The sequence below is a fragment of the Paenibacillus sp. BAC0078 genome (genome assembly GCF_054483875.1).
Genome location: NZ_JBTLRW010000001.1, coordinates 402,876 through 460,546 on the forward strand (window position 1 = coordinate 402,876; position 57,671 = coordinate 460,546).

Genomic DNA, 57,671 nt, shown 5'->3' on the forward strand with positions numbered 1-57,671 from the left:
GACCGTCGTTGAGGCAGCCTGGCAATTCGAGCTGGAACGCAAGGCTGGCACGGTGGAGGCCGTCTTTCTGACACCTTCATCCAAAATAGCTTTTCTCTACGGGCGCTCGCTGTATTCCCTGTTTCATGGAATCTGGATGTTTGCCGTCTTTTCACTGTTGACCTTTGTCTTCGTCTCCGATGCCTCCACCGTAAATTGGGCCGCCCTGATCCCGGCTTTGCTGCTGATCATGGTCTCGGCGGTCATTTGGGGAGCACTGCTATGCGCGGTATCTCTGTTTTCCCGGGAGTCCTCGTTTTTGTATTATATTTTTCAGACTCCGATGGAGCTGTTCGGCGGTGTGCGCATCCCCCCTGCCGTCTTCCCGGTCTGGGCAACCGGGCTGTCTGCGCTGTTCCCGGTGACCTACAGCCTGATCCTGGTGCGCGGAGCTTTATATGGCAGCATCGGCCCAGGCTGGTGGTGGTCGCTGTTCACTCTCCTTGCAGGCAGCATCATGCTTGCCTTCTGCACGCGTTATCTGCTCTGCCGTGCTGAAAAGCATGCCCGGATGAAAGGCAATTGGACTTTATTCTAGAAAACAAACAGTCCCAAGCTAACCGGCTTGGGACTGTCGTGCATTAGGGTGATCCACCAATTGAAGCTTTACTTGAGACATTCAGCGAGCTGTATTCCCTTCCCCAGAAAACGTTACCGTGACTCCAGCCGTTCCAGCAGTCCTGAGAACAGATTTTTCACCTTTTTTGAATACTTTCCCTTCTCTTTGCCCATTGAGGTGTAGACCAGTGAAGTGTTGGCTTTGCTATAAAGCTCGGTTCTCGCAGTTGTCGTCTCTGCGGTCCGTTCTCCCCCATACCAGGCCGGGATTTTGCAAAGCGAAACTATTCACTCTCCCGGAGGATCTGTATGAATGTCCGTATCGGGAGCCGTCTTCACCCAACGTGTGAAGCTCACCTGCAGCCCTGCTCTGGTAGGAGCGCAGATAAAAGGACCTGCTTGCTTACCGGTCTCATACGGAAAACGGGCCACCCGAATCGTGCGCCAAGGATGGTTTGCTGTCCGGGCACGGATCACAACCGCATCGTTCAAACGTGATGCACGGATTGTTACCACCTCGCCGTCCCATTCAGACACAGGTGACAGCGACCAGTCGGAATACATGTCCGTCACAACGGCGCCAATATGCGGCACACCGTCATTCAGCTCAATACCGGCTTTTATCCACACCGTGGGGCTGTGCCACAGCATGATTCCCGCTTGATCATACAGCCCGGTAAAGCCCTGCAATGAAAAGCTGATTTCAACCGCCTCACTATCCTCCCACGAAGCCAACAGCGCGTGACCGTTGTCATGCTGGAAGCCGTACATCGTTTTTTCCCAATAATCACTGCCCTTCACCGCTTCCACAACGAATATCCCGTCTTGAACTTCCGTGGAGACCGGTTCATGAGTCCAAATTCCAGCCTGCCAATCGACCGTCTTGATCATATAGACACCTCTTCATTTCGTATTTTCATCACTGCATTTATCCCCCATCTATTCCGCAGATTTGGTTAAGTGTAGATCAGGCTCTAGCGTCTGCAGGGTTAACACAATCATGCCTGTTAAATAATCAGCGGCAAAATCGCTGCTAAGCAGCAGCTCAGGAACCGCACCCGGTGGCAGCACGTCCGCACATTGTTCCGCAATCTCCTTAAGATGCCCCTCCTGCAGGAAGCTTCCGTACAGGACAACTGCATCCGGGTTCAGCACACTGGTAACCGCCACTGTCAGCCTGGCAATCGCCTCCACCAGACCGGCTGGTGAAGACTTCCATTCACCACTGGCCCAGGGAATGCCCAGAGGAATAAAGGTTACTTCCCCCGCAAAGCCCTTCCCGCCTTTATGGAGCTTGCCATCGATAATAACCCCGGCCCCAGGCGGAAAACGGTCAGGAAAGTATAAATATACAGCGCATGCTTCTCCTTCTGCTTCCCCTCTACTGTTATAACCGACCGCAGCGGCATTGACATCATTTTCGATGATAATCCGCTTCTGATACCGCTTCCTGAAATGCTCTGCCACCGGAACGCCGCGGAGAGCATCATAATCTGACACCACCAGTCTGCCGTCGGCTTCGGAACCGGGTAATCCAAATCCAATAGCCTGAATAGAGGGATACTGCTTAAGCCGCTTATCAATAATCTCTTCAAAGCTGGTTAAATCCACCTTCGGCACCGGCGTATTCGCTTCATGCAAACAGCGTCCAAAGAGTGTAACCACCGTACTGCGAATACTGATCCCGCCCCGTTCTTCGAAGGGGAACAGGATTAACGCCAAAGCATGCTCATCATTATATATGTACTGCTGGGCCGGTCTGCCGCCGCTGGATGAAACCAGCCCCGCCTCGAGCACCTCATTCTGCTGAACCAAAATCTCCAGCACCGTGCCAGCCGTGACAATGCTGAGACCCGTCGCCTCGGCAATTTGCCTTTTGGTAGCTGCTTGTTTGCGTTCCTTCAGAATACGCCGAACCAGGTTGATATTCACTTCTTTAATTACGAGGGCATTGCCGCCGATATTCTTCATTTGCTTTCACCTCATTTATTATAATACTTTATAAAAGTATTTTGGCAAATGTTTGCGGCAATATCTGCAGAATTGTATTGCAAAACAATCCCCACTTACATCCCTATAGAATGAGCCTGGCAGATGTACTCTGCCAGGCTCATATCTTTCTTCATATAATGCGAAAAATGCTATAAGTCCTACAAATCCGGGTGCTCGTGTTTAGCCTTGAGACGGCTCCAGCGGCGCTGAACCTCGTTCTCGAAGGCATGCAGAGCCGGCTCGTTCTCCGTCTTAAGCAGATGGCGGGTTTTGCCCATCGTTTTCAGCCAGGCGGAAACCTCAACGCGTTTGTCCTTGTCTTCCGGATTGTACGTAATATTCGTGATCCCCTGTTCTACTTCATAGAGCGGGAAGAAACAGGATTCTACGGCCAGCGATACGATGTTCGTACCATCCTTGTCCTCAGACATCCAGTTGAGCGGGCAAGCGATGAGAATCTTGCCGTAGACCAGACCTTCGTTCTGGGCATACCACTGTGCTTTGGCCGCTTTCTTCAGCAGATCCTGCGGGTAAGCTTCACAGCCTGTGAACACATAAGGAATGTTCGTCGCCGCCATAATTTGCGCAGTATCCTTATGCTGGGTCAACTTACCTTGCTGCGTTTTGCCAATGCTGGATGTTGAAGTACGGTGGCCAAGCGGTGTGGAATAAGATTGCTGTGCACCAGTATTCATGTATCCTTCGTTATCGTACTCAACAATAATCATTTTGTGGCCGCGCAGCGCAGCACCGATCGCCGGACCCATGCCGATATCCATACCGCCGTCGCCAGTAACCATTACAAAGGTGAAGTCTTCCTTCAGACCAAGCCCGTCCAGCTCACCCCGGCGTTTGCGCTCCCAGAACATTTCCACGACACCTGACAGCGTAGCTGCACCGTTCTGGAAAAGGTTATGGATGAACGTCGATTTATGCGCCGAATAAGGATAACCTGTAGTCGTTACCATCGCACAGCCGGTATGGTAAAGCGCAACAATATCGCCTTCAATCCCTTTGAAGAAAAGCTCCAGACCAGAGAATATTCCGCAGCCCGGACATGCGCCATGCCCTGGAGACAAGCGTCTCGGTTTCTTCATCAGGCTGCGGACCGGCGGTACCTTCACACTCAGCTTGCCGGTCTCTTCGTCTTGCTTCACAGTAATCAGGCCGGTCTTGAGCGCTTCGAAATTCATCGGCTTCAGCAGACGTTTCGGCGCATTCTCTGGTGCGCCAGGATTGTGGCCGTAATAATCGAACGGAACTTCAACCCGGTCTGCAACAACAGCATCCATAGCGAGCTGGAAGAAATGATGACCGTCTTCGGCATAGAAATCCTTGCCGCCAAGTCCATAGATACGGCTGATTACCTTCGTAGTAGTGTTGCCATATGTGAACAGCGCTGCTTTGATCTCATTAACCATATTACCACCGTGTCCGCCAACGGAATCTGCACGGTCGCCAACGGTAATAGCCTTAACATTCTTCAGCGCTTCAGCGATTTGCTTCTGCGGGAATGGACGGATCATGTTCGGAGATATGGCTCCGGCTTTGACTCCTTGCAGACGAAGCTGGTCAACAACATCCTTAATGATCTCGGAAGCGGAGTTCATCAGGAAGACGGCAACGTCGGCATCCTCCATCCGGTACTGCTCAATCATCGGATAGTGGCGGCCGGTCAGTTCTGCGAATTCCTGGGCGATCTCTTCGAATACTTCTCCGGCATTATACATTGCGACCGACTGCTGGTAGCGGTTGTTGATATAATCAGGCTCATTCATGTAAGGACCCACGGTAACCGGATTGTTGCGGTCCAGCGTGTCTGTGAAGCCAACCGGCGGCTGCTCGCCTACGAACTTATGCACATCCTCACGATGGACAAAAGTCTGTACACGGCGCTTCTGGTGGGAGGTGAAATAACCGTCGGATGCAACCATAACCGGAAGACGTACCTTTGCATGTTCTGCCAGCTTAAGTGCCATCAGATTCATGTCGTAAACAGACTGCGGATCACGACACATCAGAATTGGCCAGCCGGTATTGAGCGCAAAATACAAATCGGAGTGATCACCATGAATGTTCAAAGGCCCTGAGATCGAACGGCAGACCAGGTTCATGACCATAGGCATACGCGTACCTGCTTGTACAGGCAATTGCTCCAGCATAAACATATAGCCTTGTGCGCTTGTGGCATTAAATACGCGTCCGCCCGCTGTCGAGGCTCCATAACAGATACCTGCGGAGCTGTGCTCGCCGTCGGAAGGAACCAGCATGATATCATGCTGTCCGCTGGCTTTCATGGTATCCAGGAACTGGGCAACTTCCGTCGATGGCGAGATCGGGAAATAACCCATGACATGATAATTGATCTGATGGGCGGCATAAGCAGCCATTTCATTGCCGGATTCATATAGGAATTTCTGCTCCACTTTGGCGGAGCCTACTTCTTTTTCATAGTCAATAGCCATTATTCATCCACCTTTCTTCCGAATATTAGAGCTGTGAGATTAGATCAAACTGGTGATGCACCGTGTGGCCGTCCGCATAGCCTTCCGTCTCACGCTGGCTTGACAGCGCCGAGGTAGGGCATGCCTCCACACATTTTAGACAGCCTTTGCAATATTGATAGTCAATGCCCAGCAGGAACATTTGCGAACGGCCCTTGCGGTCCAGACGCTCCTCCCATACAAAACACTGATCAGGACATGCGGTGTCGCATTGCGCGCAGTTAATGCACGCTTCGATATCGAACGCCGGAATCATTCCGGAGCGGGAAATGCTCAGGTTCTTCAAGAAAGTGCCGCCGGGATTGGTAATCGTGCCGCCCATAGGCTGGGTGTCATATCCCAAGAGACCAATGTCGGAGCGGACATATTCAGGCATGCTGTCGCCTGCGGCCAGCTCGAATTGCATGAATTTCACTTCATTGTAGCCGCGGTCAAACGTTGTAATCGCCGACTGAACTGCTTGAGGATATTTTTTGCCGAGAGATTTCTCAATAACACCCTTCATCGTATCGGTATCAAGGAATGGACAGAGCCGGAACAACGCGCCGAGCATCGCCATGTTAACCCGATTCTTCTCCTTCAGGGCAATGCTTGTCGCGTCGATTACGGCAATGGTTCCAGCCTTCATCTTGAGCAGCTCTTTCAGCTCCTCCGGCGTCTTGGCCGAATTCACTAAAACCGTACTGTGCTCATGAATACCGCTTGTGACGTTAACGGTCTTGGCCAGCGCCTCATGGAATACTCCTACAACATGCGGACGTTCAACCGGCGACGTATCACGGATATGCGTGTCCAAATCGCAGAAACGGATATGGGCCTTAACGGCAGACCCCTTTTTCTCTGAGCCGTAAGACGAGAAGCTGACACCATTCAGCCCTGCACCAACCACACCTGCTTCCGCGAGCATTTTACCAGCCAGGTTCGCCCCCAAGCCTCCAATGGACTCCAGACGAATCTCAAAGAATCCAAGTTCGTTAACAATTGGTAATTGTACCACCGACATAACCCCTTTCTAAGTGTCGAATAGATAACATCCTTATGACTTTTTCAACGATTGTAACTTGATTTTGCTGGTCGGGAAGTGACAAATCTTGCATTTTCCACACTTGGGGAATCACAATTATTTATAGATTTCAATTGATTTCTTTATATGCGACAGCACCGCGTTACTATAATAGAAGGAAATCTGCCATAAAAACAGGAAAATGTGAATTTTATGTGTATAATTCGTTTCCCAAGTTAGACGTGGATAAAATGTCACCTTATTATTTAGCAATAAAATAAAAATTTAAGATGTTAAATTTGTCACATAAAACATGATAAATATCACAGGTAAGAAAACGCATTCCGCCCATATGAACAGCTATACAGCAACAAACATAATTTCCAAAAACAAGCTTACAAAAAAGCCCATCCGCGCGGATGGGCTTGGGACACGTATATTGCGGACCTTAGTAGGTCCACCAGTTGCCGGACATCACTATCATAGAGAATAGCTTGATGCTGTCTTCGTAATAGTCTTCTGCCGCACTGCCTGACGTATGGCTCCACACGGAGTTCAGCCAGGCCTGGTTGGCCGAGGAGGTCATTGCACTTACACCAAATGGAGCATAAAAAGCGCCGCTGTTATAGCTTCCGAATGTCGTGCCGTTCAGTTTGTAGCCGTCTTTTATGTTGCCTGGAGTACTGCTGACCTTGGTTTTGATCCAACTGTTCATCTGATTTAGCTGAGCCAGCGCACGGTTATCGCCTGTGAGCAAATAATCGGTGGTGATCCGCCAAGGGGTACGGCAGGAGTTATAGTTGTAGTTTCCGTCGTTGGCATCCTCAAGGAAATTGGCTGCAGCAGGCTTGTAGGCGCCTCCCGAGTACACAACAAAATCCGGCAGAAGTCCTGTGCTGGAGCTATATCCGGTATAGAGGCTGTTGATAATGGTGTAGGTCTTGTCCGTCACATTCTGCCAGCGGGCATCTCCTGTTGCCGCCTGGAAGGCCTTCAGATGATTCAGCATGAAGTCCGAAGGACGGGTAGCCGTATTATAAGCTCCGCTGTTCGCCCAATCCCCAAGACGGATGGTCCACTGGCTCTGATTAATCTCGTTATCCATAATCGCATTGATGATATTTTGGGCTGCCTGCAGATAGTTGATTGTGCCGCTGCTTCCCCACTGCTTGTCGGCAAGAAGCAGTGAAAAGGCGATATCCATATCTCCATCCGTCGCGGAATCCTCGCCTTCAATGTTCTGAAAGCTGCTGTTCTGTTTCCAGGACATCAAATACGGATCGATAGAGCTTGGGTGCGCGGTATAGTAATTATAAAGACCGTTGTAATACGTCTGCGCGTTGCTGTCGTAACCGGCCATCAGAACTGTGAACAGCATTCCGTAGCCGTGCGCTTCAGACACCGTTTCCCCGGCTGAATTATATTTGACATAATATTTGCCGGTTCCGGCCGGTTTGAGATACGCCGTTTTCCAAGCATCCCATTTCGTCTTCACTGCATTATCCATTGCGGTTTGGGTTACATTGCTCGGCTTGATCGTTCCGCTGGTATAAGTTGTATGCTGCGGAAACGGCTTATTCACTGCTGCAAACGCGGAGCCGGCAGGAAGAATGAAGATAGCCAGACATAACAATACGAAACTCTTCCATTGCAATACAAGCTTCCCTTGCTTTTTCATAATGATTCACTCCTCAAAGTTTTGTAGACATAGGCTTCATAAATCAGCTTTGTGCAAAACTCGCCTCGGAAGCATAATGCTGGGTAATGGAATCCATTTCGAACATCGGCAATGCAGGCTGACCCAATCACCTCCTCCAGAGAATCTACAACGTCTCTGCGATTACGAAAGTTAAAACGCTTTAACTTTTAAACGAAAAAAATATGCTTCAGTCGCAGAGAAATTGTAAATGAGAACATATTTAATATATTATTCCATATTCATAGTGTCAATAAGTTGAACAACCTTACAGTCTCAATTTTTGCCAAAAAAAGGCCGCCCTCGGCATAAAAATTATGCCGGGGACAGCCTTTGCCTCTGATTAGCTATATTTCAGATCAACGATTATTCCTCTTCGGGCATCATATGCTCAGCGATTAGCTGCTGCTTGCGGTTCCATACCTTCTCACTGAGATTCACACGGTACACCTCAGGATTCAGCTTGCGCAGATACTCCGGCCAGAACAAATCGAGCTGATTCTGGTGGTAACGGCGGATATCATCCAGATCAGGCAGCTTGTAGACCTGGAAGCCGTTTACAAAAATCGGTTCCAGCATGGACAGGGCCTCGTACCGCTCCACATACTTCTGCATGTACGGATGCAGTGGATTGAACAGCTTCAGGCGTGCGCCATTACGCGGCGTTTCCTCTCCGGGGAAGCTGATGTAATCAGCCAGCGCCTTGCCTTTGGGACCGATGATGCGGAATACATCCTTTTTGCCGGGAGTTGATACCTTCTCGGGGTTGGACGAAATCTTGATCGTCGGCACCATTTCTCCAGTAGGGGATTCTATCTCTACAAGCTTATATACCCCGCCAAGCGAAGGCTGATCCGAAGCGGTTATGAGCTGTGTGCCTACCCCCCACGTATCAATAGCCGCACCCTGTGATTTCAGGTTCATAATCGTATTTTCATCGAGATCATTGGAGGCAACGATCTTAACATACTCAAGTCCCGCATCGTCCAGCATTTTGCGCGCCTGGATGGACAGGTAAGCAAGGTCACCGCTGTCCAGCCGGATGGCGTTCATCCGTTTGCCCATCGCTTCCAGCATCTTGGCGGTATTGATCGCATGGGGCACGCCGCTGCGCAGCGTATCGAAGGTGTCCACAAGCAGCGTAACGCCGTCCGGCATCACCTTAGCATAGGCATCAAAGGCCTCCTGCTCGCTCGCAAAGCTCTGCACCCAGGAATGGGCATGTGTGCCCTTCGTGGGAATGCCGAACATTTTACCGGCCAGCATATTGGAGGTAGCGTGAAAACCGCCCACATAAGCCGCACGGGCGCCCCACACTGCCGCATCCGCTTCCTGTGCGCGCCGGGTGCCGAATTCCAGCAGAATGTCCTTCGGGGCCACCTGCTTGATCCGTGAAGCTTTGGTGGCGATCAGGGTCTGGTAGTTCATGAAGTTCAGGATGGCGGTCTCCACGAGCTGAGCTTCCATAATGGTGCCTTCAACGCGGATCAGCGGCTCTTCCGGAAAAACCAGCGCCCCCTCCTTCATTGAATGAATGCTGCCCTGGAAATGGAACTGCAGCAGCTCCTCCAGAAATGCGGGCGCATAATTCTCTTCCTGCTCCGACAGGTAACGGACATCCTCTTCGGTAAAGCGCAGCCCACCGATATACTGGACAATACGCTCAAGTCCCGCAAATACGGCAAAGCCGTTGCCGAACGGAAGCTTGCGGATATAGGCTTCAAATACAGCCTTGCGCTTATGGCTGCCGTTCATCCAGTGGGCATACATCATATTAATCTGATATTTGTCGGTATGTAGAGCAAGTTCTCTCCTCAAGTCGTCATCTCCTAATGTCTTCGCTGATGCTTCTGAAGAAGCTGTAACCGCCGGCTATTCGCCCGAAACTACGCTCGCTCCGAGACTGCCCCGGAAATGGCCCAGCGCCCAGGAATGTCCGCCAGGGTTGAAGCTGGCTACTGCGTCCTCATGTATGGTAATGCTGAATCCCTTATTATAGGCATCCACAGCCGTATGCAGGACGCATATATCGGTGCAGACTCCAATGAGGTGCAGCTCGGTAATCCCCCGTTCGCGCAGCTTCAGCTCCAGATTGGTACCGCAGAAGGCGCTGTAACGTGTTTTGTCCATCCAATAGATCGAATCGCGGTTCTGTCCATAAATATCCTTCAGACTTCCATAAAGCTCACGCCCGCGGGTATCCCGCAGATTATGCGGCGGAAACAGCCTGCTCTCGGGATGATGCGGATCATTCTCTTCGTGCAGATCCACTGCCATAACCACATAGTCGCCGCTCCCCACAAACGCTTTTGTCAGCTCACTGACCCGCGGCGCAATATCAATACCGGGCTGCCCCACAGGCAGACTGCCATCCACAAAATCATTGGTAAAATCAATGACGATCAATGCTCTCATCGCGTTACCTCCTAAGAGTTATGTGAGCCAATCTAAGTATAGATGGATAATAAGGGCTCATGGTCTGTGAACATATAGAGCTGCGCCGGACGCTGGGAATACTGGTTGGAGCTGACCGGATTGCCCGCTTCGTCCCGTACTTCCTTTAATATACCCTGACGGCTGCGGGTTGAAGTGATTTTGCGGATAAAATTAGGCTCCTTAAATTCCGGCACAACCGTCTGGATTACCTGATACAGCTCACTGAGCGTAAAATGCCTTGGCAGAAACTGCCGGGCAATCGTTGTCTGCAGCATTTGCTGCTGAATCCGCAGGTAGGCGTCGGTAATAATATCATGATGGTCAAAAGCCAGCTCAAGCTCCTCAAGCGCTTCCTGCACAGTAAACAGGCCGACCTCTCCTGCGTCGTCGGAGGCTTGTCTATGCTCCAGCATCCACTCTTCAACCAATGCGAAAAAAGCATGGCTGATAATCCACCCGCGCGGATCGCGGCCAGGCTTGCTGTAGACACCAAGGTATTCCAGATGGCCGCCGTCCACACCCGTTTCTTCCTTCAGCTCTCGGGTAGCGGCATCATATATGGATTCATCCTCCTGGCAGAAACCGCCCGGCAGTGCCCACATGCCCGCACAAGGCCATTTCTTGCGTTTGATCAGCATAACCTTCAGCTCACGCAGCGGAAGCGTTTTGGTTACGGTCTTCCGTTCGCGTTTGGTTAAGGTAAACATAACAATATCGGCCGGAACCCCATCCGGCGTGCGGTACTTTTTGACGTTATAGGTTTGTTCCCCGTTCTCGCTCACTATAGATCATCCTTTGCCGCAGCATAAATTTGCTGTTCGTATCTTTTAATGTACCAAACCTGCTCTTCTAAAATCAACACTGTGAACTTCCAGCATGGTGCGCAAGGAACCAGAAAGAGGCGGATTTGCATCCGCCCCCCCCCCAGTCCTTTACATTAATCGCCGCATGTCGATGGAGGGGCTTCGGTGCCCGCTTCGACATTGATTTTTTCCGAAACGGTGTCTCTGATTACAGAAATGACGAGCTGCAGCAGATAGTTGATATCGCTCTGGCTCTGCTGAAATTCATTCACTAGCGGAATTCCGTCGATCTCATCCTGCAGCACTTCAATCTCACGTTCGATTTTGGCGACCATCTCTTTATTCTTGAAGCTTTCGAAGGCGACGATTTCCTTCTGCTTCTTCTTGATGGAGGCAATCAGGCTCTGCACCCGTTCGTGGTTCTGTATCTTCTGTTCGGCCTGCTGGAAATGCTTCACCTCTTCGCTGGTGGAAATGAGTGATGCAAGCTCCTTCGCTTTGCCCATAATATCCTCGCGCACGATCAAATCACGGGTATTGTGGGTCTGCATGCCGTATTTATTCACACGCGGTTCATCCTGGCTCATTGTCATCTCCCCTTTTCCTTATGCTTTAGAGAAGAGCAGCGGCTTCCGCCACGCAGTCCCCTTTGATGTACCATGTCTTCGTATCCGTAATTCTTACCTGCACAAAGCTGCCGATCAGCTCCTTCGATCCTTCGAAATGCACGAGCTTATTGGCGCGGGAACGGCCGGAGAGCACATTTGAATTGTTCTTGCTCTCTCCTTCTACGAGAACCTCGACGATCTCCCCGAGCATCCGGTCATTGCTGACCCGGCTCTGCTCCTTGATCAGATCATTCAGCCGCTGCAGCCGCTCACTCTTGACCTCCAGAGGCACATTATCCTCCATCGAGGCGGCAGGCGTCCCTTCACGCGGAGAATAAATGAACGTATACGCCATGTCATAGCCCACTTCACGCACCAGCGAGAGTGTGTCCTCGAACTGCTCCTCGGTTTCACCAGGGAAGCCGACAATGATATCGGTGGTCAGCACGGCAGCCGGTACGCTGGCTTTAATCTTGCGGACAAGCTCCAGATACGATTCGCGGGTGTATTTGCGGCTCATTTTCTTAAGAACGGCTGTACTTCCCGACTGCACCGGCAAATGGATATGCTCCGTGAGATTGCCGCCTTTGCCGAGCACTTCAATTAATTTATCGTCAAAATCGCGGGGATGCGAAGTCATGAAGCGAATACGTGGAATATCGATCTTCCGCATGTCGTCCATCAAATCCCCGAATGTATAGTCAATATCCGTAAAATCCTTGCCGTATGCGTTCACATTCTGCCCCAGCAGCGTCACTTCCTTGAAGCCTTGGCGGGCCAGCTCCCGCATCTCGGCGATTACATCCTCCGGACGGCGGCTGCGCTCCTTACCCCGCGTGAACGGCACGATGCAATAAGTACAGAATTTATCGCAGCCGTACATGATGTTGACCCAGGCGCGCATCCCCTCCCGCTTCTTCGGCAGGTTCTCAATAATATCGCCTTCCTTGGACCAGACCTCAACAACAAGCTCCTTGCTGAAAAATGCTTCCTTAACCAATTGCGGCAGCCGGTGGATATTGTGGGTACCAAAGATCATATCGACAAAACCGTGCTTGGACATGATCCGGTTGACCACGCCCTCCTCCTGGGACATGCAGCCGCAGACCCCGAGCAAAAGGCCCGGCTTCTCCAGCTTCAGATTTTTGAGATGGCCCAGCTCTCCGAACACTTTATCCTCGGCATTCTCACGAATGGCACAGGTGTTCAGCAGAATGATGTCCGCTGTATTACGGTCCTCTGTGCCGAGGTAGCCCATTTGCTCCAGGAGACCCTTCATCGTTTCGGTATCATGCTCATTCATTTGACAGCCGTAGGTCGCTATCGAGTAATAATGCTGCTTGTGGCGGTTCATTTCTCTGAACTCTTCCATAATCTGATTCGTTTCATCATTCTCGAAATCAATTACCGCGATATCCTGCTTGCCTCTGCGTTTACCCTCTTTGTAGTCCGGATTCGAATTGATCTGAACGGTCCGGCCTTTAATCCGGTACGTAGTTTTGCCCTCTTCTTCACTGATGACCTTGGCATCAGAAAAATCAAAATATTTGGAGTAATCCTTCGAACCACCCTTGCCGGATTTTAAGTCCGGTGAGTTATTCCCCATTGTCATTGTTTCACGTCCTTATAATGAAGCTTTGCAGATTTTGCAAGCCTGGTTAGGTTATGCTCATATGCTCAAGTAGAAATTATAGCATAAAATAGCCGTTCGGGTAATCGGAGGGGGGGCTACATAAGCTGAACTTTAGATTTTCATATTAGGGTCTGGCCGTAACTGCGGGGAATGTTTGGACTTCCGGCCGCTGTTATGTTTGGATTTCTCTGACTGGAACCGCTGATCGCGGTAGAAATCCAAACATAGCCTAATCATACGGCCAGCTTTCCTACGGAAAGCTCTCAGGCGGACGCGTTCGCTCCGTAAGTATCCAAACTTCCCCTCCGTCACTCCTACCTTTTTATGGTTTTTTTAAGTTCAACTTATATAGCATTTATTTGGCAGATAACGGCTCCAGATTATGGTCGGACCTGTATCCGTCAATTCAAAGAAAATAGCCGCCCCAAAGCGGGACGGCTATTATTCGGTGAAAGCCCGGCCTGCGCCGGTATGATTATTTTAAATTAAGAATGCCTGCTTTTGGCGTTACGCGGAAAGCCGCAGCCAGATCAGCCAGCTGCTGGTCCGTAATCTTCTGCCTGATTTCTCTGCCGCCGATCAGATTGTAGACAATCGCTGCTTTTTCAATCGTTTCCACGAGTCCGAAGGTTGCGTCCATCGTCGCGCCGGTAACAAATATCCCATGCTGCGGCCAGACCACCACACGGTAATCCTTCATTTTATCAGCGGTAGCCCGCCCGATTTCACTGCTGCCGGGAACGATCCAAGGGATCACGCCGACCCCGTCCGGGAAAACAACCAGACATTCGGTGCACATTTCCCACAGGGTTTTGGTGAATTTCAGCTCATCCAGATCATGGGTGAAGGTCATGGCGATAACATTCGTAGCATGCGTGTGAAGCACGATGCGGTGCGACGGATCAACCTTCAGCCGCTCAATATGGCTCATAAAATGCGAAGCCAGCTCACTCGTTGGCACCGCTCCATTACGCAGCCCCCACAGGACCTCCACGCTGTCGCCGTTGCCGCTGACACGCAGCACACCCAGGTTGGCTTCAGGATCTTTGATCACATTGCGGAAATATTTGCCCGACCCTGTAACGATAAAGTATTTGCCCGCCAGCTCCTGCACAGGAAAAGTGAGGTTAATGGTCCGCAAAGGCTCACGGATATTGATATATTTCGCGACCTCCTCCTCATCCAGCAAATAGCTGATGTTACCGCCGTTTATCTCATCCCACCCGAGCGACCACATGTGATGGGTAATCTCGGACATCTCCTGGATGAAAGGCGCTTCCACGCCCGCAATGTAGCCTTTGGATTCAATGACGGATGTACTCATAGGTTTTCTCTCCTTTATATGCACCGCTTAATGTGTGTTCGTTCCTGGTTGCCCTTATCTTGCAGACAGCACTTCCTGCTCATAGCTCTTCACTTCAGCCAGCCACTCTTCACGCACCGGCGTATTCTGCGAAGCACAGTAGTAATCCCAGACCGCGCCGAACGGATAGGACTTGAACTCCTCTACCAGAGCAAGACGTGAAGTGTAGTCTCCCGCAAGTTCAATTGCTTTCAGCTCGGCTACCGGCTCCAGCATAGCGCGCAGCAGTGCCTTGATGGTATTGCGCGTACCGATCACCCAAGCGGCGATGTGATTGATACTTCCGTCAAAAAAGTCCAGGCCGATATTCGTGCGTCCCAGCAAATCTCCGCGAACCAGCTCACGGGCAATCTCCAGCAGCTCATCGTCCATCGTGACCACGTGATCGCTGTCCCAGCGGACAGGTCTGCTGACATGCAGGAGCAGTTGCTCGCTGAACATCAAGATCGAGGACAGCTTGTTCGAGATTACCTCTGTCGGATGGAAGTGTCCGGCATCCAGGCAAATCGCTTTGCCCCGGGTCAGTCCATAGCCCATGTAGAACTCGTGCGAGCCAACAACATAGCTCTCCGAGCCAATCCCGAACAGCTTGCTCTCCACGGCGTCGATATTGTACTGCGGGTTGATCTCCTCGCTGAATACTTCATCAAGCGATTCCTTCAACCGCATGCGCGGCGCCAGTCGGTCCACAGGAGTATCCTTGTACCCGTCCGGCACCCAGAAATTCGTCACACAGGGCTGGCCCAGCTCGCGGCCGAAATACTCGGCAATACGGCGCGAGGCCTTGCAGTGCTTGATCCAGAAGCTGCGGATTTCTTCATCCGCATGACTCAAGGTGAAGCCGTCAGCGGCTTTGGGATGGGAGAAGCAGGTCGGATTGAAATCGAGGCCCAGCCCCTCAGCCTTCGCCCATTCAACCCACGGTGCAAAGTGACGCGGCTCCAGTTCATCCAGATCCACTTTCTCGTCCGTATCGGCATAAATGGCATGCAGATTGACCTTGTGTTTGCCCGGAATCAGCGCAAGCGCCTTTTCCAAATCCTGGCGCAGCTCCTCCGGTGTTCCGGCACGTCCCGGATAGCTGCCGGTTACAGCGATTCCTCCGCTTAGTTCTTTGTCCTTGAAAAGAAACCCTTTGACGTCATCTCCCTGCCAGCAGTGTAGTGAAATTTTGATCTCTGCCAGCTTACCAAGCACTTCATCCACGTTGATGCCGTGGGCGGCATATAATTTTTTTGCTGCATTGTAGCTGTCAATGATGCTCTGATCCATGCTGCAACCTCCTAAAAGTTTTGTGAGCATCTGCTCCTTGATTTATCTTCGTACAAAACTCACTTCGAAAGCATACGCTTAGTTTTGTGAGCATCTGCTCCTTGATTTATCTTCGTACAAAACTCACTTCGAAAGCATACGCTTAGTTTTGTGAGCATCTGCTCCACTGGTTTACTTCGTGCAAAACTCCTGAATTTCTCTAGTTCAGCTATCCAGAGGTGGAAAAAGTACATCTAATTGAGGTTTTCCACCTCGCAAACTATCTTTAGTGGGAAAAAGTAGAACTAATCGGGGGGGATTAGCCTGCTCAGCCTGAATTGTGCTGATTTAAGTGGACAAAATCCCACTCCCCCCCTCCGCAGCGCGGATTTCAGCGAATTAGTTGGACAAATTCCACTCCGCGCCGCACTGCGGCTCATTATTCTCGCAGCAGCAGCATTCCGTGCCTGTTGATCAGATGTATTCAAGCAAGCTTATTTCAATGTTCCGGGTATAGCCTTAAAGACTGCCTTCGCCCCAGCGCCCGAACGTTCCTATAAGCTGCCACCTGCAGGATCCGGGGTATGGAGCGCATCCCAGCGGGCCAGCAGTTCCTCCAGCTGCGGAACGGGACGCGGTGTATAGGCGACTATCGGGAAGGAGTTCCCGATGATCGCTCTCGCCTCAGCGATGCCGGCAACACGGCCCGATTGAATCAACTGAACGGCAAGGTTGCCAAGCGCCGTCGATTCAGTCGGTCCGGCCAGCACCTCTCGGCCGGTTACATCGGCCGCCAGTTGGCACAGCAGCTCATTGCTCGCTCCACCGCCGACAATCTGCAGCACGTCCACCGCCGTTCCCGTGAGTGCTTCAAGCTCCTGGAGATAGCTGCGGTAGGATAAGGCCAGGCTGTCAAAAATACAGCGGGCCAGCTCGCCAAGGCTTTGCGGAACAGGCTCTCCGCTCTCCGCGCAGGCTGCTCGGATTTCATCAATCATGTTCTCCGGGTTGAGAAAACGCGGCGCATTACACGGAATCAGGCTGCGGAAGCCTTCGGCCTCCCCGGCCAAGCGGGCCAGCTCGGCGAAGCTGTGATGCCCGCCGTCCAGTCTGCGTACCTCCTGGATGAGCCACAGTCCCATAATATTTTTCAGGAACCGGTAAGTGCCGTAGGCGCCCCATTCGTTGGTGTAATTGGCTGCCATCGCCTGCGGGTTGTTGACCGGCTGGCTCAGCTCTACGCCAAGCAATGACCATGTGCCGCTGCTGATATAAGCCGGGGAACGGCCGCTCTGCAGCGGCACACCAAGCACTGCAGAGGCCGTGTCATGCGTAGCGGCACAAATCAGCTCGCACTGAGGCAGATCATATTGCTTGACCAGGGATTCGAGGATGGGACCCAGGCTCGCGCCCGGTGCGGTCAGCGCTGCGAACTGCTCTCTTCGCAAATGAAGCAGGGAGAGCAGATCCTCATCGAACTCGCCTGTCTGCAAATTCAATAGCTGCGTGGTCGAGGCGTTGGTGGTCTCGTTGATCTTCCGGCCGCTTAATCTATAGTAGAGATAATCGGGTACCAGCAGAATTTGATCCGCTCTGGCCAGCTCTTCCCGGTCATGGGCATAGAGCTGGTATAACGTATTGAAGGTTAATTGCTGGATACCTGTCTTGGCATAAACCGCAGCAGGAGAAATCAATTGCGCCATTTCCTCCATCACGCCGTCTGTCCGGCTGTCACGGTAGGCGTACACCTCCTGAATACGGTTCCCGTCAGCATCCAGAAGGACATAATCCACCGCCCACGTATCGATGCCGAGAGTGCATTCGGAGATGCCCCGGGCTTTGGCTGTCTGAAGGCCAACGATAATCTGCTTGAACAAATAATCAATGTCCCAGAAGCACGAGCCATCACGCTCGGTGAACCCGTTGCTGAACCGGTGTATTTCCTCAAGGGCAAGCTTCCCGTCCGAGAGAGTCCCGATAACAAGCCGCCCGCTGGAGGCGCCGATATCGACAGCGATATGTTTGTTCATAGAAGTTCTCCTTAGCTTAAGGTTGTTCTAAAGAATTTTGCGGAACAAGGCGATAACCTCTTCCTTAGTAGGAATAAAAGGATTGCCAGGCGCACAAGCGTCCTTCATCGAGTTCTCCGCGAGCAGGTCAAGATCGACCTCGTTCACGCCAAGCTCGGATAATTTGGACGGAATGCCAACTTCCTTGGACAGCGCCTTAATTGATTCAATGACAAAATCGGCGCATTCCTTGTCGCTCTTGCCTTCGATCTGCAAGCCGATGGCCTTGGCAATGCTTCTGAATTTCTCCGGCACATGCTTGGCGTTCTCTTCTTCCACATACGGCAGCAGCATCGCATTGCATACGCCGTGTGGCAGATCATATACCCCGCCAAGCTGATGCGCCATCGCATGCACGTAGCCGAGTCCGGCATTATTGAAGGCCAGGCCGCCGAGGAAGATGGCATAGACCATTTGCTCCCGGGCTTCAATATCATGGCCGTTCTTCACCGTCCGTGCCAGGTTCCCGAAGATCAGCTCCACCGCAGCGAGCGCCGTTGCATCCGTTACCGGATAGGCCCCCGGCGTCACCAGGGCTTCGATGGCATGGGTTAGGGCATCCATTCCTGTAGCTGCGGTAAGTGCAGCCGGTTTATCGACCATCAGCTCGGGATCATTCACCGAAATGGTTGCCAGGCTGTTTTTATCGACCATTACCATTTTTACCTTGCGTTCCTCATCTGTAATCACATAGTTGATCGTCACTTCTGCTGAGGTGCCTGCGGTTGTATTGACGGCGATGATCGGCAGAGATTTGTTTTTGGATTTGTGCACACCCTCATATTCCTTGATATGACCGCCGTTTGTGGCGATAATGCCGATGGCCTTGGCCGTATCCTGCGGCGAGCCGCCGCCGATAGAGATCAGATAGTCGCATGCATTCGCATTCAGGAATTCCACGCCGTCATGGACATTTTTACAGGTGGGGTTCGGCTTCACTTCATCATACACAACATAAGCGATGCCCGCCTCATCCAGTACGGCCAGCAGCTTGCCGGCAATACCGCTCTTGATCAGAAATTTGTCTGTGACCACAAGCGCTTTCTTCAAATTCAGTTCCTGAATATAAGGAGCAATATCCTTCAGACAGCCTTTTCCCATAATGTTGATGGACGGTACATAATAGACATGAGTACTCATTGATTGACCAGCCTCCCAGGCAATTTGTTGTTATGACAACGCCATGTTAATGCTCCTCTGCAGGCTTAAAGCTGCATTTCCCGGCTGCGGCACCTCAGGCTGGCCTCTTTGGAATCACAACCGGCCGGTTCTGGCGCCTCTCGAAAAGGTATCGCTTTCAAGGATGAATTAACATCCTCATCGTATCCTCATAAATCTTTGTTGTCAACAAATAAAATATTAATTGTGTTGTTTTTATTTGTTTAGTGTCTGTTTCGCGAAAAAAACAATAAAATTAGTTGTGATTATTGTTTATTTTATTGCAAAACACAGATATTCAGGTCTATAGTTAAGCAATATAGCTTCTGGAAAGGTGATTAACATGCTGGCAGCCGAAAGACGCAAGAAAATTATTGATCTCGTACACCAGGACAAACGGGTGCTCGTCTCCGATCTAAGCCGGATGTTCGAGGTAACCGAGGAAACGATCCGCAGGGATTTGGAGAAGCTGGAGAAGGACGGCATCCTGAGCCGCACCTATGGCGGGGCCATGCTCAACAGGCATACCAACGAGGATCTGCCGTTTGTGACGCGGGGCGCCATCAATACCGATATGAAACGCAATATTGCGCTTAAGGCGCTTAATCTTATTAATGACGGGGATACTCTGATGGTGGACCCCAGCTCGACCTCATTTGAATTTCTGAAGCTGCTGGAGAGTAAGCACAATCTGACGGTAATTACGAATTCGATTAACATTCTGCATGAATTCGCGAGTTCCGGGATGAATATCATTTCCTCCGGCGGTTCACTGCGCCATCGTTCACTGTCCCTGGTCGGGCCTGTCGCTCACGATACCATTCAACGCTATAATGTGGATACAGCCGTCATAAGCTGCAAAGGCATTGATCTGGAGCGGGGAGTCACCGATTCCAACGAGCCGGAATGCGAGCTGAAGAAATATATGCTTCGCCAGGCGGAGAAGGTTGTCCTGCTTGTGGATCATACCAAATTTGACAAAACAGCCTTCACGAAGCTGGCGGATCTGGGGAGAGTTGATGTGCTGATCACGGACCGCAAGCCTGCGGATATCTGGCTGAAACGGCTCGCTGAAGAGAACATTGAGGTATTGTATTAAGCGTAATCTTCACAAATGATTGCACTTTCTGCAATGGAATGCTCCGTATGCTGTGCTGAATCGCATTCTGCTGTATTTTGTACAATAGACTTTAGGGATTCGGGGTTCAATGGGCCTTTTGCGGAAAATCTGCTGTAAAGAATGCAACAGATCCTGTTTTTTGGTGGATTTAGTGGCTGTCTGCTGTATAAAGTGCAATAGATTAGGTATGAGCCCCCAAAAAGAAGACCGCCCGATCCCCATATTATACATGGGAACCGACGGTCTTCTTCATATTGATGCTATTACAAAATGCCGCCTTTGGACAGCATGATGTTCAGTATAGCGGTATCCGTCTCAGCCAGTCCTTCCTGGACCAGCCGCTCCATATTGCGGATGGTGTCTTCAACTTCATCGAAGATAACTCCATCTTTGGTTGACGGCGACAGATTGTTCATCGCCAGCGTAGCCGCCTGAATCGCCGCATTGGTGGAGGTGGAGATTTTCAGCGCGCAGGTTGATTTGGCGCCGTCGCAGATCATGCCCGACAGGGAGGCAATCGTATTTTGAATGCCATGCTTGATCTGCTCCAGAGTGCCGCCCATGAGATAAATCATCCCACTATTTGCCCCTACTCCGCCGGCAATGCCGGAGCCGCATAAAGGCGATAAACGGCCTATATAATGCTTGATGTGCACGGTGACCAGATTGCTTAGCGCCAGAGCGCGGGCCAGAGCTTCCTCGTCTTTCTTCAGCAGCTCTGCCAGCGCAATAACCGGCAATGTGCAGGCAATACCCTGGTTTCCGCTGCCCGCCGTCGTCATGACCGGCATTGCGCTTCCATCCATCCGGGCATCGGAGGCTGCGGCAGTTGCCGCGATAATGGTATTCGCAACATTGTTACCGAACAGATTGACCGCCGATTGCTGGCTCATTTTTTTGCCCACCTGCAGGCCATAATTCCCCCGCAATCCCTCATCGGAAATCGCCTTATTCATTCTGGCCCCTTCAAGCAAGAAGCTCAGATCCGTGAATGGCGTTGTACTAATGAACTCGAAGATCGCCTCAACAGAGCACGCATAGGCATCGGATTCCGAGTGTCCGGGCTTAGCGCAATCGGCTTTGACCTTCGGAGGATTAATTCTCTTTCTGTCAATGGCCAGGAACTCCACGCGGGTGTGTTCACCGGCTATAATCGCTGTGGCTGTGTGGTTTCGACTGGATACACGGGCCTCAATATACAGCTTCTCCGCTGTATCCTTCAGCTCCACCTCCAGCAGCTTGCGTTCAAGCAGCGCATTCGCCTGCTCAATCTCTTCTGGCGACAGGCCGGACAAGATTTCCAGCTCCTTGTGGGAGCGGCCAACCACCGCCCCCAAGGCAGCTGCAATGGGCAGACCGGTCTGTCCTGTACCGGGAATACCCACCCCCATTGCGTTCTTGATAATATTTCCGCTAAGCAGCAGATGGATCGCTGTGATCTCTTCCTGAAGGAGCTCTGCCGCCAGGGAGACGGCGTAAGCGACGGCGATCGGTTCCGTGCAACCCTCTGCCGGTACAATTTCTTTCTTCAATATATTCAATAAGCTGATCATGCTGGCTGTCACCTCTTCTATATGCCGGAGCTACTTATATATAGTACAACAGAGTGCAGCGCCAGGGAATCCCTGATCTTGTCCGGCAGACCAGAGAGCGGCTATTGTCAAAGATGCCTTATTAAGTTAACGGGCAGGATAGTTCCAGTCAATGGTAAGATAGACATAAGTATTAATTTGAGAATGGAGGGATCATGTGGAACCTAACTTGGAGAAGGAGCTAAAGGAAATATGTATAGACCTTTCTGTGAAGTTAAGGGGGAACGGAGGCGGGAATGGGTATGCTTTGATTGATCACGACTTGATTCAACATCTTCATACAACATTGGATGCCTACAAGGAAACGATTCATACAGAAGAAATGGTTTCTAAAGAATTAGTATGGTCCCTTTTTTATACCTGCAGCAGGTTCTATGTACAAAGTAAATATTCTAGAAATGACGTAGATCTCATGAAAGAATTTGATAAATTAAACTATAAGTTACTTCGCGTTTTCGACAATTACGAAACTTAGCAAGAATTTACTACTCGAAAGCATAGAGCTAACGGGTACAATAGCTAACCATAGAACGACAGCAGCAGGACAGATACAGCTGCCGTAGTTGCTCTAAAGGGCAGGGAGAACACCTGGGCGAAATATTAGCAGATTTATTTGTGTGCCAAAGGAGCGAGTGAATTGGATACGAGTGAATTGAGAAAATTTATAGATGAGAAGAAACCGTTTGAGGAAGCAAAAAGAGGTTTTTGGAACTGGATAAATACTTGGAAGGGAGATGACCCTGAAGATTATTTTGAAGTGTTCAGAAATGAAGATATCTCCTCTATAAAGCTAATAAATGAACGAATTGCACTGGTCATTAATTGTCGTTTTGATACACCGATTGAATTCTTACAAACTACATTATTCGTGCACTTTAAAGAAAGCCTGATTGCCCAGTACCACTACATGCAGGATTTTAGTGGGAAGGCAATAGATGATGTGCTATTTTTTGAAAAATACTCCATATTAACGGTTGAAGATTGAACTATCGTGACACAATAGTTGAATGAAAACAGCGACAGTTAGGACTTTATTCGTCCTTTACTGTCGCTGTTTCAATTTCTTGATTCAAAAGTCTAGCGAATGCCCGGCGAAACTGGGCAGACCGCTCTTCGGTCCAAGGGCCGCCGCCTTCTTCCGGCAAATATATACGAAAGAAGGCGGACAATGAAATGGAACAAATTTGATCTGCTCCAGATGAAAGACCTGACGGATCAGCCATGTCAGCCGGGGGGGATAGCGGTAAGCGATAAATATCCCGCCATCCCGGAGCGAAGCTGCAATCTGCTCCATCAGCCGGACCTGCATCACCCGGGTATAGCTGGCAAACGGAAGACCGCTCACAATGCAATCCAGTCTCTTCATGCTGCTGTTGTGCAAGGCCAGCTTAAGGCGCAGGCTGTCAGGAAAAAAGAGGAATCCGGGGTAGCTCGCTCTCAGCTTGTTCCTTCTGAGCGGATTTTTCTCAAACAGCAGCACTTGGGTATGATCCGGTTTGGCAGCCTGGATGTGCTTAGTCAGCTTGCCTGTGCCTGCACCCAGTTCGGCCATCGTATTCACTTGATGCCAGGGAATTTGCCCGATGATCGTATCGGTTAATGAAGCAGAGAATGGCAGCATGCTGTAAATCCGGTCTTTCCATTCTGCAATCATGCTATACGCACCTGCCTCAGCGTCCTTTCTTAGAAATTCTCAACCTCTTTTGTTTTACGGTTTTTCCAGACCATTTCATAAATGACCGGCACGACGATCAGGGTCAACAGGGTAGAGCTGAATAATCCGCCGATAACTGTAACTGCCAACCCGCCGGAGATCAGACTTGTGGACGAACCGGACAAGGCCAACGGCAGCAGGGCAAGCATTGTGGCGAGTGCAGTCATGAGGATTGGTCTGAGACGCGTTGAGCTGGCTTCGACAATAGCCTCACGGACAGGCTGTCCGGCCTTCCGGTTCTTCTCCACCCGGTCCAGCAGCACAACAGCATTGGTAACGACGATGCCCACCAGCATCAGCATACCAATCATTGCGCTCATGGATAAGGCTTGCCCGGTAATTAACAAGGCGCCCAGCGCCCCGACCGGAATAAATACCAGAGAAGACAAGATAATCAGCGGCGTAACCACTCCACCGAAAGTAATACTCATCACCAGAAATACCAGGCCAACTGCAACGGCCATAGCAATACCAAGATTGGTGAAGCCCTCGGTGATCATCTTAAGCCCCCCGCCATAGCTCAGCTCCACACTGTCTGGAAGAGTCAGAGCGGCAATATCTGCCTTGACGGTGTTGGTAACGGCAGCGGTGTCTTCGCCTTTAACCGTTCCGCTGACCTGGGCAAAGGTCTTTCCGTCGCTGTGATTCACCGTGCTTAACGCTTCCTGTACGTTAACATCTGCCACTTCGCTGAGATTTTTGATTCCTGCCGCAGTGACAATCTTAATTTGCTTCAGCTCGTCGAGAGACGTAATTTGCTGGCGGTACGACAACACAACCGATTGTTCTACATTGTCGAGCATGAACGTGCCGGCATTCACCGGCTTGAGCTGCTCTGTCACCGCCTGCATTATAGCATACGGACTAACCTTGGCGTCTTTTCCCTGCTGGTTCAGCGTCAGCTCCCATTTCGGAGTCACCTCATTCATATTGTTGGTGATGTCCTTCAGATCGCTGTTCTGCTTCATCAGGGCTTCTACCTGCTTGGAGGCCTTAGACAGATCCTCTACATTGTTCGAATACAGGCTTACATCAATGTTGTTGCCGGATGGCAGGCCCTGCTGCTGGCCTTCTTTGACATCCACAGTTGTTCCGGCAACGCTTGCCGACACCAGCTTAGGCAATTCGGCTTTCGCTTTATCGACGACTTGGTTCATATCTGTTCCATCTTCGAATTGGACGGCAACGGTCGCCCGGTTAGCGGTGCTTCCCATAGACATAAGCGGATTGCCTGATGAGCCGCCAATGGAAACCTGAACATTCTTCACATCGTCAAGTGTCTGAATATATTTCTCCGCTTCGATGCTGGCCTTATTGCTCTGCTCCATGCTGCTGCCAGCCGGAAGCCCAAGCTGTATGGATGCCGTTGGTACTGAATCTGCCGGAAGAAAAGCTACGCCCAGCAGCGGGATGGTACTAAGCGAACCCGCCAGCAGCACAATAGAGAGACTTAAGACAAGCCATTTCCGCTTCAAAGCGGACACAATGAATTTCCGATAAAATCCCGCTAAGCGGCTCTCTCTCTTATGCTCTTTGACGTTCTTGAAAAATGAAGCTCCCAGCACAGGAATCAGCATAACTGCTACAAGCAGGCTGGTTGTAATAGAGATTACAACGGCCAGGGAGAACGGACGGAAAAACTCGCCGATAATCCCGCTGACAAAAGCCAAAGGCGCAAACACAACCACCGTAGCCACCGTCGAGGAGAATACCGGGCTGATTACCTCCTTGGTCGCTTTGTAGACGAGCTCCTTGCCTTTTAACGTGCTGCCTTTCTCCTGACGCCATCTGAATATATTCTCAATGACGACGATACTGTCATCCACGATCCGCCCGATGGAGACGGCAATCCCGCCCAAGGTCATGATATTCAGCGTATAACCAAGTTGATTCATTACCGCCATTGTAGCAAAGATGGAAATAGGCAGAGACAGAATAGAAATAAGTGTAGCACGCACATTGCGCAGGAACAGGAAAATGATAATGATGCAGAACAGTGCGCCATACAGCCCTTCACGAATCAGTGAGGACACAGATTCTTTGATATCCTCGCCCTGGTTCGTAATCACATGGATTTCCACATCCTTGCTGTAGGAATCCAGCAGACTCTGGACAGAATCGGTTACATCGGCCGTGTTGGCATCCTGATTCTTAACCACAGAAAGCACATAGCTTGCTTCACCATTAAAGCGGGTAATCTCTTTAACTTCGGACACCTCAGTAACCGTCGCCAGATCCGAGAGTTTGACAGCTTGGACGGCAGCAGGCGTATTCTGCTGCATAGCTGCAGCTCCTGCGTTCTTCGCAGCACCGCCTGCTGACGCACCCATTCCCGGCAAGCCCGCTGCGGATGCATTAGCTCCGCCTGAAGCGATACCCGCCCCCGCTGCCGGACTAAGCGGTAAATCCTTGATCTGCTGCAGCGTTGCCGCCGAACCGGAGAGACGAATCGGAACGGTGATCTCATTTTCGTTGACCGATCCAAGCGGGAGCGCATAATTCATGCCCTGCAAAGCGCTTTGGATGCTGCTCAAGGAGATTCCCAGGCTGCCCGCCTTCTCTTTGTCCACCACGATCTGCAGCTCATGGGAAGGTGCGCCCTTCAAGGTGACGGAGCTGACACCCGCCAGCTTCTGCACTGCCGGCACGATTTCATCCTGCAGCTTGCGGGTCAGCTTAGCAGAGTCATCGCTCGCGGAGAATACCGCCGCCTCATAGATAGGCGCCGCCCCAGCAGATAGCCGGTGAACGGTAACATTCGCATTGTCCGGCAGATTCAGCTTTGCCAGCATGGTTTCAATATCGGCCGACTGCTTATCCATATCCGAGCCGAACGGAAACTGGATCGAGATGCTCGCAGCATTCTCGGAGGACGAGCTGGTGAACGAATCGTAACCTGCGATGCTTTTCAGGCTGTCTTCAATCGGCCCTGTAATTTCCGTCTCCATCTCTTCGGTTGAGGTTCCCGGACTGACGGCTTGAATGAATATGGCCGGGAATTCAATGTCGGGAAAGGTCTGCTGTTTAATTTGCGTGGCAGAGAATGCGCCGTAGCCCAGGATGAGCACGAACAGAATCATGACCGCCACAGAATTTTTCAAACTTATTTTACTTAGGAAACTCATAGGTTTCTCCCTCCTCTATGTGCTCCCCAGTATAAAACCCGAATTTGTACCCAGTGTGTACTGGGGATTACAATTCAGGCTTAGCGTAGACTAGAGGCAGCCACAGAGAAATGGTCGTTCCCGCTCCCGGCTCGCTGTCGACTTCAATCCGGGCATGATGCAAATCGGCGATTCTTTTGACAATGGAGAGTCCGATTCCGCTGCCGCCAGCTTTGCGTTCCCGAGCTTTATCCAGCTTATAGAAGGGCTTGAAAATATGCTGCAGCTCCTCCACGGGCATGCCGATGCCGTTATCTGTCACCTTGACCAGCACCTCATTCCCCTTCTGGGTTGCCGATATACCAACCGTACCGCCTGGCCCGGTGAATTTGATGCTGTTGCTGAGCAGATTGCTCCAGACCTGGCTGAACTTGTCTTCATCGGCAACGATGACTACAGGCTCAAGCTCAAGCTCCATGCTGATCCCTCTGGCAGACCACTGCGGCTCCAGGGCAATGACGGCCTTTCGGAGCTGCTCATCCAGCGAGAACTCTACAGGCTCCAGTTGAAAATGCTCGTACTCCAGCAGTGACAATTGCAGCAAATCTCCGCTCAGGCGGGAGAGCCGGTCGCTCTCCTCCTCAATGATATCCAGCAGCCGCATCCGGCTGGCCTCATCCAGCTGCTTATGCTTCAAGGCCTGGGTGAAGCCTTTGATTGACGTCAGCGGAGACTGAATTTCATGAGAGACATCGGAGACGAACTGCTTGCGGATTGCCTCAAGCTCGCCCAGCTCACGGGCCATGACATTGAAGCTTCGGGTTAATTCACCGATCTCATCGCTGCGTTTGGTAGGCAGGCTTACATTGAAATCACCTTTGGCCATCCTGCGGGTCGCCCGGGTCAGAAGCTGGAGCGGTCGCACAATATAACGGGCCGCGATCAGGATAAGCACACTCCCCAGACCGAGAACGAACAAAAGCTGGGTCCTGAGAAATCCGCTCATCATGCTGAGAATCCTGGAGATCTCAGGCGTAATGAACAAGGCTCTTGGTGAACCTTCAACGGTAAACGGCAATCCGACGCTCAAATGGTTCTCATTTATTCCACTCCGGTACACCCCTCCGAGCAGCACGCTCTTTAATTGCTCTGCATCCCTCTCCTTCTGCTTCGCCGGAGCCACACCACTGGAATATATTTCCCTTCCCTCACTGTCATACATGCGGACAGAATACAGCGGCAGCGAGGTGATCCCTTTCATCAAGGAGTCCACATTGGCGCCATTGGCCTCCTGGTAAGCTGTGATAATGGTTTTGCCGCTGTCAATCATATTCTCCTGCACAGCAGCTTTGATCTCTCCAATGAAGATACGGTTGATCAGCAACGAGGCGATGACAAGACTGACAATAACTGCGCCCAAAAAAGTAAACACCACACGGACATACAGGGATTTAATCACGGAGCACCTCCAGCCGGTAGCCCATCCCGCGCAAGGTTACAATTCGAAAATCCTCGCCGTAGCTCTGGAACCGCTCCCGCAGCCGCTTGATATGCGTATCTACGGTGCGTTCATCCCCATCGTATTCATATCCCCAGATTTCACGGATCAGCATATCACGGGTGAAAATCTGTCCCGGGTAGCTGGCCAGCTTGTACAGCAGCTCAAATTCCTTCAGCGGGAGCACAGCCGACTGGCCGGAGTCGCTGTAATGAACCTGATAGCTCTTTTTATCGAGTGTAATGGCCCCGAGCTTGATTAGCTGCGAAGTAGAAATGCCATAACGCTTCAGCAGAGCTTTGACACGCAGCACCATTTCCATCGGATCAAACGGCTTTACCAGATAATCGTCCGTACCCAGTCGGAAGCCTTTGATTTTATCGGCAGGCTCTCCTTTGGCTGTAATCATCAGCACCGGCTTATCTCCCGCCTCCCTCACCTTCCGGCACAGCTCCCATCCGTCCATTCCCGGCATCATGATATCAATAATCAACAGGTCAACAGGATGACTCTCAAAATACGCCCAGCCCGCAGCACCATTGTCCTGTTCAATAATTTCCATACCCTCATCTTCCAGAAAAAGCCGCACCAGCTCGCGGATATGCGACTCATCATCCACCACCATAACTACCGCCATGCCAGTTCACCCCAACCTTTGAAATTTCCCCATCCTATATCTACCTATTCTACCTTATTAGTTTGAACTCAGGGTGAACGGAATATTACGCCTGATCCCCCAGAACAAGCCATGAATAAATGTGAAAAATAAAATTGACAGACTTTTGGAAAAGTGGTGAAGTAAGTGAGGGTAAATAGAAATTTTTAACATTTAAAGTCATTTTTATATAATAAAATTCTATATATTAAGGATGATGATGATGGAACAACACTCGGAGCAGCATGGAAGCATTATTCGCTACCGCCGGGGGCGGCTCAGCCGGGAAGAAGATGCGATTGTGACTGAGCAGCCGGTAACGGTCAAAATCAACGGGGAGGAATTCGTCACACTGGTGTGTACGCCGGAATTTATCGAGGATATGGTTGTGGGCTATCTGGCCTCTGAAGGTATGATCAGCGGGACGCAGGATATTCAGAATCTGTGGACACAGGAAGAAGAGGGATTTGTGCATGTAGCCATTGAACACTGGAACCCTCTCCACCGCCAGTTATTCGGCAAACGTTATGTCACTTCCTGCTGCGGGGCGAGCCGCCACGGCTTTGTTTTTGTTAACGATGTCCGAACGGCAAAAGTGAAATCCGCGGTTCATATCACGCTGTCCTTTGACGATTGTTTTCATCTGATGGATGAGGTGCTGGACGGAGCGGAATTGTTCCACCGGACGGGAGGCGTACACTGTGCCGCACTGTGCGATGCCGAAGGTGTTCTGCTGGCCCGCAGCGATATTGGACGCCATAATGCGCTCGACAAAATTTACGGCCACTGTCTCAGAGCGGGAATTGACGCCGGGAATAAAATCATCGTTTTCAGCGGCCGCATCTCCTCGGAAATTCTGCTCAAGGCGGCCAAAATCGGCTGTGAGATTATTTTGTCCAAATCCGCCCCCACAGGCCTTGCCATTGAACTGGCTGAGCAGCTGGGCATCACTGCCGTGGGTTTCATCCGTCAAGACTCCTGCAACGTATATACGCATCCTGAGCGGATTACGGATTGCGAAAATTGGAAATGAACGCATAATTGCTACATTTTCAAGAAGAAAACTCACTGTTCTGTAATTTAACTTTTGTTACAATATTTTCAAGTCGAGCGCTGAGGGAGGGATGTAAAATGCATCATCTATTGGAACATTTAGCGGCTGGCGGTTCATTGGAAAAGCAGGAGCTGATCCTGCTGCTCAGCCATCTGGACGGGAAGCTCCGAAGGCGGCTGCATGATCTTGCCCATCAGAGCAGACTGCAGGCCTACGGAACGAGCGTCTATTTGCGCGGTCTGATTGAATTTTCAAATATTTGCAAGCAAAACTGCTTGTACTGCGGATTACGTTCCGGCAACAAAAGCCTTAGCCGCTATCGTCTGCTGCCTGAAGAAATACTGGAATGCTGCCGTGAAGGCTACATGCTTGGCTACCGCACCTTTGTGCTGCAGAGCGGTGAGGATGACTGGTACACTGCGGAAAAGCTGGTGCTCCTGATCACCTCCATTAAACAGTTGTTCCCGGACGCTGCTGTGACACTCTCCATTGGCGAGCGGGACGACGAAACGTATATACGTCTGTTCGAAGCTGGGGCAGACCGTTATTTGCTGCGCCATGAAACGGCTTCTCCCGAGCTATACCGGGCGCTCCATCCGACGATGGGCTATGAGAACCGCCGCGAGCGTCTCGGAGCACTGCAAAGAATTGGCTACCAGGTCGGGGCCGGCTTCATGGTCGGTCTGCCGGGGCAGACCTTTGCGGATTTGGCGGAGGATCTGTTGTATTTGCAGCAATTGCAGCCTGACATGATCGGGATCGGCCCTTTTTTGCCGCATAATGCCACACCCTTAAAGGACGAGCCGCCCGGAACGGTTGAGAATACGCTGGACATGATTGCATTAGCGAGACTGATGGTGCCGCAGGCATTGATTCCGGCGACGACGGCGATGGGTACCGCGCACCCGAAGGGTCGGGAATTGGCGTTGCAGGCAGGTGCGAATGTAGTGATGCCGAACCTCTCCCCGCTGTCTGTCCGGCCCAAATACATGCTGTACAATAACAAAATCTGTATGGGCGACGAATCCGCACAATGCAGAGTCTGTCTGGAGCAGCGGATCGAGTCCGCCGGCTTCTATGTCGATATGGGACGGGGCGACAGCTTGAGGCATCTCTCCCGCTCCCACGAAGAACATCTGATTCCCTGATCCAAAAGATAATCCGGAAAGAAGTGGATACGAATGAGCAAGGTGAATGAATGCGTGCCGGCAGATTTTATTCGAGATGAAGATATTATAGAAGATTTAGCATATGGCGCAGAGGCGGTAGCCGACAGTGCAACGGTAGCTGCCATATTGGAAAAAGCTAAGGGCTGCAAAGGCTTAAGCTCCCGCGAGGCGGCAGTCCTTCTAAATGTGGAGGATGAGGACACGCTGCATCAGCTCTATCAGGTATCACGAGGGATCAAGGAGCAGATTTACGGCAACCGGATCGTCCTCTTCGCTCCGCTCTACGTCAGCAACTACTGTGTTAATAATTGTGTATATTGCGGGTACAAGCATTCCAATTCGGAGTTTGCGCGCAGCCGTCTGAACGCCGCCGAAATTGCCGAGGAGGTCAAAGTGCTGCAATCCCTTGGACATAAACGGCTCGTGCTTGAAGCTGGCGAGGATGCGCGCAACTGCTCGATTGATTATATTATTGACTGTATTCAGACCATCTACGATACGAAGCTGGACAATGGCAGCATCCGGCGGATTAATGTCAATATCGCGGCGACCACCGAAGAGAATTACCGGAGGCTGGCCAAGGCCGGCATTGGAACCTACATCCTGTTTCAGGAGACGTATCACCGGCCCAGCTACCGCTATTACCATCCCGAAGGTCCCAAAAATGATTACGATTGGCACACAACGGCGATGGACCGGGCCATGAATGCGGGAATTGACGATGTCGGCATCGGTGTTCTGTACGGCCTTTACGACCACAAGTACGAAACTATAGCCATGCTTAAGCATGCGGAGCATCTGGAGCAAGTCTTTGGCTGCGGCCCGCACACTATCTCCGTCCCCCGTCTGCGCGCAGCCGAGAATGTAAGTCTGGACAGCTACCCGTATCTTGTCAGCGATCATGATTTTGCCAAAATCGTCGCCGTGCTCAGAATGGCTGTTCCCTACACGGGAATGATCCTCTCCACGCGTGAAGATTCGGAGTTCCGCGATCAGATTATCAGGCTCGGCATCTCGCAGATCAGCGCCGGTTCTGCCACCGGTGTAGGTGCCTACAGTGTCAACAAACACAAAGAAGAGCCGCCGCAGTTCGCTGTAGGGGATCACCGCTCTCCTATGGAAATTGTCAAAAACCTGTGTAAAGACGGTTACGTTCCCAGCTACTGCACCGCCTGCTACAGAGAAGGACGCACCGGAGACCGCTTCATGCAGCTGGCGAAATCGGGCCAGATTCACAATGTCTGCCAGCCGAATTCGCTGATGACCTTTCAGGAATATCTGCTCGATTATGCTGACGAGGAGATGCGGGCCATCGGCGAGCAGACGATCCGGGACAATCTGGAGCGTATCCCCAAGGAAGGGGTCCGGAACGCTACCCGGAAACAGCTGCAGCGTATCCATGCAGGCGAAAGAGATCTTCGCTTTTGAGCAGACTATAACACATAAAGACCCCCTCGCAGCCAGCATAGCCGTGAAGGGGGTCTTATTCCATCTTATTCTTATCGCGGATTATCGGGAGGCAATTATTTGGCAGCCTTGGCCGCATCCAGAATTGCTTTCAGATAGCCTTGGGTATCCACAAGTGTGGCTCCGCTGACAGCGTCGACCATCTGCTCTTTGCTCTTATTGCTAAGCGTAGCTTCAAGCGATTTTATCGTTTTGCCGGTCGCATATTTCTCAATGGCAGCCATGTTCTTGTCATAAGAAACCGTCGATTTGGCTTCTTCTTTCATGTGCTCACTGTAATATTTGGCATTGGCCTTCTTCGAAGCCAGGACCATCTTCGGATCTTTGTAATTCTGGCCGAAATCGGAGTCGGAGTTCGGAACTCCCTTTGCCACATCTGAGCTCAGGAATTGATAATCATCCAGCGAAGCGGCGACGATCACTCCATTTTGGACGACTGCGACAGCCACCGTAAAGCATTTCTTGCCATGTGCTGCTGCTTCTACCCGTCCTACCTTGAGCGGCGCACTAGCTGCCGAAGACACATTGTTCAGAGCCCCGCTATTGCCAATCCCTACAACCGCCATTGAAATACCAGCTACCAGCAATAATTTTGTTACATTTTTCACAAACATTCCCCCAGTTGATGTTATTAAAAACGCTTTCATACTATATTTATCAATTTATAGTTTCCAAGTCTGTTAAAAATGTTACTAGATAACTGTTATTATATGGTATTCTACCAGGCCAGCATAGCTGAAGGGAACATTTCAATCGCCCGGGGAAATACACCTTGGACAAAAGCAATAAATACACCGTAATTTACAACCGGTACCCCGGCAGCGCAGGCCTCCTCCAATCTGAGCAGCATGGCCCTGCGGTTCAGCATGCAGGCACCGCAGTGAATAATCAGCGAGTATCTTTCCAGCTCCGGCGGGAGCTCACTGCCTGAAGCATGCTCGATAATGAGCTGCCTGCCTGTAATCTCCCGCAGCCAGCGTGGAATCTTCACAGAACCGATATCATAAGACTGCCTATGATGTGTGCAGGCCTCGGCAATCAGCACCCGATCCCCATCCCTCAGCCTGCTGATTGAGCGCACACCGCTTACCAGCCGGGGAAGATCGCCTTTATAGCGGGCGAACAGGATCGAGAATGACGTAAGCGGCACATCTCTTGGAGTGTCCGCCTGAACCTTCAGAAACACCTGCGAATCCGTAATGACCAGACGCGGCTTGCAGGCCAGCTGCTCAAGCGTGTGCCTTAGCTCTTGTTCTTTGGTTACAACAGCAACCGCATCACATTCCATAATATCGCGGATCGTTTGCTGCTGGGGCAGGATCAGCCTGCCCTTGGGGGCGGCCTTGTCAATCGGAACCACCAGCACAGCAACATCCCCCGGCTCCAGCAGATCTCCGACAAGACGGAAGCGTTCCTCGTTCTTCGCCAGTGCTCCAGCCACAGCTTGCTTCAAGGCTTCCACTCCGTAACCGCTGACCGTGCTGACAGGCATCACCTTAACAGAAGGACCCGATTCCAGCCGTGCGGCCGTTTCATTGCACAGGTCGTTCTGCGCTTGCGGACCGGCAGCAATTAAATCTATTTTATTTAATACAATCATCACTTGAAGCCCTGCCGCTGTAATCGTCCGCAGCAGTCCCTGCTCGAAGTCACCGGCTCCGGCGGCAGCATCAATGATTAAAAGCGCCAGATCGGTTGTATTCAGCACCTTCATTGTTTTACGGATACGCTGCTGCCCCAATTCCCCATTGTCGTCAAGTCCGGCGGTGTCTATCAGCAGAACGGGACCTGCCGGCAGCAGCTCCATAGGCTGATAAACCGGGTCCGTCGTTGTGCCGCTTTCAGGGGATACAATTGAAACCCCTTGTCCGCAAAAAGCGTTAATCAGACTCGACTTTCCGGCATTGCGGCGGCCGAAAACGGCGACATGCGGTCTTTCTCCGCGCGGTGTATCATTCAAGCCCATCTCGCTGAAGCCTCCTTTATGGTTAAACGCCGGATCACCCGCTGTGGCCGGGGATGCCCGGCTTGGTCACCTCCAGCGGATGAAGAATTCTGGCAATCTGCTCCTCCGTCATGAGTCCCCGCTCCAGCAGAAGCTGATTCAGTGAACGTCCGGAAGTAGCGGCGGCTCCGGCCAGCTCCGCTGCAGTGTCATATCCGAGATAGGATGTTATAGCCGCAGCCATCACCCCCGAATGCTCCACATGCTCCCGGCACCGGGCTTCATCCAGCGTAAGGCCGCTGACACAGCGTTCCCGAAACTGCGGGAGCGCACGCAGCAGCAGCTCAAGGGATTCCAGCAGCGCTTCGGCCAGCACAGGCGTAAATGCGTTCAGCTCCAGCTGACCGCTTGCCGCCGCCAGGGTTACCTCCGTATCATTGGCAATGACCCGCATCGCCACAGAGCTTATCATCTCGGCGATCACAGGATTTACTTTGCCGGGCATAATGGAGGAACCGGCCTGCATGGCTGGCAGGAGGTATTCGCCAATCCCCCCGGCAGGACCGGAGGACAGCAGCCGGAAGTCACCCGATATTTTCAGCAAATTCACCGCCGCCGCTTTTAGCAGACCCGACACTTCCACAAATACATCCATGTTCTGTGTCACATCCATTGGGAAATCACTGCGGCTGAGTCCGAGACCGGTCATTTCGCGCAGCTCGTCGGCCACAGTATAAACATAGGCAAGCGGAGCGTTCATTCCTGTGCCAACAGCCGTACCACCAAGATTGATTTCCCGCAGCCGCTCCTCCGCCTTGTACAGCCGCCAGCGGTCGCGGGCGACCGCCTTGGCGTAAGCGCCGAAGGATTGTCCGGCGAGAATCGGCAAGGCATCCATCAGTTCAGTCCGCCCGAGTCTCAGCAGATCCGCATACTGGTGTTCTTTCGCCTGGAATGCTTCCTGAAGGAAAGCGAGCTCACCGGCCAATTGCCGCAGCAGCTTTATTACAGCGATACGCAGCGCAGTCGGATAAACATCGTTCGTCGATTGATAGAGGTTCACATCATCGAGCGGATGGACGATGCTATAATCGCCCTTGCTCCCTCCCAGCCGCTCAATCGCCCGGTTCGCAATCACTTCGTTCACATTCATATTGCTGCTGGTTCCCGCTCCGCCCTGATAGGCGTCCACCACAAAATGAGCGTCCAGATGGCCCTTCAGGATATCATCACAAGCGTCAAGAATCGCCTGCGCCTTATGCTCAGGCAAGCTCCCGTTTTGTCCATTCACCTTCGCCGCGGCTTTTTTGACCAGAACCAGCGCCCGCATCAGCTTCAGGTTAGCCGGACGCCCGCCGGCTGCGAAATTATCCCTCGCCCGTGCGGTATGAATCCCATAATAAGCATCGAGAGGGACGGGCAGACTGCCAAGGGAATCCCTTTCCATACGGAAGGCTGCTTGATATTCAGACATCCCCTTCACCCACCAATCTGCAACATTTGGCGGATGGTACTGCTCTGAAGAGGCTGCCCGGTCCCGAATCCCATGCCCCGTTGCCCCATCTCATGCCGGACCGGCTTCCCCTCCAGTGAGCGCAGAAACAATTGTTTCAATTGCTCATCCTTCCCGATGTACGGCCTAACATTCCATTCGTCGTTCCAGTAGAGGCATGGCTTGATATGTCCGCCCGCTGTGATCCGCAGCCGATTGCAGGACCTGCAGAAATGGTTACTAACAGGATCAATCAGTCCGAATTGCCCCACCGCTCCGGTGATACGGTAATAACGGGCAGGACCAGAATCCCCAGCCTCTCCGGATAAATTAGGGTCATGGATGGCTTCAACCCCAGCCTGATCCGTCAGGGCCGGTTCAACCTCCCACCCCGCTCTTGCACAGCGATCCAGAATTCCGTCAAGCGGCATATATCCGGCTTCCCACCCTTCAATATTCCTGCCGATCGGCATGTACTCAATAAAGCGGATTTGCAGCGGATATTTTAGCGTAAGCTGCAAAAAGGATTCAATCTCATCGTCATTCACCCCGTGCATGACGACGACATTAACCTTCACCCGCTCCACACCGGCCTCCAGGCTGGCTCCGATGGCGTGGAGCACCCGGCTGACATCGCCGCCCCCTGTGATTCTCGCAAACCGTTCCGCCTGCAGGGAATCCAGACTGATGTTAACATCCGTCAGCCCGGCTTCGCGCAGCGCCCTTGCTTTGGAGGACAGCAGCAGTCCGTTGGTAGTCAGCCCGATGCGGCCAATTCCGGAAATTGCACGCAGCCTGGCCACCAGCTCTTCTAGCCGGGGGCGCAGCAGCGGTTCCCCGCCGGTAAGCCGCACCTTGGTTACGCCCATGTCTGCAAGTACGGACACAACTGAGGATATTTCCTCAAACGTGAGCGGCGGGGACTGCGAAGCCGCTCCAATATTTTTATCAGGCATGCAGTATTGGCAGGAAAGATTGCAGCGGTCCGTGACCGAAATCCGCACATAATTGTGTAGACGGCCATAGGAATCGTCCAATGTCTGAGACAAACAATTCACCTTGCTTTCTAAGAAGTTACGTTCAGTAACGGATCAATCCTCCGAACTGCTGCAGCGTCTGCGCACTGGCGAGCCTCTTGGCAGAAATGCTCTCCGCCACTTGGCTTGGCGCCACAAGCTGAAGCGCATGGGTAGGACAAACCCGCACACACTCGGGACCACCTTCACTCTCCTCGCACAAATCGCATTTACTGGCAACCAGACGCTCCTTGTGCGCCCAGCTCCCCCCTGCGTTCGAACGCAGTCCAGCCTGATATTGCCTATCTCCGTCTTTGTAGGCCGGAACCATGGCAATCGCTCCATATGGACACACCAGCATACAGGTTTTACAGCCGATACAAGTGTCCTGATTGATAAAAATACTATTGTCCTTATTAATAATTGAACCATTGGGACATACATTGGCGCAGGGCGCATCCTCGCAATGACGGCACTGCACCGGGGCAGTAACCACATTGGTCTCCGTAACCCTCAGCCGTGGATAAAAGTTCGGGTTATCCTCTTGCTGCTGGAACATATTTTTGGGGGAATGGGCAGTAACACAGGCGACTTCACAGGTATGGCAGCCAATGCACAGACCGGAATCGGCAAGGACAAAACTGTTCATTTTACTCCTCCTTCACACTTGCATTTGATGGGGTCATAGTCTTCTGCCTGGAATGAAACGCGGTGTGCAGCAGGTGATGGGAGATGTGGCCCAGCGGCTCACCCAGGAAGTCCTTATATAGCTTAATAATGGCCGGATTCTCATGTGATTTCCGCACCTGCTGATGGGTATCGTGGCGATAGACCGAGCTTTTTCTGGCCTGGTAAGCCGTCTTGCGCAGGGTCTCCAGCAGCAGCTTGGGTTGTCCGCCGCCGCTAACGCAGCCTTCGGGACAAGCCATCACTTCAATAAAATGATAGGGACAATCGCCAGCCCTAACTTGATCCAGAATGTCGGATACATACTGAAGTCCGGCAACAACAGCCACCTTCAGCTCAAGGTCGCCAAGCTGCACGGCAGCCGTGCGAATCCCTTCATCACCCCTGACAAAATCGAGCTGCAGGCTCGGGATCTTCTCATGGGTAACCAGCTCATAGCCCGTGCGGATGGCCGCTTCCATGACACCTCCGGTAACTCCGAAGATTGAGCCTGCCCCGGAATACTTCCCCAGTGGCGAATCAAACAGCTCATCCGGCAGATTCACGAAATCAATGCCCGCATCCTTGATTAAATGGGCCAGCTCTCTGGTGGTGATAACGACATCCACCTCCCGGTGTCCGTCTACCTCCATTTCTTCCCGGCTGCATTCAAATTCCTTACAGGTACAAGGCATTACCGCCACACTGTAAATATCCGCCGGATCAACCCCATCCTGCTTCGCTCCGTAGGTTTTGAAGAGCGCTCCGGCCATTTGCATCGGCGATTTGCAGCTCGACAGGTGTTCAAGCAGCTCCGGCGCCGCTGTCTCCGCATGCTTGACCCAGGCCGGACAGCAGGAGGTAAACATCGGCAGATGTTCACCGGATAACAACCTGCCAATCAGCTCCGAGCCTTCCTCCATAATCGTTACGTCGGCGGCAAAATTCGTATCATAAATCCGGTCGAAATTCAGCCGCCGCAGCGCCGCAGCCATCTTCCCGGGAGTCAGCGTACCCAGCGGCAAGCCAAATTCCTCAGCCAGCGAGACGCGGATGGCCGGTGCGCACTGCACCACCTTATGAAGCTTGGAATCAGTAAGCGCAAGTTTGACCTCCCGCACTTGACCGGCGGAGTAGGCGGCAAACAGGGGCTCGCGCACGGTGGACAGCTGCCCCCGCTGCTGCCTTTTAGCCGCAAGGAAGTTCTCAGACTCCAGGCTGCTCCCGGCATAAGCAGTGCAGATTTGTACACACTGGCCGCAGATGACGCAGCGGTGAGCGTCAATAGTTTGCGGCTTGCCCGGCTCGCCGATGACAGCCTCCACAGGGCATACAGATGCGCACCTCCGGCAGCCCGTGCACAAGTCTGCATCAATGTTAATTATAGGATCACTGTATGGCATCGCAGATCACCCCTTCTGTTCTCCGTGTATGCTGTGAATGCTGCCCGGGTCCCGGGTTTGCAAGCACCAGCGCCCCTGTCGGACAGCTCGAGACACAGGCGGGAAGCGGGTTGCCATCGCTGAGCGCCTGTGTTAACACGTCAGAGGCTGATCCACTCCCCGTAGCGGAGCTTCCGGTCAATCCGGTATTTCTGCACAGATCACATTTGTAAGCAATAATCTTACTCTTGCGTTGCAGCCTTCCACTCTTCCGTTCCTCTAACCGCGCCTGCGGAAGCTCTTCACCGCCGCTGTAAGCCTTATAGAGGCTGATAGCCCCGAACGGACATGCAAGTGAGCAGGCCTTGCAGCCGATACATGCCCCGGCATCAATAGTAATCACCCCATCCTCCTGCCGGATCGCCTGAACTGGACACGCCACCGCACAAGGAGCGTTCTCACATTGCCGGCATTGAACCGGCATCGTGAAGCTGTCCGTGCGGATCACATACAGCCTGGGCAGAACCGGCATCGTGACCGTTCCGACTGCGGCACCTACTCCGTTGTCACGGTTATGCACCGCGAAGCAGGCCAGCTCGCAGGCCTTGCAGCCGATGCATTTGGCCGCTTCGGCAATGACCAGTGAACTTAGCTGCACGTTGTTCATTTCTGTACCACCCCCACCCCCATCTGCTTGCGAAGCGCCGCATACTGCTCGCGGACCTGCGTTTCTGCCCGCTTCTGGTCGCGGATTGCCTCGACCCGGACCGCGCAGTATTTATATTCCGGCGTTTTCGAGACAGGATCAAGAGAGTCGGCGGTCAGCTCATTGCAGGCTCCAATCCAGAAATGATAGGTCATATAGGTTGCGCCTTGATTAATCCGGCTGCTTACTTGTGCCCTCGCCACGATTTGCCCCCGGCGGGAATAGATACGGACCAGCTCACCGTCTTCAATCCCAAGCTCTGCGGCATCCTCCAGACTGATCTGGATGTTCCCCGGTTCATCCGACAGCCTGCTGAGCGCCCGGCAGTTGCCGGTCATCGTACGTACCGAATAATGTCCAACCTCACGGACGGTGGAGAGGGTCAGCGGATATTCAGCGTCCGGCTGCTCCAGCGGAGCCCTCCATTCGCACGCGAACAACTGTCCTTTGCCGCTCGGCGTGGTAAACTGATTACCTTTATATAAAAACGGTGTTCCCGGATGGTCCTCGGAAGGACAGGGCCACTGAACACCCCCGAGAGCTTCCATCTTGCTGTAGCTGGCTCCGGTGAAGCTTGGGGCCAGGCTGCGCATCTCATCCCAGATTTCCTCCGAATTGTTGTAGGCCATCGGATACCCCATCGCCGTGGATACCTCGCTGATAATCTGCCAGTCCGGCTTCACCTCTCCCGGCGGCTCAATGGCTTTGCGGATGCGCTGGAAGCCCCGGTCAGCCGAGGAATAAACTCCGTCATGCTCACCCCAGGAAGTGGCGGGCAGGATCACGTCGGCATGGAGGGCCGTTTTGTTCATAAATATATCCTGCACAATTACAAGCTCCAGCTTATCCAGCGCTTCCCGGAGCTCGGCGGCATTCGGATCGCTCTGCACCGGATCTTCACCAAAGATGTAATAGGCCTTCACCTTATGCTCCTTCAGGATGAGATGGGGCACTTCCGTCAGCCGGTATCCGACCTTGCCCGGCAGAGGAACGCCCCAGGCTTTCTCGAATTTCTTACGGACTTTGGCATCCGTAACCGGCTGGTAGCCGGGGTAGACATTCGGCAGTGCACCCATGTCACAGGAGCCCTGCACATTATTCTGGCCGCGCACAGGACCGATTCCGACACCCGGCCGGCCGAAATTGCCGGTCAGCAGGGCCAGCGAGGCCAATCCCTTGACCACATCCACCGCCTGGGCGAATTGGCATACGCCCATACCGTAAAGAATCATTGCCTTAGGCGACTTGGCATATTGGCGCATCACCTTGCGGATTTCCGCCGCTTTTACCCCGGTAATCCGCTCTGCATATTCAGGCGTATACTTCTGCACACCGGCCTTGTAATCGGCGAAGCCCTCCACAAATTTAGAGACATAATCCTTGTCATACAGATCCTCTTCAATAAGCACATGCCCAAAAGCGTTCACCAGCGCCATGTTCGTTCCGCCCCTAAGCGGCAGCCAGGTATCAGCAATTCTGGCCGATTCGGTCTTCCTTGGATCAGCCACGATCAGCGTCGCCCCCTTCTGCTTCGCTTTTACAATTCTTCTGGCAACAATCGGATGGGTAACGGCGGCGTTATATCCAAAGATCAGCAGCAGGTCGGTGTCTTCAATTTCAGGAATGGAATTCGACATCGCCCCATCGCCGAGCGAATAGGTCAAACCGGCAACAGACGGCCCATGACAGACCCTGGCACAGTGGTCGATATTGTTCGTGCCAATGACCGCCCTCATGAACTTTTGCATCACATAGTTGGCTTCATTGCCGGGGCCTCTGGCCGAACCCGTTCCCATGATTGCATCCGGGCCATATTTCTCCTTTATTGCCGTGAGTTTCTCCGCTGTGAATTGAATGGCCTCGTCCCACGATACTTCCTCCAGAACCCCCTCTTTGCGGATCATTGGCTTACGGAGACGTGCGGTTAGCAGCTGCGGATCATTTAAGAAATCCCATCCATAATGCCCCTTCAGACACAGGTTCCCCTCATTGGTTCTGCCATTTGCAGGCTCTGCACCCACGACCTGCCCATCTTCCACAAGCAAATACATCTGACAGCCGCTTCCGCAATACGGGCATACCGTTAATACTTTGTTTTCCATCCTTTATCACCTCTCCTTGTGATTTTTCACACAATGTATGCAAACAAGCAGAAACGGCTACGCCGTCCATAGAAGGACGGTATCCGTTTCAGCGGGAAATATAAGGATAATTTATAGTGTGAAACATATAAATTTTTATATTTTAAAAAAATAAGCCAATACAAAGCGTACTCTCGGGTACACCGTGTACTGGCTTATTAAAAAGCGAAGAGACAAGGTCCTTTCTCTCTAATCAAACCGATTTATTAAGTTGTATGATAACGGTTCTGTCTTCATGAGACAGATCACAAAGCCTCCAGGAATATGTAAACCGGCAGCCTATCGTCTCTATCATTTCCTCCATAAAACCCCGTTCCAAATAAGGCTTAAGCACTTTCCAATACTCTGCGACGAGATCAAGAGCGCCTTCCTTCACCAGAATTTCCGACAGACTGGAGAGGATGCCCCTGATCTCAATTGTGATCTGCGACTCGTTGTCCAGCTTCACCTTCACATTCTCCGGCCCTTTCCCCCGATAATGCTTCACGATCTTCACGGCGAGCTTTCTAATCTTCTCCTGGTACTCAAAATCAGCTTCAGACATTCAAATTCCCTCACCCGATTATGCCTTTTTTTGGGATTTACTATGAGCAATTCATATGTTAAACCCATCCATAAATGTTGTCAATTGATAATTTCGCTATATAAAAAAGAACCTGACACACCAAAAAACCAGCATATCTCCGTTAAGCCGGAAAATGCTGGTCTTCTTGTTTGGGGCGCCGCTATCTTGCTTACTGCTTCGATTCCACGGCATGGCCGCCGAATTCATTGCGCAGGGCGGCAACGACCTTGCCGGTAAAAGTGTCAGTCTCCAGCGACCGGTAGCGCATCAGCAGCGACATGGCAATAACCGGCGTAGCCGCCTGCAGGTCAAACGCGGTCTCCAGCGTCCATCTGCCTTCCCCGGAGGAATGCATAATTCCCTTGATTTCATCCAGCTTGGCATCCTTCGAAAAGGCGCGTTCAACCAGCTCCATCAGCCAGGAGCGGATAACGGAGCCATTGTTCCATACCCGGGCCACCTCTTCAAAATTAAAATCATAGCCGCTCTTCTCCAGCACCTCAAAGCCTTCTCCAATGGCAGCCATCATCCCGTACTCAATTCCGTTGTGGACCATCTTCAGAAAATGGCCGCTGCCGGATTTGCCGGCATATAAATATCCGTCCTTTACAGACGTATCCCTGAAAAGCGGCTCGGCAATTGCCCAAGCCTCCTCATCGCCTCCGACCATATAGCAGGCCCCATTGCGCGCGCCTTCCATCCCGCCGGAGGTTCCGGCGTCGAGGAAATAGATGCCCTGCTCCGCAAGCTCCTGATGACGGCGGATCGACTCCTTGTAGTGGGAATTTCCGGCTTCGATAATAATATCGCCCTTGGACAGCAGCGGTGTCAGCTCGGCAATAACGGAATCGACAAACGTATGCGGAACCATGATCCAGGCGATTCGCGGAGAATCCAGCTTCGCAGCAAGCTCAGTCAGGCTCCCTGCCCCGGTTGCTCCTTTGGCCTCAAGCTCCGCTACTGCTGTGCTGTTCACGTCAAAGGCCACAACCTCATGACCGTGCTCCAGCAGATTTTGTCCGAGATTGAACCCCATTTTTCCTAGTCCGATTAATCCAACTTTCATTGATAACCCCTCCGAATGTGATTATTAGTTCTTCTGTTACGCCCCGGGCCGAATCATCGCTTCATCCGTGGCATCGTCTGCGCTTAGAGCATCAGGTTCCGGGTCATCCAGCCACCAGTGCGCATCTCCGAGCAGTTCATCCGCAGCTTTCGGGCCATTCGAGCCCGCCGGATAGAGATGAAGCGGAAGCTTCCCATCCTTTGTCGCTTCGATTATAGGCTGAACCCATTGCCATGACAACTCCACTTCGTCCCAATGGGCAAAAAAAGTGGCGTCTCCCAGCAGCGCATCGTAAATCAGGTTCTCATAAGCCTCCGGCAAATCCGGATTTGCCGAATCATGCTTGATGCTGACCGGTGTAAGCTCACCGTGCTGGCGCGGATTTTTTGTATTGAGCTGCAGCGAGATACCTTCTCCTGGACCAATTTCAATTACCAGCAGGTTCGGGTCCAGATTCAGTCTGTTCAGGTTGTGCAAGTCATTGAACGGTTCCTTGAACTCAATTACGATCCGTGTCGATTTCTCTTTCATACGTTTCCCGGTACGGATATAGAACGGCACCTCATCCCACATCGGATCATCAATAAAGAGACGTGCGGCAATATAGGTCTCATTCTGCGAGGACGGCTCGATCCCCGGCTCGGAAGTGTAGGCAGCAGCAGGACGGCCTTTGATTTCACCTTCAGCATATTGCCCGCGGATCACATTCTTCGCCAGATCCTCCACAAGTAGTGGACGGACAGAACGGATAACATGCCGTTTCTTGCTGCGGACATCCTCCGGCGTGCTGCCTTTTGGCAGCTGCATCGCCATCATCATTACCAGTTGAAGCATATGGTTCTGGAACATATCGCGCAAAGCACCTGCTTTGTCGTAATAACCTGCGCGTTCCTCAACACCAACCGTCTCACTGGCGGTAATCTGTACATTAGCGATATAGCGGTTCTGCCACAAAGCTCTCAGCACAGGATTGGAATATTTCAGCACTTCCAGGTTCTGCACCATCGGTTTGCCCAGGAAATGGTCGATGCGGAAAATCTCCTCTTCTGCAAAAGCAGCGCTCAGGCTCTCATTCAGCACCCGTGCCGACTGCAAATCCGTGCCGAACGGCTTCTCGATGATCAGGCGTTTCCAGCCCTTCGTGTCTCCGAGTCCGCTACCTTTAATATTAGCGGCAATTTCGCCGAAAAACTCCGGTCCTACCGATAGATAAAACATCCGGTTCTGCGGCAGACTGAGCTGCTCTTCACGGCGGAGCACATGTTCAAGCAGCTTCTGGTAATCCTCGGGATGTCCAACATCCAACACGCTATATTCAAAAGACTGCAGAAAGCTCTGCAGCTCTGGAGAGTCCTCTACTGTGCGCCGGGAGAAGGTATGCAGCGAATCCAGCACTCCTGCCTGGAAAGCTTCGTTCGTCAGTGTTCTTCTGCCCAGACCGATGACCGAGAGCGGACCGGAAAGCTTGCCGTCTGCAAAAAGATTATATAGAGCGGGATAGATTTTTCGTTTGGCCAAATCCCCCGTTGCGCCAAAAAGTACAAATGTTGATGATTCCACTTTCATTCCTCCCGTAATTATCATTTATTTATAAGGTTACTTATTATTACTCGCAAACTTTATATCACACATAATACGACTATAGAATTCATTCGTCAACATCATTTTGACATTTACGAATAGCACTTATTTTCACGAACTTTTTACTATGTTATAGTTAGTGGGATATTTATAATAACTGTGCGGGAAGGGGAACTAACATGTCACAGGATTTCAAGCTGCTTGCCAAGGTGGAGCATGTCCATCAAATCATCGGGAAGAAATGGGTCAACCTGATCATCCATGTGCTGAATGAAGGTCCGAAGCGGTTCAGCGAGCTTCACGTCTTCATTCCCGATCTAAGCAAACGTGTGCTGAATGAACGGCTGAAGGAGCTCGAAGAGTGCGGTTTGCTGAATCGCAAGGTTATTCCTGACCGGCCGGTAAGGACCGAATATTCATTGACAATCAAAGGCCAGGAGCTCGGCGAGGCGCTGTGTCACGTGGAGGCTTGGGCGATGAAATGGCTGTAATGCGGGGGGCAATTAACACAAAAATAAACCAGAAGACATCCCATGGGAGGCCTCCTGGCTTGCTTAAAATCAAGTCGATATTCATTATATAGAGCGGCTGGCCTTCCGGATCTACATTCAGATCCTGTAGACTGCCTTTATCCTGACCGGCAATCAAATCATATCCGTGAACTTTCTCCCCTTAAGCGGAACGTACTGCTGCACCCATTCCTGAGCAGACATAACCCCTGGAGAGTAAATAGGAGCTGTAGTGACCCTCTGAAAAGGATACATAGAATAGCTTGAGCTCACTGCGTCAGCTTCTTGAAGCTCCTCAACAACTTGCCGAGCTTTTTGTGCTTTTTCTTTTTGCTTCTCCGCTTCTATTTTCTTTCCTTTTTCCACCTCTTCAGGCGATGTTACACCTGCAGACCAAATCGTGTAAGTCCCATCCTCATGTACAATCAGACTACGGCCAACGATATTCACGCCACCCAATTGCTCCAATTGTTCGAAGGCTTGCTTATCCTCTGTCGTGTAATAATTAATGTACCCGTATATCTTCTCTCTCAAAGCTCCATCCGTCTTCATTTGCTGCAAAATATTCGGCGCAATAACCACATCTTGCAGATTCCCTGATTTCCCTCGTCCTACAATGTCCTTTTCATTCTTTGCAATAGCCTCAACTCCAACAGAAAGCCCGTACTTTTCGGAGATTACTTTGGCCTCATTGGATTCATTTCCGCTGGCAGCAGCGAGTGTATCTTTAAAAGCAACTGAGTACGAACCGGGAATAGCGTTGCTTCTCGTTTGTACTGAACGCGATGCGGGAGAGGAATTTAATGCTGCTGTTATCAGATTCACCTATCAACCCTCCAAAGGAATATTTTGTTATATTATATTCATCGTCCCAAAGTAGCAAAGTTTTAAGACTTTCATGGCTTCCAGATCCAGCATCTGCCTTGCAATAAATTGGAATAAATTTTGTTACTGGAACAGCTAAGGAAAAGCGAAACCCCTCCGCCTATCTTAAGCACTTATAACGCTCATAGCAGCCATGCTGCTTGGGAGTCTTTCCCGGATCATGTTACAATACAACCAGCAATTATACATAAGGGCGGGTGAACCAGATGATCTATGCTATAAAATTTGTCTACAGCTTCGTGCTGCCGCCGGGCCTCTTCGTCGTGCTGCTGCTCGGCCTTACGGTCTGGCTGTGGCGGAGCCGCCGCCGTCCGGCGCTGGTGCTGCTTGGCGTTACCCTGCTGCTCTACCTCTCCATGACGCCTCTGATTGGCGATCTGCTGATCGGCAGTCTGGAACGGCAATATGATCAGCCGAAAAAATTCACGGGAGATGTCATTGTTGTCCTGGGCGGAGGTGCCTCCTCCGGCACGCCGGATATGGACGGGGAGGGTAATCTGTACGGTTCGGCGGCGAACCGGCTGCTGACCGCAGTCCGGCTGTACCGCCAGACCGGACTGCCAATCCTGTTCTCCGGCGGACAGGTGTTTGCCGACTCCGGCAATGAAGCGGATATCGCCAAACGGCAGTTGATCGCCCTCGGGATACCAGAGAGCGACATTCTGGCCGAGAACCAGTCGCTCAACACCGAACAGAATGCTATAAATACAGCAGCACTCATGAAGGCTAAGGGGCTCAGCCGGCCCGTGCTGGTCACCTCGGGCTTTCACATGCCCCGCGCTATGGTACTGTTCAAGAATGCAGGGCTTTCTCCGCTTGCCTATCCTACGGATTACTCCGCGAGCCAGGGAGGCTCCCTGTATCCTGCCAAGTTCTCGCCTTCTCCCGGAGCGATGAACAATACCGGGACAGCGCTCAAGGAATATTTGGGCCTGCTCGCAGCCCATTTCTAAGCGGACAGGGAAGCAGCGTAGCAGCAAAAAAGCAGTGAGCCGGATGCTTGGTTGCATCGGCCACTGCTTTTTTTGTACAGGAAGTATACTCGCCCTACCACTATTTAATTAATTCAATGAACCGGGCGTCCAGGGCCTCGGCAAGCTGGTTCGGCTGAAGCTCCATCTGCATGCCTATTTTCCCGGCACTGACGGCTATCGTTGCCAGCTCCACGGCGCTGCTGTCGATAAAGGTCGGATAGAGCTTTTTCATCCCTATCGGCGAACAGCCGCCGCGCATGTAGCCCGTCCATTTCAGCAGCTCTTTTACCGGAAGCATCTCGATCTTCTTCTCGCCCGCCGCTTTGGCGGCTTTTTTCAGATCCAGCTCTTCAGCAACAGGGATTACAAATACATACAGATTCGCCCCGCTATGCGCGACCAGCGTCTTAAAGACCGTTTCCGGGGGCAGATTAACCTTTTCCGCTACCGCCGTCCCGTGAATCTGGCCGTCCTCGTTGTCGTACTGATGAACCTCATAGGCGATGTTCCGGGTATCCAGAATCCGCATCGCATTGGTTTTGGTGATTGACATCCCTCATCGACCTTTCCTGCAGCCTTAGGCTTCTATCCTTCAATCTCTTGGATAATTCATAGCCATAATATCCATAAAAGGAACCTTGATCAGCTCCTCATTATAGCTTACATGCACCTTACCGGTCCGCGGGTCCATACCGACAATTGTCCCCCGTACCTCCTCTTCTTTGCCCCATACCGTCAATAATACCTCGGAGGCTTCCTGCATGGCTTCTGTCAATTGATTGCCAATTTCCTCCAGCACAAATTCATCTCTTGTCGGCCGTTTGGCCACCTTCGCTTTTGCCACGCTATTCCTCCATTAAGTTAAAGATGTTTCCATGTGTTAATACACAAGATAATTAGTGATTATTTTGTGATTTCATATTGTTGCTCTGATACTGTAGATCAGGAGCATGACTCTCATGAGCTTAACATTTTGCACAGGATCAAACAAGTTATTTAGTTGGTGATATTAACAGTTTTGGTCTTAGCTTCATACTTTACTAAACTTACACTATCAAAAATCATGTACGCAAAATATAGAAGATAAAAATAGCCTTCCAGGTTATCCCTGTAGCGGGACTGGTTACGAACCGGCCGCGTATGGTTGCCTTTTTTATGTCGTTCTTTGTAAATTCATAGATTGATATCCCTTAATTTGATAGAATAAATTGATATTATTATCAGATTTAGGGGGAACACCATGAAGAAACCATTTTATAAACAATGGATATTTTGGGTTATTGTAATTGTAGTAGGAGGCACAGTTGGCCTTATAAACGGAAACGACAGACCTACAGAGCAGGCTGCTCCAATAGCTACTTTAGAGGCTCAACCGGCTGTTGTTGAATCAGAACCAACTGCTATGCCTACTGAAGAACCAACAGTTGAACCTTCAACCCAACCAACCAAAGCACCAACTCAAGCAGCAGCCGCAGATCAAGTGCCTTTACCAAAGGATGAGGTCCTGGCATATACAGCAAATCTCACTGGAAAAACTTTCATTAAAGAGGTCGCAGTGGGCACGGATAGTATAAGCGTGATTTTCTTTAAAGATTTTGAAGAATATAAAGATGCCAACCCGAATTCCGGTATCACAAACGAAGATTATGTAGATTATTTTGCTACTGGAGATCAAATCAATAAGCTGCTAATGCAAGAAACAAGCCGACTATTTAAACAATTCCCTGGAACCGCTAAAGTTGACATGACTATTCCCTATGATGGAAAAACGTATTCTGTGGATTTGACCAAGGGAGAAGTAGAAAGCTTGTATAACGTTGACTTTAGTACACTTACATCAAACGAAGTATGGAGAGAAAAGATAAGTGATCCCCACTTCAATAAAGAGGACAGACAAAAATTTATTGATAAATTTGTTACTGTAAAATGAAAATAGCCCCGAATTTCTCCGGGGTTTTCTATCTACTCCTAAATTTATGTTCTTTCAATATCCCTCCGATCTCCGACGTATACTTTGCAAAGCCGGCACTGCTCCTGATTGATCCGGGTTAGAACAGCATCCCCAGCCATTGAGTGCAACCGCTTGAGGATATTTGTGGAGTACTCTATATATGCAAGACTCTTCTCAATCTTAGCACCATGTACGACAGGAGAATGTAGTCGCGAAGCATGGTGCGCTCCTCTATGGTGATGATAAAAGCTTGTTGTTAACAGTGCTCATGCCGTGTCTCATTTACGTACTTGTTGCCAAGCGAGTATATTGGCGGTCAAAAAGACCCGGGGCGCACCGGTAGTCAGGCAGGTTGCCCGAATACGGCCGTCATGTATCCCGAGCCCCTCAATCTTTCACTGAGTAATATCTTCACTCTTTGCTTGATTTAAAATCCCGACGGTTTGACCAATAGCTATTTGCATAATTGAACTCTGCAAAAAATAAGAACATTCGCTTATATTATTACCAAACATACGTTCTATATACAATCATGATTATATTCCACCATTCCCATATTTAAGTATATTGATTGAATTCAATCAAATTATCCCTTATATAAGAATTTATGTTTAGACACATTCCAACTATTGTCTTAGGATAGTCAGGAAACATGAATACATATTTTTCAACGAAAGGGGAAATAAAACAAACTATTAACTAATCAGATACATAATTTTTTTGAATGAATTTAGAAAATAATATTATTGTGAGGTGTGTAATATGAAAAAGATACTACTGATCATTGTTTTACTTCTTTTGGCTATACCCATGCAGGGGGCTTTTGCTCAGACAGTGCAAGCCCCTGCTGTAGTTACTGTTGATCTTGGTGCAAATATAACTTTTTATAGTTGGCAAACTATGGGTACTGGATATGTTCGAAGCGTTAAAGGGTATGACTCTTCCAACAAACTTATTTTTAACCGTGACATGTCAGACCCGATGAATCAAATTATGACCAGCGCACAGTATACTGCTAGGTATTTTGTCATTGAGTTAACTGGATCAGCTAATGTTTTGACAGAATTCCGAGTTTATGCGGGCAAAGACGGTACTGGTAATATGTATAGTGGCAATACTTTCATATTTGGTACAACACCGCCAACACCAACACCAACACCAACACCGGTACCAACACCAACACCAACACCGACACCAACACCAACTCCGACACCAAGCCCAACACCTGTGCTGGAGCCTACTCTTGATGTAGCCATCTCACCAGAGAAGATTGGTTTAGGAAAAGAATTTACGGCAGATGTATCCCTTAAAAACGTGAAGGATATCTACGCTGAAGACTTCGAAATAAAATATGACAAGGAACACCTGCAATACCTTGGATTCGAAGAAGTAACCGGCTATAAAGTATATAACACGCCAACCGACTTAAATAGTGCTGTTCGCTTTGTAGTTGCCAGCCAAGGCGAAGAATATGGTATTAGCAAAGATACTGTAGTTATAAAACTTAAGTTTAAGGCTAAGGCTATTGGCACGGCGGTAGTAGATTCCACTAAGGCAAGAATTGCAGATACCGAAGATGAATATGACTTAGATAAGGATAACTGCTTGGAAGACAGCATTGTTATAGAGGCGACGGACGTGAACAAATCGGGAAAGTACTCTCTCGTCGATCTCGCGATTGATGCCAGATACTTCAAGTATTTTGCTCCCGATGTCGACCCGGTTAAGTACAACGCACAGCAAGCCGGTGATGAATACGTAAATGATGACGACTTGCTTTTTATCGTCAATCAGATTTTAAACAATCCAGATTATTTGCCTAATACCTAAAAAAATAACCCGTCAGGCATTTGCCCGGCGGGTTATTTTATGTATACTAACCGAACACCGATATGTACCCTCAAGCATGATTCATACCCCCATAAACAAGAACATTTATTTGAATTATAACTACATACGTTCTATATACAACAAGTGACTTATTCACCAACTGGGATAAAAAAGAATTTCGTATTGTTCACTCACTTTATTGCAGATATAGACATATATGTTTAGACAATACTTTCCCTTATATTTTACAATGTTAATTATTATAAAAAAAGGGGATGCTTTCTTGAAAAAGTTACTTGGTTTCTCTTCAATTTTTTTTGTATTGTTTTTATTGTCTTTGATTTTGTCAGTTAATACTTCATTGGCTGAAGAACGATATTCTGAGAATCTTATTCCGAGAATGACTTCAGCTACAACTCCATCAGGGAAAGTAACTTCAAGTGAACAATGGGGTGGCGGAACGTTTAACTGGAAGGCTTTTGATGGAATTGAACAATATTCTACAGCACCCGAAGTATACTCTGCCTGGGGAACAACAAAAACGACCGGTTGGTTAGCTTATGAATTTCCAACTCCTAAAAAAATAGCAAAATACTCTATAAGTTACGGTGCTATTATTGGCACTTCAGAATTTGGTGGACAAGCTAAAAATTGGACCTTTGAAGGATCTAATGATGGCTTAGTTTGGTCAGTTCTTGACACTCAAAGTAATGTAACAGTATGGGTTAAGAACACTCCTAAATCATTTGTTTTTGAAAATGACAAAGAATATAAATTTTATCGAATAAATGTAACTGCTAATAATGGTTCTTCTGCTCAAACAGTTAATTTGACCATTCACGAGCTCAAAATGATGGAAAAAATAGTTGAAGCACCGAATTCTCCAACCAATCTCGTTGCTACCGGGAGCGATACAAAGATAGATCTTCAATGGGCTTCATTTTCAGATGCTGCTTCTTATACTGTAAAAAGATCTTTAACTGCGGGTGGACCATATACTACAATCGTTTCTGATGTAACTGATTTAACTTATGTAGATCATTCAGTTGTAAATGGAACAACTTATTATTATGTCGTTACGGCTCTGAGAAATAAAATTGAAAGCCCAAATTCAAACGAAGTATCAGCTACTCCTAAAAAAGTTGTTCAGCCTGATCCAGAACCAATAGGAGACCGGGCTATCCTTACAATTACATTAGTTAACGGAACAGAAAAAGAATATGATCTTCCTATTGCTGAAGTTGATGCATTCTTGACCTGGTATGACGCTCGTGATGCGGGCAGAGGCCCTGGTATGTATGCAATTGATAAGCACACAAACAATAAAGGTCCCTTCAAAAAACGTAAAGATTATGTTGTCTTTGATAAAATACTTACCTATGAAGTAAGTGAGTATACAACCGAATAATCTTTCCCAACACCTACCTCCTCTATCCCAGTAGCCAAACGCTATAATTGGGTTGAGGAGGTTTTATATGTTTATATCCCCTATGTTGCTCCAAACGGCCCCCGGGCCATTTTCGCACAGTGACTTTTTATTCGAGCCTAAGATAACGGCCATCGGTTGATATACTCCCAGCAAGACGGCAAGGTCCGAATGTACACCCGCCATAATAACGACTGCACCAGGCAGTACCCCGAGTTGCAACTGCCATTTGCTGATGATGTTATTTTGGACGGCGAGGTCGCCTGCGTCGATCCGGCAACCGGAGTATCTGACTTTGAATCCGTAATGAGTCGGTTTCAAGCGAGGCGGGCGGACAAGATACAGCAGCTTACAGCCACGCTGCCAGCCTATTACGCCATCTTTGATATATTGATGTACAAAGGCGAGGACATGCGTGGACTGCCGCTGCAGCGCCGCAAGGAGATGCTGGCGGGCCTTTCCCTACCATCCGGCAGTCTCGGTGTTGTGCCGCACGTGGACGGTGCTGGAGAAGCTTTGTTTGATCAGATTCAAGCCCGCGGAATGGAAGGTGTTGTAGGCAAGAGAAAAAACAGCATCTACGAGACCGGTCGCCGATCTGCAGCCTGGCAAAAGGTAATCAACTGGACCTATGCAGAGGTGTATATAACAGGCTATCGTAAGCAGGAATTCGGGTGGATTACAGCGGTGTCCGGTCCATCCGGCAAACTGCGGCCAGCCGGCATTATTGAGCTTGGCGCGTCTCCGCTGCATAAACAGGCATTCCGGGGTGTGGCCGGGCAGCTTGTAAAAGGCGAGGATAAAGAGTTTGTACATCTGGAACCCCGAATTCGGGCCAAGGTTAGAACGAGGAACTGGACCAAATCCGGCATGCTGCGGAGTCCAGTGTTCACAGAGTTCATAGTATAAAAAGCCCCGCCGACCAGTTAAGGTTGACGGATATTCTACGTATTTTTAGTTTAAAATTGTCTAGCACTTACATCAATATCAAGTGAGTATCCGGATGTACTGTATATACACAGTATAACTTCCATCGAGACCATTACCTAACAGATCCTTAAATGAAACTGTTTTCTGTGCGCCAGCAGCAATTGTTTGATCAGTAAACTGCGATCCATTACGTTTTACTTGAAATTGAACATCATGACCACTATTATTTCTCATCCAAATATTCAAGTTAACTCCATCAGTAGGTGTACAGGTGAAGCCATCGTTAAAGGCTCCGCCAGTATGATGCACAGGAACTATCTTATAGGCCTCAGAAAAAAGCGAGATTTTTGGCGCTTCATATATTCCATCCCCCACCAAAATCTTAGTTCCTGGTCCTTCGATAATGTTGTTATGAAAAGTATAACTACTTGCTGAAGAGACCTCGGAGACTGAAGAACTTTGTGCCGATGTTGAATCCGCTACTGTTGCTAGGCCTGTTGTCGGAGCAAAAAGCAAGGATGCGGCCAAACCCAATCCCAAAAACTTGATCAAATAAATTACCTCCTATGGGTATAGATAGTTTGACTTTCAAATAAATAGTACCATATTTAGGTAAATATTTAGGTAAATATTTATATAGTATCTATTTACTATAATTAATGTATACACTTTTACGCAAAATAAAAGGATTTTTGGTTTTTTATGCCGTATTTAATATGTATTTGGATCGAGTGCATAAATTGCTTTTTTAGCAGAAATAGGTACAGAGAAAGTTTATAGTGTAAATAATATTTATGTCAAAGCAACAAAAGACCCGTCCGGCATAAAGCTAACGGGTTCTCTTTTGAGGTGCAAAAGTATTAAATGACACATAAAATGACGTGCAAATTGACAACAATTTGGCACGTCATTTTCTTTTTATATCAAGACTTTTAATGAAATTTCACTTGATTTTGACCGAAAACTGGCATGAAGTTTTAATAATCAATAAATCTATTGACTTGTCAATTTAATACCAATTCTCAAGTCAGTTTTAATGCCTAAATTGTTATAATAACAATAAGTTGCTTAATCAGGAGGTATCTCAAAGATGGAGTTTATAAAACCGATTCAAAAACTTGGAAGTAAAGTGGACTGGCAAATATCTGATAGAACAAAGGCTATTGTTCAATATTATGGAGAGTATACAGGCTTGAGTGAAGATGAGGTGGTAAATCGTTTTCTTATAAATATTTTAAAAGACCCCGATTTTAATCAATGGATTAATAATAAAAGACGCAAGACTAGAATAATCAAACAATTGTTTCCTGATAATAGCCATGAGGTGATTTAAGTGGGGAAATTAAAACGACTCGTCACATTGGATGATAATTTAATTTCTATTGAAGACCCCCTTAATGAAGAGGAAGTAAAGCAAAGAGAAATTGATTATTTATTACTATCTCCAAATCAGTTTTCTAAAAAGTATCGTTCATTGTTATTTAAACCTATTAAAATCTATTATAAAAATAAATTGTTTGAAATTAATCTAAATCATTGTACAGAACCATATTGTAAGTGGTTTGGTTTACCACAAAAAAGATTTGAAAATATTAAAAATAAACCAAGTCGTTATAAACTGAATAGTCTAAAAAATAAAAGTGGTGACAAATATTTAAAATGTAATGATGATCCTGTTTCTCCTGCTGTAGGCAACCTAACACTTAATTGTGAGGTTAAAACGATTTCAAATTGGTCAATCGCACATGAAATAAAAAGACTATTCACTATTCAAGAAGTAAAAGTCATGAAAGAAGAAAATCAGTATGATTTTCATCGGAAGAACTGTATTAGTGAATTAAGTACTCCATTTAAGCAACAGAGTCTTTTTTATAAACGCGGAAAAAGCAGCAGTAACTCTCAAAAATGGCAATGTAAATCATGCAAAAAAATCACTAACGTACTCCCCTCACAAAGAGAATCATTCACTTATCATCAAAAAAGAAACGATATTTTATTACTGTTCGCTCAATTATTATTAAATAGAACTCCGGTAAAACGTTCTTGTGAAATTCTAAATATAGCTTCAAAAACATACTATACAAAACTGGAATGGCTCTATAAACGTTGTTTAGAATTTTTGGAGCGTCATGAAAAAGAATTACTCTCTACTCTAAATTTCGATATATTATGGCTTAATACCGATAAAATGTCTTATTATTTAAATAACGTTCGTAAAAAAGGACATGGTGGCATACGCTTTGATAATACTGAGGATAAGCACCAACAAACTCATGTAGTTGTGACAACGGATATTCATTCTCGCTATGTATTTGCTAGTGACGTTGCTTATGATTGGTCAGTTACATTAGAACAATTAGAGGATGATACGTTATTATATAAAGATGACCATTTGGATAATTTTTCGAGGATACATGCACGGCTTAGGTTTCAATATGCTCCACAGCAACCATCCCCATACGACACAGAATCATTTTTACAATACCAAACTGAACTCACCGAATTTGAAAAACGGAAAAATTATATCGATGGATTACATGTTAATTCTTCCTATACAACCTTTGCTCAATTATGGTTATTGAAAAATAGGCTTAATGTAAAAGAGTGGAGGATGGTTTCAGATAATAATTCTTCAATTTATAATTCTTTTTTTAGAGTATTTTCTAAAGAAATACGACTTGGAGAAGCTCACCACTTTATAACTATGGTGGATAAAAGTAAAGACTTGCCTACTGCTTTTAGAGAATGTCAGGAAGGAAAGAAAGAACTCTCAGCTTGGGCATTAAGCAATGGAGTTGTAGATAGATCAATTTCCTACATTGCATATTTGAAGCTAAAAAAGGAATTTGAAAAACATAGGTTTTATAAAGAAGTAAAAATTGATAATAAAGTTTTTCGAAAGAAAATTGTTAATCCTATTATTCATCCCCTTCCTAGCGTTGACCAGGGATGGTATCAAGTGGATTGTTTAACCGATTTATCAGCATATGAACCATATCAAATAGCCAAAATGATTATTCAGGTGAATGACAAGTCAACAAATGCATTTATACAACAGATAAGAAGACGGTTGAATATTTTAGAACGTCCATTAGTTGGCGCACGTGGAGACGGTAAAAGTTATATTTACGCTAACTTTAACCCCAAATATGCACAATATGCATTAACCATATTAAGAACATTTTATAATTTTTGTTTACCTTACAAATCATCCGATAAAAAAAAGTTAACCCCAGCGCAACGACTAGGGTTAACAGATAAGGTGTTTACACTCAAAGATATAATAAATTTCATGTGAGTTAGAAAATTAAAAAATTAGCTTTAAAATTAAAAGACACCCTTAGTTGCATGGGTGTCTTTAACATGATTATAAATTGGTTACTATTATAATAATGCATAACGGATAAAATGTCAATAATGAATTTATTGAACATTAGTTGATTGCTTAAATTTCTCCAGTTCTGCTTTTAGCATTTCATTTTCTTGTTTGAGATCATCATATTGGGTATAAATATCTACAAAATATAATTTGAATAAAGTATTCCTTAGTTCATTAAATACCGAGTCATTATCAGTTATATTTTCGTTCAACCTTCCTTTCCGCTCCAACAGCCTTCCTTTACTAATTACTTGGATACTATTTAGCATGAGCGCTGAAGTTTCGCTGAACCCATTATCAATACCTACTTTACGCAAAAATCTGTTTCCTGTTCTATGCGTAGTTGGATGGTAAGCATCCTGAAGCTTTGCCGTTGCAGTTGTTGATGGAACAACAAGTACTTTATCTCCAACATTGCCCAATATTAATACAGGGTGAGTATACGCTAATTCATAGCTTAAACCCATATCTGCTAAATAAATTTCACCCATCTGGACATTATAAACTTGGTAATTACCATTAGTATCTTTTTCAGAATATACAGTGGTGTCCCTTCGTGTTGTCCAATTCTGCAAGCTTTTAGTAACGTCACCTATAGCATCTTCTTTTAATCTGTATGAACAATGATTAGTAAAAAAAGATGTGGCAACTAAAAATTCTCTCCATGCAGTTTCGGAATCACTACTTTTTACTGTGTCAGACAAATTTACTAAAAGTCTAAAATTAGGTTTAATCAATTAA

At 49.4% G+C, this 57,671-nt stretch carries 49 protein-coding genes and 1 pseudogene (1 of these 50 only partly in view); 15 read left to right on the top strand and 35 right to left on the bottom strand.

Features of this window, described 5'->3' with window-relative positions; genetic code table 11:
* Window positions 1-577, top strand: partial view of an ABC transporter permease gene (locus tag ACX1DY_RS01835; protein ID WP_458962488.1) — the 3' portion only. It extends 242 nt beyond the left edge of the window; the window shows 577 of its 819 coding nt (coding positions 243-819); the start codon falls outside the window, past its left edge; its stop codon occupies window positions 575-577.
* Between the two features lie 308 nt (window positions 578-885).
* On the opposite strand, the gene ACX1DY_RS01840 is transcribed toward ACX1DY_RS01835, so the two are convergent.
* The 14 genes from ACX1DY_RS01840 to ACX1DY_RS01905 form a co-directional block, all read right to left on the bottom strand.
* Window positions 886-1,488 carry a DUF1349 domain-containing protein gene (locus ACX1DY_RS01840; protein WP_458962489.1) on the bottom strand — a complete coding sequence of 201 codons (603 nt, stop codon included), beginning with the start codon at window positions 1,486-1,488 and terminating at the stop codon, window positions 886-888.
* A 48-nt stretch (window positions 1,489-1,536) separates the two neighbouring features.
* Entirely contained in the window at window positions 1,537-2,568 is a 1,032-nt protein-coding gene (locus tag ACX1DY_RS01845; RefSeq protein ID WP_458962490.1) for an ROK family transcriptional regulator, read from the bottom strand.
* Window positions 2,569-2,747: 179 nt separating this feature from the next.
* Window positions 2,748-5,054: a thiamine pyrophosphate-dependent enzyme gene (locus ACX1DY_RS01850; RefSeq protein WP_458962491.1), complete on the bottom strand. Its 2,307-nt coding sequence runs from the start codon at window positions 5,052-5,054 to the stop codon at window positions 2,748-2,750.
* A 25-nt stretch (window positions 5,055-5,079) separates the two neighbouring features.
* Window positions 5,080-6,090 (bottom strand): 2-oxoacid:acceptor oxidoreductase family protein, encoded by a 1,011-nt coding sequence (locus tag ACX1DY_RS01855; protein WP_458962492.1) that lies wholly within the window; start codon window positions 6,088-6,090, stop codon window positions 5,080-5,082.
* Window positions 6,091-6,544: 454 nt separating this feature from the next.
* On the bottom strand, window positions 6,545-7,774 hold the full coding sequence (locus ACX1DY_RS01860) for a glycosyl hydrolase family 8 (protein ID WP_458962493.1): 1,230 nt from the start codon (window positions 7,772-7,774) through the stop codon (window positions 6,545-6,547).
* Between the two features lie 384 nt (window positions 7,775-8,158).
* On the bottom strand, window positions 8,159-9,610 hold the full coding sequence (locus tag ACX1DY_RS01865; protein ID WP_458962494.1) for a nicotinate phosphoribosyltransferase: 1,452 nt from the start codon (window positions 9,608-9,610) through the stop codon (window positions 8,159-8,161).
* Window positions 9,611-9,664: 54 nt separating this feature from the next.
* Window positions 9,665-10,207: a cysteine hydrolase family protein gene (locus ACX1DY_RS01870; protein ID WP_458962495.1), complete on the bottom strand. Its 543-nt coding sequence runs from the start codon at window positions 10,205-10,207 to the stop codon at window positions 9,665-9,667.
* A gap of 32 nt (window positions 10,208-10,239) precedes the next feature.
* Window positions 10,240-11,010, bottom strand: a complete 771-nt coding sequence (locus ACX1DY_RS01875) for an NUDIX domain-containing protein (RefSeq protein WP_458962496.1) — start codon at window positions 11,008-11,010, stop codon at window positions 10,240-10,242.
* A 155-nt stretch (window positions 11,011-11,165) separates the two neighbouring features.
* Window positions 11,166-11,618: a RicAFT regulatory complex protein RicA family protein gene (locus ACX1DY_RS01880; protein WP_458962497.1), complete on the bottom strand. Its 453-nt coding sequence runs from the start codon at window positions 11,616-11,618 to the stop codon at window positions 11,166-11,168.
* A 25-nt stretch (window positions 11,619-11,643) separates the two neighbouring features.
* Entirely contained in the window at window positions 11,644-13,251 is a 1,608-nt protein-coding gene (miaB, locus tag ACX1DY_RS01885) for a tRNA (N6-isopentenyl adenosine(37)-C2)-methylthiotransferase MiaB (RefSeq protein ID WP_458962498.1), read from the bottom strand.
* A gap of 496 nt (window positions 13,252-13,747) precedes the next feature.
* The gene (rhaD, locus tag ACX1DY_RS01890; protein WP_458962499.1) at window positions 13,748-14,596 is read right to left on the bottom strand and encodes a rhamnulose-1-phosphate aldolase; all 849 of its coding nucleotides are present in this window, start codon (window positions 14,594-14,596) and stop codon (window positions 13,748-13,750) included.
* Between the two features lie 54 nt (window positions 14,597-14,650).
* Window positions 14,651-15,907, bottom strand: coding sequence for an L-rhamnose isomerase (gene rhaA / locus ACX1DY_RS01895; protein ID WP_458962500.1), 1,257 nt, complete (start codon window positions 15,905-15,907; stop codon window positions 14,651-14,653).
* Window positions 15,908-16,440: 533 nt separating this feature from the next.
* Window positions 16,441-17,916 (bottom strand): rhamnulokinase, encoded by a 1,476-nt coding sequence (gene rhaB, locus ACX1DY_RS01900; RefSeq protein ID WP_458962501.1) that lies wholly within the window; start codon window positions 17,914-17,916, stop codon window positions 16,441-16,443.
* Between the two features lie 27 nt (window positions 17,917-17,943).
* Window positions 17,944-19,095, bottom strand: a complete 1,152-nt coding sequence (locus ACX1DY_RS01905; RefSeq protein ID WP_458962502.1) for an iron-containing alcohol dehydrogenase — start codon at window positions 19,093-19,095, stop codon at window positions 17,944-17,946.
* A gap of 361 nt (window positions 19,096-19,456) precedes the next feature.
* Here ACX1DY_RS01905 and ACX1DY_RS01910 point away from each other — a divergent pair, with 361 nt between their 5' ends.
* The gene (locus ACX1DY_RS01910; protein WP_458962503.1) at window positions 19,457-20,212 is read left to right on the top strand and encodes a DeoR/GlpR family DNA-binding transcription regulator; all 756 of its coding nucleotides are present in this window, start codon (window positions 19,457-19,459) and stop codon (window positions 20,210-20,212) included.
* Between the two features lie 284 nt (window positions 20,213-20,496).
* Here ACX1DY_RS01910 and ACX1DY_RS01915 read toward each other — a convergent pair whose 3' ends face one another.
* Window positions 20,497-21,786 carry an L-cysteine desulfidase family protein gene (locus ACX1DY_RS01915; RefSeq protein WP_458962504.1) on the bottom strand — a complete coding sequence of 430 codons (1,290 nt, stop codon included), beginning with the start codon at window positions 21,784-21,786 and terminating at the stop codon, window positions 20,497-20,499.
* Window positions 21,787-21,982: 196 nt separating this feature from the next.
* Between ACX1DY_RS01915 and ACX1DY_RS01920 the strand changes: the two genes are divergently transcribed.
* Together ACX1DY_RS01920 and ACX1DY_RS01925 are read left to right on the top strand one after the other, a co-directional pair.
* Entirely contained in the window at window positions 21,983-22,300 is a 318-nt protein-coding gene (locus tag ACX1DY_RS01920; RefSeq protein ID WP_458962505.1) for a hypothetical protein, read from the top strand.
* Between the two features lie 162 nt (window positions 22,301-22,462).
* Window positions 22,463-22,810, top strand: a complete 348-nt coding sequence (locus ACX1DY_RS01925) for a hypothetical protein (RefSeq protein WP_458962506.1) — start codon at window positions 22,463-22,465, stop codon at window positions 22,808-22,810.
* Between the two features lie 84 nt (window positions 22,811-22,894).
* Here the strand turns inward: ACX1DY_RS01925 and ACX1DY_RS01930 are convergent, their stop codons facing one another.
* From ACX1DY_RS01930 to ACX1DY_RS01945, 4 genes are all read right to left on the bottom strand, one after another.
* Entirely contained in the window at window positions 22,895-23,479 is a 585-nt protein-coding gene (locus tag ACX1DY_RS01930) for a class I SAM-dependent methyltransferase (protein WP_458962507.1), read from the bottom strand.
* A gap of 29 nt (window positions 23,480-23,508) precedes the next feature.
* On the bottom strand, window positions 23,509-26,664 hold the full coding sequence (locus ACX1DY_RS01935; RefSeq protein WP_458962508.1) for an efflux RND transporter permease subunit: 3,156 nt from the start codon (window positions 26,662-26,664) through the stop codon (window positions 23,509-23,511).
* A gap of 67 nt (window positions 26,665-26,731) precedes the next feature.
* Entirely contained in the window at window positions 26,732-28,102 is a 1,371-nt protein-coding gene (locus tag ACX1DY_RS01940) for a sensor histidine kinase (protein ID WP_458962509.1), read from the bottom strand.
* Window positions 28,095-28,778, bottom strand: a complete 684-nt coding sequence (locus ACX1DY_RS01945) for a response regulator transcription factor (protein ID WP_458962510.1) — start codon at window positions 28,776-28,778, stop codon at window positions 28,095-28,097. The genes ACX1DY_RS01940 and ACX1DY_RS01945 overlap by 8 nt, the downstream gene beginning before the upstream one ends.
* A 241-nt stretch (window positions 28,779-29,019) precedes the next feature.
* Between ACX1DY_RS01945 and fdhD the strand changes: the two genes are divergently transcribed.
* The 3 genes from fdhD to hydG all read left to right on the top strand — a co-directional run bounded on the left by fdhD (window position 29,020) and on the right by hydG (window position 32,447).
* Window positions 29,020-29,829 carry a formate dehydrogenase accessory sulfurtransferase FdhD gene (fdhD, locus tag ACX1DY_RS01950; protein WP_458962511.1) on the top strand — a complete coding sequence of 270 codons (810 nt, stop codon included), beginning with the start codon at window positions 29,020-29,022 and terminating at the stop codon, window positions 29,827-29,829.
* Between the two features lie 98 nt (window positions 29,830-29,927).
* Complete coding sequence (hydE, locus tag ACX1DY_RS01955) at window positions 29,928-30,998, top strand: [FeFe] hydrogenase H-cluster radical SAM maturase HydE (RefSeq protein WP_458962512.1); 1,071 nt, start codon at window positions 29,928-29,930, stop codon at window positions 30,996-30,998.
* Window positions 30,999-31,031: 33 nt separating this feature from the next.
* Window positions 31,032-32,447, top strand: a complete 1,416-nt coding sequence (gene hydG, locus ACX1DY_RS01960; RefSeq protein ID WP_458962513.1) for a [FeFe] hydrogenase H-cluster radical SAM maturase HydG — start codon at window positions 31,032-31,034, stop codon at window positions 32,445-32,447.
* A 95-nt stretch (window positions 32,448-32,542) separates the two neighbouring features.
* On the opposite strand, the gene ACX1DY_RS01965 is transcribed toward hydG, so the two are convergent.
* The 11 genes from ACX1DY_RS01965 to zwf form a co-directional block, all read right to left on the bottom strand.
* Window positions 32,543-33,094, bottom strand: a complete 552-nt coding sequence (locus ACX1DY_RS01965) for a hypothetical protein (protein WP_458962514.1) — start codon at window positions 33,092-33,094, stop codon at window positions 32,543-32,545.
* Between the two features lie 110 nt (window positions 33,095-33,204).
* Window positions 33,205-34,452: a [FeFe] hydrogenase H-cluster maturation GTPase HydF gene (hydF, locus tag ACX1DY_RS01970; RefSeq protein WP_458962515.1), complete on the bottom strand. Its 1,248-nt coding sequence runs from the start codon at window positions 34,450-34,452 to the stop codon at window positions 33,205-33,207.
* A 34-nt stretch (window positions 34,453-34,486) separates the two neighbouring features.
* Complete coding sequence (locus ACX1DY_RS01975) at window positions 34,487-35,905, bottom strand: aspartate ammonia-lyase (protein ID WP_458962516.1); 1,419 nt, start codon at window positions 35,903-35,905, stop codon at window positions 34,487-34,489.
* A 5-nt stretch (window positions 35,906-35,910) separates the two neighbouring features.
* On the bottom strand, window positions 35,911-36,972 hold the full coding sequence (gene moaA / locus ACX1DY_RS01980) for a GTP 3',8-cyclase MoaA (RefSeq protein WP_458962517.1): 1,062 nt from the start codon (window positions 36,970-36,972) through the stop codon (window positions 35,911-35,913).
* 31 nt (window positions 36,973-37,003) lie between these two features.
* Window positions 37,004-37,588, bottom strand: a complete 585-nt coding sequence (locus ACX1DY_RS01985; RefSeq protein ID WP_458962518.1) for a 4Fe-4S dicluster domain-containing protein — start codon at window positions 37,586-37,588, stop codon at window positions 37,004-37,006.
* 1 nt (window position 37,589) lies between these two features.
* Entirely contained in the window at window positions 37,590-39,008 is a 1,419-nt protein-coding gene (locus ACX1DY_RS01990) for a [FeFe] hydrogenase, group A (protein ID WP_458962519.1), read from the bottom strand.
* Window positions 38,995-39,654, bottom strand: a complete 660-nt coding sequence (locus ACX1DY_RS01995) for a 4Fe-4S dicluster domain-containing protein (protein ID WP_458962520.1) — start codon at window positions 39,652-39,654, stop codon at window positions 38,995-38,997. The genes ACX1DY_RS01990 and ACX1DY_RS01995 overlap by 14 nt, the downstream gene beginning before the upstream one ends.
* Window positions 39,651-41,795: a formate dehydrogenase subunit alpha gene (fdhF, locus tag ACX1DY_RS02000; RefSeq protein WP_458962521.1), complete on the bottom strand. Its 2,145-nt coding sequence runs from the start codon at window positions 41,793-41,795 to the stop codon at window positions 39,651-39,653. The genes ACX1DY_RS01995 and fdhF overlap by 4 nt, the downstream gene beginning before the upstream one ends.
* Window positions 41,796-42,027: 232 nt before the next feature.
* Window positions 42,028-42,378 carry a Na-translocating system protein MpsC family protein gene (locus ACX1DY_RS02005; protein WP_458962522.1) on the bottom strand — a complete coding sequence of 117 codons (351 nt, stop codon included), beginning with the start codon at window positions 42,376-42,378 and terminating at the stop codon, window positions 42,028-42,030.
* Window positions 42,379-42,568: 190 nt separating this feature from the next.
* Window positions 42,569-43,465 carry a phosphogluconate dehydrogenase (NAD(+)-dependent, decarboxylating) gene (gnd, locus tag ACX1DY_RS02010; RefSeq protein ID WP_458962523.1) on the bottom strand — a complete coding sequence of 299 codons (897 nt, stop codon included), beginning with the start codon at window positions 43,463-43,465 and terminating at the stop codon, window positions 42,569-42,571.
* Window positions 43,466-43,501: 36 nt separating this feature from the next.
* On the bottom strand, window positions 43,502-45,025 hold the full coding sequence (gene zwf / locus ACX1DY_RS02015; protein WP_458962524.1) for a glucose-6-phosphate dehydrogenase: 1,524 nt from the start codon (window positions 45,023-45,025) through the stop codon (window positions 43,502-43,504).
* A gap of 200 nt (window positions 45,026-45,225) precedes the next feature.
* Here zwf and ACX1DY_RS02020 point away from each other — a divergent pair, with 200 nt between their 5' ends.
* Window positions 45,226-45,537, top strand: a complete 312-nt coding sequence (locus ACX1DY_RS02020) for a winged helix-turn-helix transcriptional regulator (protein WP_458962525.1) — start codon at window positions 45,226-45,228, stop codon at window positions 45,535-45,537.
* Window positions 45,538-45,690: 153 nt separating this feature from the next.
* On the opposite strand, the gene ACX1DY_RS02025 is transcribed toward ACX1DY_RS02020, so the two are convergent.
* The gene (locus tag ACX1DY_RS02025) at window positions 45,691-46,380 is read right to left on the bottom strand and encodes a DUF6033 family protein (RefSeq protein ID WP_458962526.1); all 690 of its coding nucleotides are present in this window, start codon (window positions 46,378-46,380) and stop codon (window positions 45,691-45,693) included.
* 266 nt (window positions 46,381-46,646) lie between these two features.
* On the opposite strand from ACX1DY_RS02025, the gene ACX1DY_RS02030 reads away from it, so the two are divergent.
* Entirely contained in the window at window positions 46,647-47,393 is a 747-nt protein-coding gene (locus ACX1DY_RS02030) for a YdcF family protein (protein WP_458962527.1), read from the top strand.
* Window positions 47,394-47,493: 100 nt separating this feature from the next.
* Here ACX1DY_RS02030 and ybaK read toward each other — a convergent pair whose 3' ends face one another.
* Together ybaK and ACX1DY_RS02040 are read right to left on the bottom strand one after the other, a co-directional pair.
* Window positions 47,494-47,967: a Cys-tRNA(Pro) deacylase gene (ybaK, locus tag ACX1DY_RS02035; RefSeq protein WP_458962528.1), complete on the bottom strand. Its 474-nt coding sequence runs from the start codon at window positions 47,965-47,967 to the stop codon at window positions 47,494-47,496.
* A 39-nt stretch (window positions 47,968-48,006) separates the two neighbouring features.
* Window positions 48,007-48,258, bottom strand: a complete 252-nt coding sequence (locus tag ACX1DY_RS02040) for a YolD-like family protein (RefSeq protein ID WP_458962529.1) — start codon at window positions 48,256-48,258, stop codon at window positions 48,007-48,009.
* 396 nt (window positions 48,259-48,654) lie between these two features.
* Here ACX1DY_RS02040 and ACX1DY_RS02045 point away from each other — a divergent pair, with 396 nt between their 5' ends.
* From ACX1DY_RS02045 to ACX1DY_RS02060, 4 genes and pseudogenes are all read left to right on the top strand, one after another.
* The gene (locus ACX1DY_RS02045) at window positions 48,655-49,344 is read left to right on the top strand and encodes a hypothetical protein (RefSeq protein ID WP_458962530.1); all 690 of its coding nucleotides are present in this window, start codon (window positions 48,655-48,657) and stop codon (window positions 49,342-49,344) included.
* Window positions 49,345-50,127: 783 nt separating this feature from the next.
* On the top strand, window positions 50,128-51,195 hold the full coding sequence (locus ACX1DY_RS02050; protein ID WP_458962531.1) for a cohesin domain-containing protein: 1,068 nt from the start codon (window positions 50,128-50,130) through the stop codon (window positions 51,193-51,195).
* Between the two features lie 283 nt (window positions 51,196-51,478).
* Window positions 51,479-52,603, top strand: coding sequence for a fibronectin type III domain-containing protein (locus tag ACX1DY_RS02055; RefSeq protein WP_458962532.1), 1,125 nt, complete (start codon window positions 51,479-51,481; stop codon window positions 52,601-52,603).
* 67 nt (window positions 52,604-52,670) lie between these two features.
* Window positions 52,671-53,530, top strand: a pseudogene (locus ACX1DY_RS02060) (ATP-dependent DNA ligase).
* Window positions 53,531-53,608: 78 nt separating this feature from the next.
* Here ACX1DY_RS02060 and ACX1DY_RS02065 read toward each other — a convergent pair.
* On the bottom strand, window positions 53,609-54,103 hold the full coding sequence (locus ACX1DY_RS02065) for a hypothetical protein (protein ID WP_458962533.1): 495 nt from the start codon (window positions 54,101-54,103) through the stop codon (window positions 53,609-53,611).
* 538 nt (window positions 54,104-54,641) lie between these two features.
* Between ACX1DY_RS02065 and ACX1DY_RS02070 the strand changes: the two genes are divergently transcribed.
* Window positions 54,642-54,884: a hypothetical protein gene (locus ACX1DY_RS02070; protein WP_458962534.1), complete on the top strand. Its 243-nt coding sequence runs from the start codon at window positions 54,642-54,644 to the stop codon at window positions 54,882-54,884.
* Window positions 54,885-56,849 (top strand): insertion element protein, encoded by a 1,965-nt coding sequence (locus tag ACX1DY_RS02075; RefSeq protein WP_458962535.1) that lies wholly within the window; start codon window positions 54,885-54,887, stop codon window positions 56,847-56,849. It abuts the gene before it with no gap.
* Window positions 56,850-56,974: 125 nt separating this feature from the next.
* On the opposite strand, the gene ACX1DY_RS02080 is transcribed toward ACX1DY_RS02075, so the two are convergent.
* Window positions 56,975-57,667: a type II toxin-antitoxin system PemK/MazF family toxin gene (locus ACX1DY_RS02080; protein WP_458962536.1), complete on the bottom strand. Its 693-nt coding sequence runs from the start codon at window positions 57,665-57,667 to the stop codon at window positions 56,975-56,977.
* Between the last annotated feature and the right edge of the window lie 4 nt (window positions 57,668-57,671).

What these genes read in the sequence shown, in the direction of transcription:
- hydG (WP_458962513.1), top strand. Translation starts at nt 31,032, where the DNA reads ATGAGCAAGGTGAATGAATGCGTGCCGGCAGATTTTATTCGAGATGAA.
- rhaB (WP_458962501.1), bottom strand. Translation starts at nt 17,916, where the DNA reads ATGAACAAACATATCGCTGTCGATATCGGCGCCTCCAGCGGGCGGCTT.
- ACX1DY_RS01985 (WP_458962518.1), bottom strand. Translation starts at nt 37,588, where the DNA reads ATGAACAGTTTTGTCCTTGCCGATTCCGGTCTGTGCATTGGCTGCCAT.
- ACX1DY_RS01990 (WP_458962519.1), bottom strand. Translation starts at nt 39,008, where the DNA reads ATGCCATACAGTGATCCTATAATTAACATTGATGCAGACTTGTGCACG.
- ACX1DY_RS01845 (WP_458962490.1), bottom strand. Translation starts at nt 2,568, where the DNA reads ATGAAGAATATCGGCGGCAATGCCCTCGTAATTAAAGAAGTGAATATC.
- ACX1DY_RS01870 (WP_458962495.1), bottom strand. Translation starts at nt 10,207, where the DNA reads ATGAGAGCATTGATCGTCATTGATTTTACCAATGATTTTGTGGATGGC.
- ACX1DY_RS01945 (WP_458962510.1), bottom strand. Translation starts at nt 28,778, where the DNA reads ATGGCGGTAGTTATGGTGGTGGATGATGAGTCGCATATCCGCGAGCTG.
- fdhD (WP_458962511.1), top strand. Translation starts at nt 29,020, where the DNA reads ATGGAACAACACTCGGAGCAGCATGGAAGCATTATTCGCTACCGCCGG.
- ACX1DY_RS02070 (WP_458962534.1), top strand. Translation starts at nt 54,642, where the DNA reads ATGGAGTTTATAAAACCGATTCAAAAACTTGGAAGTAAAGTGGACTGG.
- ACX1DY_RS02030 (WP_458962527.1), top strand. Translation starts at nt 46,647, where the DNA reads ATGATCTATGCTATAAAATTTGTCTACAGCTTCGTGCTGCCGCCGGGC.
- ACX1DY_RS02020 (WP_458962525.1), top strand. Translation starts at nt 45,226, where the DNA reads ATGTCACAGGATTTCAAGCTGCTTGCCAAGGTGGAGCATGTCCATCAA.
- miaB (WP_458962498.1), bottom strand. Translation starts at nt 13,251, where the DNA reads ATGACAATGGGGAATAACTCACCGGACTTAAAATCCGGCAAGGGTGGT.
- ACX1DY_RS01930 (WP_458962507.1), bottom strand. Translation starts at nt 23,479, where the DNA reads ATGATTGCAGAATGGAAAGACCGGATTTACAGCATGCTGCCATTCTCT.
- rhaA (WP_458962500.1), bottom strand. Translation starts at nt 15,907, where the DNA reads ATGGATCAGAGCATCATTGACAGCTACAATGCAGCAAAAAAATTATAT.
- ACX1DY_RS01850 (WP_458962491.1), bottom strand. Translation starts at nt 5,054, where the DNA reads ATGGCTATTGACTATGAAAAAGAAGTAGGCTCCGCCAAAGTGGAGCAG.
- ACX1DY_RS01915 (WP_458962504.1), bottom strand. Translation starts at nt 21,786, where the DNA reads ATGATCAGCTTATTGAATATATTGAAGAAAGAAATTGTACCGGCAGAG.
- ACX1DY_RS01905 (WP_458962502.1), bottom strand. Translation starts at nt 19,095, where the DNA reads ATGAGTACTCATGTCTATTATGTACCGTCCATCAACATTATGGGAAAA.
- ACX1DY_RS02050 (WP_458962531.1), top strand. Translation starts at nt 50,128, where the DNA reads ATGAAAAAGATACTACTGATCATTGTTTTACTTCTTTTGGCTATACCC.
- ACX1DY_RS01995 (WP_458962520.1), bottom strand. Translation starts at nt 39,654, where the DNA reads ATGAACAACGTGCAGCTAAGTTCACTGGTCATTGCCGAAGCGGCCAAA.
- ACX1DY_RS01860 (WP_458962493.1), bottom strand. Translation starts at nt 7,774, where the DNA reads ATGAAAAAGCAAGGGAAGCTTGTATTGCAATGGAAGAGTTTCGTATTG.
- hydE (WP_458962512.1), top strand. Translation starts at nt 29,928, where the DNA reads ATGCATCATCTATTGGAACATTTAGCGGCTGGCGGTTCATTGGAAAAG.
- hydF (WP_458962515.1), bottom strand. Translation starts at nt 34,452, where the DNA reads ATGGGCTTGAATGATACACCGCGCGGAGAAAGACCGCATGTCGCCGTT.
- ACX1DY_RS02045 (WP_458962530.1), top strand. Translation starts at nt 48,655, where the DNA reads ATGAAGAAACCATTTTATAAACAATGGATATTTTGGGTTATTGTAATT.
- ACX1DY_RS01840 (WP_458962489.1), bottom strand. Translation starts at nt 1,488, where the DNA reads ATGATCAAGACGGTCGATTGGCAGGCTGGAATTTGGACTCATGAACCG.
- ACX1DY_RS01935 (WP_458962508.1), bottom strand. Translation starts at nt 26,664, where the DNA reads ATGAGTTTCCTAAGTAAAATAAGTTTGAAAAATTCTGTGGCGGTCATG.
- ACX1DY_RS01880 (WP_458962497.1), bottom strand. Translation starts at nt 11,618, where the DNA reads ATGAGCCAGGATGAACCGCGTGTGAATAAATACGGCATGCAGACCCAC.
- rhaD (WP_458962499.1), bottom strand. Translation starts at nt 14,596, where the DNA reads ATGAGTACATCCGTCATTGAATCCAAAGGCTACATTGCGGGCGTGGAA.
- ACX1DY_RS01910 (WP_458962503.1), top strand. Translation starts at nt 19,457, where the DNA reads ATGCTGGCAGCCGAAAGACGCAAGAAAATTATTGATCTCGTACACCAG.
- fdhF (WP_458962521.1), bottom strand. Translation starts at nt 41,795, where the DNA reads ATGGAAAACAAAGTATTAACGGTATGCCCGTATTGCGGAAGCGGCTGT.
- ACX1DY_RS02005 (WP_458962522.1), bottom strand. Translation starts at nt 42,378, where the DNA reads ATGTCTGAAGCTGATTTTGAGTACCAGGAGAAGATTAGAAAGCTCGCC.
- ybaK (WP_458962528.1), bottom strand. Translation starts at nt 47,967, where the DNA reads ATGTCAATCACCAAAACCAATGCGATGCGGATTCTGGATACCCGGAAC.
- ACX1DY_RS01975 (WP_458962516.1), bottom strand. Translation starts at nt 35,905, where the DNA reads ATGTCTGAATATCAAGCAGCCTTCCGTATGGAAAGGGATTCCCTTGGC.
- gnd (WP_458962523.1), bottom strand. Translation starts at nt 43,465, where the DNA reads ATGAAAGTTGGATTAATCGGACTAGGAAAAATGGGGTTCAATCTCGGA.